Genomic DNA, 55569 nt, shown 5'->3' with positions numbered 1-55569 from the left:
ACTCCCTATGACGAGCGCGTCCTCGAGAACATCAAGACGCACGAGATCGCGATTCGCTCGGCGGTGCTGATGGCGCTCGGCGAGACGACCGAGGACGAAGTGTTCACCGCCGAGGGCAAGCGCCACATCCAGGATCGCCTCGCCAAGGCGATCAACGGCGTTTTGAAGGAAAAGGAAGGCTTTGGCGGGGTTAGTAACGTCTACTTTACCAATTTCATTGTTCAGTGAACGGGCATGGTTAACAGCCCTTCATCAGACGGCACGGCCGAACGGCGGGAACGCCCCCGAGCCAGCGCGGAGCACGCGCCGGCGCTGGGGACGGCCAACCTAAATCCGTTCGGCGACCTCGTCACGCTGCAGCATCTGAGCGCGCGGCTGGCCAAGTCGTTGAAGGGTGCCTTCGAGGGGCTGCTGCGCAAGGATCTGCGCGCCTGGGCCGAGCCGCTCTCGGTCCAGCGCTTTGCCGACTACAAGGCGGAGCGCGGCAGCGCGCTTTCGGCCTGGCAGCCGATGGCGATGGGCAATGCCCGCGCCCGCGCGCAGTTCGTGCTCGAGGCGGGGCTTGTCTTCGAGATGCTGGACGCCTTTTTCGGCGGAGACGGCGAGGCGCCGCATCCGCTGCCAGGCGAGTTCACGCCGTCCGCCGAGGCCCTGGTCGGCCGGCTTGCCCAGTCGGCCACCCCGCTGCTCGACAGGGCCTGGGAGCCGCTCTCGCGCATCGCCTTCCGCGCCGAGGCCGCGCCCAATCTCGCCGCCGCGCCCGATTTCGGCGCGGACGAGCCGGTCGTCGTCACGCGCTTCGGCCTGGCCGAGGGCGAGGGCCGGCCGCATTTCTTCGACATCCTCTATCCCGTCGCCGCGCTCAAGCCGCACGGTGCCGCGCTGATGGTCAAGGTCCATGGCAACAAGGACGAGGTGGAGCCCGAATGGCGCTCGGGCCTCACCCGCGCGGTGATGGCGGTCACGCTGCCCGTCCGCTCGGTGCTCGCCGAACCGACCATGCCGCTCGGCCGCCTGCTCGAGCTCAAGGAAGGCGATGTCATCCCGATCGATTTCGGCGCCGAGGTTCCGGTGATGGTGGCGAAGCGCCGCCTGGGCACCGGCCTCGTCGGCACCGCCAACGGCCGCGCGGCCGTCCGTCTCACTTCGCTCGAACCGATCAACGCAGAGGACTTCCAATGAACGACATGACGGCCGCATTCCAGGTCGACACTGCCGTCGCCGCCAATTTCCGGCTGTTGCAGGACGTCGACGTCAAGCTGACCGTCGAGATCGGTTCGACCCGGCTGACGCTGCGCGAACTGCTGGCGCTCGGCGAGAGCAGCGTGATCGAGCTCGATCGCGAGGCCAACGAGCTGCTCGACGTGTTCGTCAACGGCACGCTGATCGGCCGCGGCGAAGTGGTCACGGTCGGCGAGAAGTTCGGTGTGCGGATGACCGAGCTGGTCAGCCCGGACAAGCGCGCGGGCCGCTGATCCCATGACCTGGTACATCATCAAGCTGATCGTGCTGCTGCCGCTCGTCTGCGGCCTGCTGGTCGGCTGCCTCTATGCCTGGCGCAAGCTCGAAAGCCGCCTGCCCAGGAACCAGACGACGCGCATGGTGCAGCTCAAGGAGACGATGCTGCTCTCCCCCGGGCTGCGCCTCGCCGTCATTGAGTTCGAGGGGCAGAAGCTGCTCGTCTCGGTAAGCCGCAGCGGCGTGACGCTGGTGGACAAGCAGCAATGACGCGGGCGCTCATCCCGGCGCCGCGCACGGTCGGCGGGCGCGCGGCGCTGTTCATCGGGCTGCTCGCCTTCCTGGTGCTCTTCGCCTTCCCGGCCTTCGCCCAGGGCGCGGCGCCGGTCGCGCCCGCCCCGCTCGCCACGCCGGGCGTGGGCGACGCGGTCGATCGCGCGCTCGGCGACCTGGGCGGCGGCAACGCGCCGCTCAGCCTGTCGCTCCAGGTCCTCATCATCATGGGCCTGCTCACGGTGTTGCCGGGCATCCTGCTGATGATGACCAGCTTCACGCGGATCATCATCGTGCTGGCGCTGCTGCGCCAGGCGCTCGGGCTCCAGCAGACCCCGCCCAACCAGGTGCTGATCGGCCTGGCGATGTTCCTGAGCTTCTTCGTGATGGCGCCGACGCTCACCACCATGAACGTCAACGCGATCCAGCCCTATTCGGCGGGCAAGATCGGCGCGACCGAGATGATCGCCAAGTCGGGCGAGGCGCTGCACGGCTTCATGATCAAGCAGACCCGCACCAAGGACGTCACCCTGTTCGCCGGGCTCGCGAAGAGCGGCCCCTATGCCAAGCCGCAGGACGTGCCCTTCTCGGTGCTGCTGCCCGCCTTCGTGACGAGCGAGCTCAAGACCGCCTTCCAGATCGGCTTCCTCATCTTCCTGCCCTTCATCGTCATCGATCTCGTCGTCGCCACCGTGCTGATGGCGCTGGGCATGATGATGATGTCGCCCACGATCATTTCGCTGCCCTTCAAGCTGCTGCTCTTCGTCCTGGTCGACGGATGGGCGCTGACGATGGGCTCGCTTGCCTCCAGCTTCGTGAGTTAGCGCCATGGACGCCGATTATTTCCTCACCGTCGGCCGCGAGGCGATGTGGGTGCTCGCGCTCGCCGCCACGCCGATCCTGGTGCCGGCCCTGCTCGCGGGCCTGGTGCTCGGCATGGTCCAGGCGGCCACGTCGATCCAGGAGCAGACGCTCACCTTCGTGCCCAAGCTGATCGTGGTCGCGCTCAGCCTGATCATCTTCGGTTCGATGATCATGGGGCTGCTCGGCGATTTCACCACGAGCATCTTCGAGCGCATCCCGGACCTGGTGAAGTAATCCCGTGATGATGGGCTTCGGCCTCTCGATCGAGCCGCAGCTCTGGGCGCTGCTGTTCGCCATGGTGCGGATCGGCGCGGCCTTCGTCGCGGCGCCGGTGTTCAGCGCAGTGGCGATTCCGCTGCCCGCACGCATCGCGCTCACCGGCGCGATCGGCGTACTCGTGATGAACGTCGCGCACGTCGCGCCGCCCGCCGAGATCTTCTCGCTGACGACCTTCCTCGCCATCGCGGCGGAAGCGCTGATCGGCCTCGCCATGGGCTTCGTGCTCCAGCTCGCCTTCGCCGCGCCGATGGTGGCGAGCGAAGTGATCTCGATGTCGATGGGCCTGGGCTTCGCCAATGCCGTCGATCCGGCGAGCGGCCATGCGACGCCGGCGATCGGCACCTTCCTGTCGCTGATGCTGACCCTGATCTTCCTCTCGCTCGACGGGCATCTCGTCCTGGTCGACCTGGTCGTGCGCAGCTATCAGGTGATGCCGCCCGGCGCCTGGATCGCGCCCGAGCGGCTGCTCGGCATCGCGATGTTCGGCGGCTACACCTTCCTCGCCGGCCTCCTGCTCTCGCTGCCGATCGGCTTTCTGCTGCTCTGCCTCAACCTGATCGTCGGCATGCTGAGCCGCGCCGCGCCCGCGCTCAACCTGTTCGCCGTGGGCCTGCCCGCCAGCCTGCTCTTCGGCGTGGTCGCGCTGCTGCTCGCGTTGCCCGCCATGGGGGATTATCTCGTCGTCATCATCCGCGAGGCGCTCGCGATGATGCCGCAGCTGGTGCTCGGCTGATGTCGGAGTCCGGCGGCGAAAAGACGGAAGCCCCGACACCCAAGCGCAAGCGCAAGGCAGCGGACGAAGGCCAGATCCTCAGTTCGAAGGACTTCGGCACTGCGCTGATCGTCCTGCTCGGCTGCGCCTGGATGGCGATGCTGGGTCCGGCGCTGATCCGCGCCTGCAAGGAAGTGATGGTCGGCAGCTTCAGCTTCGGCCGCGCCGATATCGAGGATTTCGAGCCCTGGCGCCCGATCGCCGAGGCGGGGTGGAAACTCGCGCTGCCGATCGGCGGGCTGCTGCTGGTCGCGGTGGCGGGCGCGGTGCTCAGCCATGCCGGGCTCGCCGGGCTGCGCTGGAACGCCAAGCTGTTCGCGCCCAAGGCCTCGCGCATCAATCCGGGCTCGGGCCTGAAGCGCATCTTCGGCCCCACCGGCTGGATCGAGATGGGCAAGGCGCTGCTCAAGGTCGTGCTGCTCGGCAGCATCGGCACCTGGCTGCTCTGGTCGCTCACCCGCCGCTCGCTGGGGCTGGTCGAGGCCGATCTGCACGGCGCGATCGGCGCGATGGGCGGCGAGTTCCTGATGCTGCTCTTCGTCATGGCCGGCGGGCTGATGCTGATCGCAGGCATCGACCTGCCGATCCAGATCCTCCGGCACATGAACCGGCTGCGCATGACCAAGCAGGAAGTGAAGGACGAGCACAAGGAAAGCGAAGGCTCGCCCGAAGCCAAGGCCGCGCAGCGCCAGCGCCAGCGCCAGATCCTGAAGGGCGGCTTCCGCAAGGCGGTGGAGACCGCGCATGTGGTGATCACCAACCCGACGCACTTCGCCGTGGCGCTGCGCTACGAGCAGGGCAGGGACCAGGTGCCGGTGGTGGTGGCCAAGGGGCGCGGCGCCACTGCGCTGGCGATCCGCGAGCTCGCCGGCGAGCTCGACGTGCCGATCCTCGAATATCCGCAGCTCGCCCGCGCGGTCTATTACACCAGCAAGGAAAATCAGGAGATCCGCGACGATCTCTACATGGCGGTGGCGACGGTGCTCGCCTTCGTCTTCCAGGTGAGCAGCCGCGCCGGCGCGGTCCAGCCGGCGATTACGGTGCCCGAGACGGCACTTTTCGACGAGAACGGCCTGAAACAGGCGCGTACGCACTAAAGGCATGGCCGCAGCGGCCGTTTACCGGAAGAGCAGGGGGACGAGATGGCCGTCGAATCGATCGCAAAGACGCTGGGCACCGGATCGGGGATCGACATCACCGCGCTGGTCCAGTCGCTCGTCGACAACAGCTTCGCCAACAAGAACCAGGCGCTCACCAACAAGGGCACCGCGCTCACCACGCAGATTTCCACCGTGGGGACGATCAAGAGCAACATCAGCGACTTCGCCTCGGCGCTTGCGTCGCTCACCAGCTCGGGCTCGCTCGCCACCCAGCCGACCAGCTCGAACACCGGCATCCTCGGCATCACACGCCTGTCGGGCGCCGATCTCACCGGGCTGAGCGCGACGATGGAGGTGCGCCAGCTCGCCCAGGGCCAGGTCTCCAGTTCGCCGTCCTTCGGCGGCGGCAGCGGCTCGGTCGTCGGCCCGGGCAAGCTCACCCTCACCTTCGGCACCGCGACGGTGGCCGATGGCGCGATGACCGGCTTCACCGCCGGCACGGCCACGCCGATCGACATCACCATCGATTCGCCCAACGCGACGCTTTCGGATGTCGCCGCCGCGATCAACGCGAAGAAGGCCGGCGTCACCGCGACGATCCTGAGCGATTCGAACGGCGCCCGGCTTGTGCTCAAGAGCGGAACCGGCTCGTCCCAGGCCTTCACGCTGAGCGGCACCGACGGCCTTGCCCAGCTTGCGGTCGGCCCCGGTGCCGGCGGATCGACGATCAACGCGGCCGCGCAGGATGCCCGGGTCGCGCTCGACGGCGTCGAGGCGAAATATCCGACCAACAGCATTACCACGATGATTCCCGGCGCGCGGATCGATCTGGTCTCCGCCTCGGTCGGCACCAAGGTGATGATCGGCGCCAGCGCGCCGACGAGCGCGATCAGCCAGGCGGTGGCCAACTTCGTCGAAACCTACAACCAGGTGTTCAAGGCGGTGCAGGAGGCGACCGATCCGATCAACGGCCCGCTCAAGTCCGATCCGGCGGCGAAGCAGCTGCTCCAGCAGCTCAAGCGGCTGACGCTCAGCGCGCTCGTCCCCGGCGCGAGCAAGAACGCGCCGTCCGCGCTCGCCGATATCGGCGTGAAGACCAACCGCGACGGCACGCTCAGCCTCGATACCGCGCGCCTCTCCAAGGTGCTGACCACCTATCCGAGCGATGTCGAGAAGATGTTCACGGAGAATGCCGGCCTCACCAAGGCGCTTTCCGACGTCGCGGCGATCGCCACGAACTCCAAGACCGGCCTGGGCGCGAGTGCCGACAAATACGCCAAGGCGCAGGACGATCTCGCGGACGAGAAGACCAAGATCGCGGCGGATACCCAGAAGATGCGCGACCGCATGACGCAGCAGTTCGCGGCGATGGATGCGAAGGTGGCGGCCTACAAGTCGACCCAGACCTTCCTCAAGCAGCAGATCGATTCCTGGAACGCGAAGAGCTGATGCGGTACGCCTCGGCGCTCGCCGCCAACCCTGCCGATACCTATCGCCAGATCGATATCGTCGGCCGCACCGCCGGCGGCGATCCGCATGCGCTGGTCGGGCTGCTCTACGAAGAGGGCATTGCCGCGTTGCGCACGGCAGCCTGGGCGGTGGAGCGCAGCAACTATTCGGTGCGCGGCGAGCGCGTGGCGCGGGCCACCGCAATCCTCTTCGCGCTGGAAGCCGGGCTGGATTTCGAGCGCGGCGGCGAAGTCGCCCGCACGCTCGCCACCTTCTACCACGGGCTGCGCGGCGAGGTCCTGCAGGCCGCCACCGGCACCGATCCGGCGCCCTTTCGCGAGGCAGCGAACAGCCTGGACGAGATCGCCCGCGCCTGGAGCAGCCTGAAGGCGGGCTAGACCGGATCGCCGATCCCGCTTCCCCCCGCCCCAGGATCCCGCATCGCAAGCCGCGCTAGGACCAGCGCGCGAGGATGTCGGCCACGGCCTCGTCCACCGGTGGCGTCGCCTCGGTCGGCGTGGCGGAGAAGCGCGGCGCCGGCATCGGCTGCATCGCCCCGCCCTGCACGGCGAAGGTTCCGCGCGCGCGGTTGTGCGGATGGAGCGGCGCCTCGGTGAGCGAGAGCACGGGCGTCACGCAGCCGTCGCCCGCTTCGAACAGCGCTGCCCATTCGTCGCGCCCGCGCGAGGCGAAGGCGGCGGCGAACGCTTCGGTGAGCGCCGGCCAGCGGGCACGGTCATATTGGTCGAACCCGTCCGGCGCGATGCCGAGTCCCTCGCAAAGCGCGCGAAAGGCATGCGGTTCGAGCGCGCCGACCGCCACGTGCCGCCCATCGGCACAGGCATAGCAACGGTAATAGGGCGCGCCCCCGTCGATCATGTTCGCCGCCCGGGCATCGGCCCAGCGGCCCGAGGCGTGGAGCGCATAATAGAGCGACATCATCGCGGCGGCGCCGTCGGTCTGCGCCGCCTCGATCACCTGGCCGCGGCCGGTCGCCTGGGCGGCGAGGATGGCCGAGACCAGGCCGAGCGCGAGGAACAGCGAGCCGCCGGCATATTCGCCGATCAGGTTGAGCGGGGGCACCGGCGCGGCGGCGGGGCCGATGGCGTGCAGTGCGCCCGAGAGTGCGAGATGGTTGATGTCGTTGCCCGGCGTGCCGGCGAGCGGCCCTTCGCGCCCCCAGCCGCTGGCGCGGGCATAGACGAGGCGCGGATTGAGCGCGAGGCAGCGGGCCGGATCGAGCCCCACCTGCTCGGCGACGCCGGGGCGATAGCCTTCGATCACGCCGTCCGCCTGGGCGATCAGCGCCAGCGCCTGTTCGCGCCCCGCCGCCTGGCTCAAGTCGAGCGAGACTTGCGAGCGGCCGCGATAGAGGTTCGCCGCCACCGTGCTGGCTTCGCTTCCCGGCCGGCGGATCCGCACCACGTCGCAGCCCAGGTCGGCGAGCAGCATGCCCGCGAACAGCACGGCGCCGGGCATGTCGAGCTCGACGATGCGCACGCCCGCCAGGGGCCCGTGCGTAGCTGTAACCATCATGTCCCCCACAGGTGATTCCGCCGATCCATAGCCTTTGCCTGCGCCTCAGGTCCACGCACTGGCGCTCGTCCCGGCTTTAGGTTAGCGGGAAGGCCATGTCGGCACCTCACATCGTCGCGCTGGGCGGCACCCTGCGGCCCGAATCCGCCACCGGGCGGCTGCTCGCGGCAACGCTCGAAATGGCCGCGGCGCGCGGCGCCCGCACCACCTTGCTCACCGGCGAGGCGATCGCCTTCCCCCATTACGAGCCCGGCAATGTCGAGGGGAACGACGCGGTCGGCCGCTATCTGGAGGCACTGCGCACCGCCGATGCGGTGATCGTCGGCTCGCCCGGCTATCACGGCACGCTCTCCGGGCTGGTCAAGACCGCGCTCGACTATGTCGAGGCGCTGAGCAAGGACGAGCGCCCCTATCTCGACGGCCTGCCGGTGGGTCTCATCGCCACCGCCGCGGGCTGGCAGGCGGCGGTCTCGACGCTGCAGGCGCTGCGTACCATCACCCATGCGCTGCGCGGCTGGCCGACGCCGATGGGCCTGGCGATCAACACCGCCGAGCCGGGCGACGCGGTGGACAAGTGCAACGGCCCGATGGACGTGATGGTGGGCCAGATCTTCACCTTTCTGGAACGCCGTTCCGGCTAGGGTTGCCCGGCATTTAACGCTTTCGTGAGGCTTGCTTCCTAGAATGGAAGCATGGACGAGGCTTCGGCACAGGATGGCATCGGCAATCGCCGACGCGCCACGCGCACCATCCTGGCGGTCGACGACAGCCGGACCAATCTCCATGTCCTCGCGCATCGCCTGGGCCAGCTCGGCTATCTCGTCGTGCTCGCCGATCGCGGATCGCAGGCGCTCGAGCTGATCTCGGCGCGCGGCTTCGATCTGGTGCTGCTCGACCGGGTGATGCCGGAAGTGCCCGGGCTCCATGTGCTGCACGAGATCCGCGGCACGCGCGACACGGCCGACCTGCCGGTGATCATGGTCACCAGCCATGACGAGCCGGGCGGCGCCGTGGAGGCGCTGCAGGCCGGCGCCGACGACTATCTGGCGGCGCCCTATCCCTTCGAGGAGCTGGCCGCGCGGATCGAGCGCACCTTGTCGCGGTCCGACCGGATGGAGGAGCTGAAGCGCTCCAACCTCGCGCTCGACGCGCGCATCGCCGCGCGGGCGATCGAGCTGGGCGAAGTGCGCGGCGAGCTCGCCATGGCCCGGGTCGAGCTCGAGCGCCGCCAGCGCGCCTGAGCGCGGCTCAGCGCTCGAACCAGTGCCGCCCGACGAAATAGGCGGTGATCACGAAGGCGGTCGCCAGGCAGAGGATCGCGATCGCGTCGAACGCCCAGGGCTCCTTCGCGAACCACAGTCCCTCGACGTTCATGCCATAGAGCCCGGTGATGAAGGTCAGCGGCAGGAACACCATCGCCGCCACCGCGATCACCAGCGAGCGCTGGTCGATCAGCTCGGCGCGCAGGTCGGTGAGCGTCTCGTGGGTGAGCGCGGCGCGCTCGCGGATGCTCTCCAGCTCCTCGGCCATGCGGGCGGCGCGATCGGCGGCGGCGGCGAGGTGGAGCCGGTCGTCATCGGCCAGCCATTCGACCGGCAGCCCGGCGAGCTTCTCCAGCGCCGCGCGCTGCGGATAGAGGAAACGGCGCAGCCCGATCGCCTTCACCCGCGTCTCGTTGACGAGCCGGCGCAGGTCGAAGGCGCGGTGCTGCGAGATGTGCTCCTCGCAATCGTCCAGCGAATCGCCCAGCTCGGCGACCATGGGATCGAGCTCCTCGGTGATCGCCTGGGCGATCGCGGCGATCAGGTCGCCGGGATCGAGGATCCTGCCGTCCTCCACCTGCTTGCGCACCGGCTGGATCGCGTTGAGCTGCTTGCGCGAGACCGAGAAGACGCAGCCGCCATGCGCGTAGATGCGGATCGAGGCGAGCGGATCGGAATCTCCCAGCGCCTCGGACGACATGCCGCGCAGGTTGACCAGCGCCGCCGGGCCGAACAGGTCGCAGCGCGGACGGGTCTCCATCGCGGTGAGCGCATCGATCACCGGCTGGGCCAGCTTGGCCTCGCCGCCCAGCCAGAGCTGGGCGCGCTCGTCATTGGTGTTGAGGTGGATCCAGCTGAGGCTGGCATCCTGCCCGAGCGCTTCCTTCAGGATCGGCTGCGCGACTTTCCCGTCGCGGACGATATAGGCGAAGCCGCTCATCCGGCGATCTCCAGCCATATCGACAGGCCGGGGTCCGGCGCTTCGGGAGGGGCCGTGAGGGCGATGCGCGGGGCATCGGCGCGGGCGCGGTCGAGAATGGCGGTCGGCACGGCGGGAAGGTGGTACACACGCTCGGCCTGCGCAAGCGCGCGCGCCTGGCGGAGCGTCAGATCGTCCGGATCGGCGCTGTGCAGCGTGAAGCGCAGCAGCCGCGCCGCCGCCGGCGCGCGCAGCCGTTCCACCACGTCGCGGTCAAGCCCCTCCGCCAGCGCGGCGGCGATGGCGCGGCGGCGATCGGCCATGTCGGGGAAGCGCGCCCGCAATTCGGGCCGGGCCGCGTGGAGCGCGCGCGCGGTATCGCCCAGATCGGCGGGCAGCTCGGCCTCCAGCTTCTGGCGCAGCGCCGCCGCCAGCCCGGCCGACACGCCGCCCGTGCCCACCGCCACCAGCACCGGATCGCGTTCCACGATCGCGGGCAGGGTGAAGTCGCACAGATCCGGCCGGTCGACGGCATTCACGAGCACGCCGCGCGCGCGGAGGCGCGCGACGACGGGTTCGGGGTCGTCCGCGGCGACGATGGCGAGCGAAGCCGCGGCATCCTCGTCGACGATCGCCGCGCCGGCGCGCTCCAGCAGCCTGCGCTTGGCCTCCGCCGCCTCGCCCGTGCCGATCAGCATGACCGGCCGCCCCGCCAGCTTCACGAAGATCGGCAGGGCGGTCAGCGTCATGGTTCCAGCCAGTCCGGGATCTGTTCCGCGCCCATGATCGTCTCGGCCGTGATCCGGCCCGCGACCACCTCGAAGCGATCGCCCGAGACGAGCACTTCGGGCACCAGTGCCCGGCTGTTATAGGTGCTGGCCATGGTCGCGCCATAGGCGCCGGCGCTCTGCAGCACCGCCAGATCGCCGCTCTTCACCCGGTCGATCTCGCGATTCTTGAGGAAGACGTCGCTGCTCTCGCAGACCGGGCCGGCGACGTTCGCCACCATCGTCCCGCCATCGGGCGTGACCGAGGCGAAGCCGTGCCAGGCATCGTAGAGCGCGACGCGGGCCAGGTCGTTCATCGCAGCGTCGACCACCACCCAGGGATTGGTCACGCCCGGCTTCACCCACAGCACTTCGGTGAGCAGTACGCCGGCATCGGCCGAGATGTGGCGGCCCGGCTCGAACATCAGCTCGACGTCCCAGTCCCGGGTCACGCGCGCGACCATCTCGCCGAATGCGGCCGAAGTCGGCGGCACGTCGCCGGGCTTGTAGGCGACGCCCAGCCCGCCGCCCAGGTCGACATGGGTGATCGCATGCCCCGCGGCGCGCAGCTCGGCGACGAGGCGGCCGACTCGCTCGAACGCGGCCTCGAGCGGATCGAGGCTCAGCAGCTGGCTGCCGATGTGCACCGCCACGCCGCGCAGGTTGATGCCCTCCAGCTTCGCCAGCCGGTCGAAGATCGCCGGGGCCTGATCGATCGGCAGGCCGAACTTGTTCTCCGCCTTGCCGGTGGAGATCTTCTCGTGCGTGCCGGCATCTACGTCCGGATTGACGCGCAGGGCCGCCGGGGCGGTCATCCCCCTGGAGCGCGCGATCTCGGCAAGGACGACGCCTTCTTCCTCCAGCTCGAGGTTGAACTGGCCGATTCCGGCATCGAGCGCCTGATGCAGTTCCTTGCGCGTCTTGCCGACGCCGGAGAACACCACGTCATGCGCCGGGATGCCGGCGGCCAGCGCGCGCGACAGCTCGCCGCCCGAGACGACGTCGGCACCGAAGCCCTCATTGGCGAGCAGGCGGAGCACCGCGAGGTTCGGGTTGGCCTTCACCGCGAAGGCGACATGATGCCGGCCGACCGGCTCCAGCCCCTTGCGGAAGGCGCGGGCAGCTTCGCGGAACGCCTCGGTCGAATAGACATAGACGGGGGTGCCGACCTGCTCGGCGATGCGCGCGAGCGGAACATTCTCGGCGTGCAGCGCACCGCCGATCACTTCGAAATGAGACACTGAAAGACTTTCTGTGGGCTTAGCGCGGCGGCAGATCGAAGGTGTCGCTGCGCCGCTGGTCCGAGCTTTGGATGAGATCGTCGCTGCGCGCGGGGCGCGTCTGCGTCGGCGGATTGAGGAGATCGCCCGGCGACGGCGTCGCTCGCGCGCCATAGGGCGCGGGAGGGAGCGAGGCCGCCGCCACGGGTTTGAGCGCTTCGCGCGCGCCACAGCTCGCCAGGGCGAGCCCGCCCGTGCACGCGATCGTCAGCACCACCAGTCGCTTCATCGCTCTTCCTCCTGGCGGCGCTTCCTCGCCGCCGCGATCGCTTCCCGCACGCGCCTGGGCGAAGTGCCGCCAAAGCTCGTCCGGCTCGACACCGAAGCGTCGACGCTGAGAACGCCATATACGCGTTCATCGATGCGCGTGTCGATTTCCTTGAGTTGGGTGATCGATAGCTGATCGAGACGTATGCCCTCGCCTTCCGCCTTCGCCACGGCGCGCCCGGTGATGTGGTGCGCCTCGCGGAACGGGATGCCGCCCTCGCGCACCAGCCAGTCGGCCAGGTCGGTGGCGGTGGAGAAGCCGGCCTCGGCGGCGGCGCGCATCCGGTCGAGCCGGAAGGCCGCGCTCTCCACCATGCCGGTCATCGCCGCGATGCTCAGGCCGAGCAGGTCGTGCGCCTCGAACACTGGCGGCTTGTCGTCCTGCATGTCCTTCGAATAGGCGAGCGGCAGGCCCTTCATCGTGATCATGAGGGACACGAGTGCGCCGGTGATCCGGCCCGAATGCCCGCGCACCAGCTCGGCGGCGTCGGGGTTGCGCTTCTGCGGCATGATCGAGCTGCCGGTCGACCATTGGTCGCTCAGCGAGACGAAGCCGAAGGGCTGGCTCGCCCAGATCACGAATTCCTCGGCCAGGCGGCTGAGGTGGAGCGCGGTCTGCGCGGCGGCGGTGAGATATTCGATCGCGAAGTCGCGGTCCGATACCGAATCGAGCGAGTTGCGCGTCGGCCCGTCGAAGCCCAGCGCCTTCGCCGTCGCCTCGCGGTCGAGATTGAAGCCGGTGCCGGCCAGTGCCGCCGAGCCGAGCGGGCAGAGGTTCAGGCGCGCGCGGGCATCCTTCAGGCGGCTGCGGTCGCGCGCGAACATCTCGAAATAGGCCATCAGGTGATGGCCGAGCGTCACCGGCTGGGCGACCTGGAGATGGGTGAAGCCGGGCATCACGCTGTCGGCATGCTCCTCGGCGCGGGCGAGCAGCGCGTCCTGGAGGGCGCCCAGCGCCGCCTCGGCCTGGTCGACCGCGTCGCGCACCCAGAGGCGGAAATCGGTCGCCACCTGGTCGTTGCGCGAGCGGGCGGTGTGGAGGCGCCCCGCGGCCGGGCCGATCTTCGCCGCAAGCCGCGATTCGGCGAGCATGTGGATGTCTTCGAGCGCCAGGTCCTCGGGCACGCCCTCGGCCTCGAAATCGGCGGCGACTTCGCCCAGGCCGGCATGGATCGCCGCGGCGTCCTCCGCCGCGACGATGCCCTGCGCGCCCAGCATCGCCACATGCGCCTGGCTGCCGCGCAGGTCCTGGCGCCACATCCGCTTGTCGAAGGGGATGGATGCGTTAATCTCGCGCATCACCGCGGACGGGCCTTCGGCGAAGCGCCCGCCCCACATGGCATTGGAGCTGTCCTTGCGCTCGGCTATCTCACTTCTCCTTCTGGCCACGCTGGCGATCGCGGGGTGCGATAAGCGCTCCGGCTCCGGAAGCCAAGCAAACGAAACTATGCCGACGGCCAATGGCGCTGCCGCGGTGCCGGCGCGCGCGGTCGATCGCTCGCACAAGGGGGAGGCGGCACCGGACTTCGCCTTTCTCGACCCGGAGGGCAAGAAGACCATGCTCGCCGCGTTCAGGGGCAAGCCGGCGCTGCTCAACCTCTGGGCGACCTGGTGCGTGCCCTGCCGCGCCGAGATGCCGACGCTCGATGCGCTGGCCGGGCAAAGGGGCGATGCGCTGACGGTGATCACGCTGAGCCAGGACGGGAAGGAAAGCGTCGGGCAGGTCCTGCCCTATTTCACCAAGTCCGGGTTCAAGAACCTCAAGCCCTGGACCGATCCGGACATGGCCTTCAGCCTCGGCATGAACGCCAACCTGCCGACCACTATCCTCTATGATTCGGCTGGCAGGGAAGTCTGGCGGGTCTCGGGCGACATGGACTGGGCCGGCGCGAAGGCCGCCGCGCTGCTGGCCGAGGCGTCATGACCGGCGAAGTCTCGGTCGGCCGCGACCTTTCCGGCCCGCGCATCGTCACGCTTCCCGCCCGGCCCGAGCCGATCCGGGTCAGCGCCGACGAGACCGCGATCGTCGTGATCGACATGCAGAACGCCTATGCCTCGCCCGGCGGCTATGTCGACCAGGCGGGGTTCGACATTGCGGGCTCGGCCGGGACGATCGGCAAGATCGCCGCGGTGCTCGATACGGCGCGGGCGGCCGGCATGCCGGTGATCTATCTGCAGAATGGCTGGGACGCCGATTATGTCGAGGCCGGCGGTCCCGGCTCGCCCAACTGGCACAAGTCCAACGCGCTGAAGACGATGCGCGCGCGGCCCGAGCTCCAGGGCAAGCTGCTCGCGCGCGGCAGCTGGGATTACGAGCTCGTCGATGCGCTTGCCCCGAAGCCGGGCGACATCCGCCTCCACAAGACGCGCTACAGCGCCTTCTTCAACTCGCAGCTCGATTCGACGCTGCGGGCGCGCGGCATCCGCAACATCGTCTTCGTCGGCATCGCCACCAATGTCTGTGTCGAGAGCACGCTGCGCGACGGCTTCCATCTCGAATATTTCGGCGTGATGCTCGAAGATGCCACGCATCATCTGGGGCCGCCGATGATGCAGGAAGCGACGGTCTACAATGTCGAGAAGTTCTTCGGCTGGGTCTCGACCACCGCCGACTTCTGCGGCAGCTTCGGCCAATTGCCCAGGGAGTGAGCCTATGTCGTTCGAGCCGATCAATCCGCCGCAATTCCCCACGCCGATCGCGCCCTATTCGGCGGGGACGAAGGCCGGGAACACCGTCTATGTCTCGGGCGTGCTGGCGCTGGGCGAGGGCGGCGTGGTGCTCCATGTCGGCGACGTGGCGGGCCAGACGCGGCACGTGCTGGACGTGATCCGGACCACGCTGGAGGCAGCGGGGGCAAGGCTGGAGGACGTGGCGATGAACCACATCTTCCTGAAGGACTTCGCCGACTATCCCGTCTTCAACCAGATCTATGCCGAATATTTCCCCGGGGCCAAGCCGGCGCGCTACTGCATCCGGGCCGATCTGGTGAAGCCCGATTGCCTGGTCGAGATCGCCTCGGTGGCGCATATCGGCTGATGGACGCGGCGGGCCTCTACTATGAGGAACATGGCCCGGCGGACGCGCCGCCGCTGATCCTTTCCGCCGGCATGGGCGGATCGGGCGAATATTGGCGGCCCAATCTGCCCGCGCTCGCCGAGCATCACCGTGTCATCCTCTACGATCATCGCGGCACCGGCCGCTCGGACCGGACGGTGACGCCGCGCATCGAGAGCATCGGCGACGATATCCGCCTGCTTATGGACGCGCTCGGCATCGGGAAGGCCTCGATCCTCGGCCACGCGATCGGCGGCATGGGTGGCCTGAGCATGGCGCTCGACACGCCGGAGCGCGTCGACAGGCTGGTGGTGGTCAATGGCTGGGGCCGGCTCGATCGCTATACCGCGCGCTGCTTCGACGCCCGGCTGGCGCTGCTTCGCGCCTATGGCCCGGGTAAATATGTGGATGCCCAGCCGATCTTCCTGTTCCCGCCGCAATGGATCTCGGACAATCACGCGCGGCTGGAGGAAGAGGCGGCCCATCATGTCGCCCGCTTCCCCGTCGGCATGGTCGAGGCGCGCATCCTCGAGGCGCTGCGCTTCGAGCTGATCGACCGGCTGGAGGTGGCGCCGCTCGATATGCCCGTGCTGCTGCTCGCCAGCGACGACGACGCGCTCGTCCCGCCCGGCTGCTCGCAGGCGCTTGCGCAAGTCATTCCACGGGCGCAACTTGTCCGGATGCCTTGGGGAGGACACGCCTGCAACGTGACCGATCCGCCGGGCTTCGAGGCCCGGGTGCTCGCATTTCTGGGGAGCTAAATCATGGAAGTCGGCGTCTTCGTTCCCATCAACAACAATGGCTGGCTGATCAGCGAGAACGCGCCGCAGTACATGCCGAGCTTCGATCTCAACAAGGAGATCGCGCTGCGGGCCGAGAAGCATGGCCTGGATTTCCTGCTCTCGATGATCAAGCTGCGCGGCTTCGGCGGCAAGACCGAGTTCTGGGAATATGGGCTGGAGAGCTTCACGCTGATGGCCGGCCTCGCCGCCGTCACCGAGAAGATCAAGATCTATGCCACCTGCCCCACGCTCGTCATCCCGCCGGCCTTTGCCGCGCGCATGTGCAACACGATCGATTCGATCAGCCATGGCCGCTTCGGGCTCAACCTGATCACCGGCTGGCAGCGCCCCGAATACAGCCAGATGGGACTGTGGCCGGGCGACGAGCATTTCCGCAACCGCTACCAGATGCTCGGCGAATATGCCCATATCCTGCGCGAGCTGTGGGAAACCGGCCGCAGCGACCTGAAGGGCGAATATTACCAGATGGACGATTGTCTCGTCCGCCCCACGCCCCAGGGCGAGATGAAGATCATCTGCGCCGGCTCGTCGGACGAGGGCCTCGCCTTCTCGGCCCGATGGGCGGACTATGCCTTCTGCCTCGGCAAGGGCGTCAACACGCCCACCGCCTTTGCCTTCAACAACGAGCGGCTCGCCGCCGCCACTGCGAAGACCGGGCGCGACGTGAAGGTGTTCGTGCTCGTCATGGTGATCGCCGACGAGACCGACGAGGCGGCCATGGCCAAGTGGAAGTCGTATAATGACGGCGTCGACATCGACGCGATCCGGTGGCTGATGGACCAGGGCGCGGCCGACAAGAACAATCCCACCACCAATGTCCGCCAGCTCGCCGCGCCGGAGGGGGCGGTCAACATCAACATGGGTACGCTGGTGGGCAGCTATGCGAGCGTCGCGCGCATGCTCGACGAGATGGCGGCGGTGCCGAACACGGGCGGCGTGCTGCTCACCTTCGACGATTTCCTGGAGGGCGTTGAGAATTTCGGCACGCGCATCCAGCCGCTGATGAAGAGCCGCGCCGGGCGCTGAGCCGGAACGTGCAGCCTTTCCGATGCTCGGTCGTTTCGGTGTCGGGCCAACGGGGATCTCGACCTCCCTCAAAGCCGGAGAGAAAGCATGAAGAAGCTGACTTCCCTCGCCGCACTGGCGATTCTCCTCGCACCGCCGCTCGCCGAAGCGCAGCAGCAGCGCCCCGGCGACCGTGGCGATCGCCAGGATCGTCCCGATCGTCCGGGGCGCCCGGATCGCCCGGGTCAACCGGGTCAGCGCCCGCCCTCGGGCGGCCCCGGCGGGCCCGGCCGCCCCAATCCCGGCCAGCCGGGCGTCCGGCCGCCCGGGCCCGGCCCGTCGCAGCCCGGCCGCCCCGGGACGCGTCCGCCCGCTCCCCGGCCACCGGTGGCGCGTCCGCCCGCGCCGCGGCCCCCGATCGCGCGCCCGCCGCACCGCCCCGGTATCGGCCGCCCGCCCAATTTCCGGCCGATCCATCGCCCGCCCTTCAGCTATCCGCGCGGCTATCGCTATCAGCGCTGGTCGATCGGCGGGCTGCTGCCGCTGATCTTCCTGTCGAACAATTATTATTATGACGGCTGGTACGATATGGGCCTGGGCGCGCCGCCTCCGGGCTATCGCTGGGTGCGCTACGGGCCGGACCTGCTGCTGGTGAACGTGCGGACCCGCCGTGTGGTCGACGTGATCTACGGCGCCTTCTACTGATCGCGGAGGACGCGGTCCGAACCCGGATCGCGTCCTTCCCGCCTTTCCTGGAAACCAGGACCGGGCGCGCCGACGCGCGTGCCGGCGGCGGGGTTGCCGATGGGGGGAGAAGTGGATGCCCCGTGAGGATTCGAACCTCAATTAACGGAGTCAGAGTCCGTGGTCTTACCTTTAGACGACGGGGCATCACGCGGCATTGCGGCCGGCAGGCGGGGCGCAATAGGGCGGCCGCGCGGCGCTGTCAACGGGCCCCGCCTTGCCCCCGACCCCGGTCTCCGCTAGCCTCGCTTTCAAGCACCGGCGGCGAAAAGCCGTGACGGAACAGAACATAAGCGAGTGATACGATGGGGGATGGCACCGCCAATATGCCCCGCGGCCGTGGTTCCGGAAAAATCCGGAGAGCTCCGCCGCCCATGGAGCGGCCGATGCGCGGCCGGCCGGGCGACGCGCGCCACTATGCGGCACTGGACCTCGGCACCAATAATTGCCGCCTGCTGATCGCGCGCCCACAGGGTTCGGGCTTTGCGGTGGTCGACGCGTTCTCGCGCATCGTCCGCCTCGGCGAGGGCCTGGCCACCAGCGGCCGGCTCTCCGACACCGCGATCGAGCGCACCATCGCGGCGCTGCGGATCTGCGCCGAGAAGCTGAAGCGCCGCCATGTGATCCTCGCCCGCTCGGTGGCGACCGAGGCGTGCCGCCAGGCCTCGAACGGCGCCGAGTTCATCGAGCGGGTCTATCGCGAAACGGGCATCGCGCTCGACATCATCACCGCCGAGGAAGAGGCGCGGCTTGCCGTGCTGGGCTGCCACGCGCTGCTCGAGCCCGGCGACGGCCCGGCACTGGTGTTCGACATCGGCGGCGGCTCGACCGAGCTGGTGCTGGTCGATTCGCGCGGCGAAGTGCCCCGCATCCTCGACTGGCACAGCGCGCGCTGGGGCGTGGTCTCGCTCACCGAGGCGTCGGGCGTCGCCGCGACGGTCGAGGAACGCGCCGCGCTCTATGCGAACATGCGCGCCCGCGTGGCCGAGAGCTTCGCCCCCTTCGCCAAGCGCCTGCGCACCCCGCGCGGCACGCGCCGGCTGCTCGGCACGTCGGGCACGGTCACCACGCTCGCCAGCGTGCATCTGGGCCTGGCCGCCTATGACCGGTCGGTGGTCGACGGGCTGATCGTCCCCGCCCCCGCGATGCGCGAAGTGAGCCAGCGGATCGCGGGGATGAGCATGGCCGAGCGCAGCCAGGTGCCGTGCATCGGCTCGGAGCGGGCCGATCTCGTCGTCGCCGGCTGCGCTATCCTCGAGACGATTCTCGATCTATGGCCGGCCGAACGGCTGGGCATCGCCGATCGCGGCATCCGCGAGGGCATATTGCGCCGCCTGATCAACGGGAGAATCTTGTGACGTTGTCCGTTGACGGGGCCGGCACGCTCGGCCAGCCCGGCCCAGCAGGAACGAAGATATGAGCAGAGGCGGCGGACGCGGCCATACCCGCGTGCTGACGGCGCGAAAGCGCACGGCCCAGTCGACGCGCTGGCTCGAGCGCCAGCTCAACGATCCGTACGTCAAGCGCGCCAAGGCCGAGGGCTATCGCAGCCGCGCGGCCTATAAGCTGATCGAGCTCGACGAGAAGTTCGGCTTCCTGAAGGGCAAGAAGCGCGTGGTCGACCTCGGCATCGCGCCGGGCGGCTGGACCCAGGTGGTCCGCCGCCGGCTGCCCAAGGCGCCGGTTGTCGGCATCGACCTGCTGCCCGTCGATCCGATCGACGGCGCCGTGATCCTGCAGATGGACTTCATGGACGATGCCGCCCCCGACCGCCTGATCGAGGAGCTGGGCGGCGCGCCCGATCTGATCGTGTCGGACATGGCGGCCAACACCGTCGGCCATCCGCAGACCGATGCACTGCGCACCATGGGCCTGGTCGAGACTGCGCTCGATTTCGCGATCCAGGTGCTCGAGCCGGGCGGCGATTTCGTCGCCAAGGTGTTTGCCGGCGGCGCCGATTCGACGCTGGTGGCGGAGATGAAGCGCAACTTCGCCACGGTGAAGCACGCCAAGCCGCCGTCGAGCCGCAAGGGCTCGGTGGAATGGTTCGTGGTGGCGCAGGGCTTCAAGGGGCGGGCCAAGGCGGAAGCGGCCGAGGAATGAATCCGCTTGCCACCCTGCTCTGGACCGTGGCGATCGCGCTGCTCGGCCTGAAGCTGGTGGCGACGGTCGTCCTGCTGCGCCGTCCGCCCGAGGCGCACCTTGCCGATCGGCGGGGCCTCCGGCTGTGGTGGGCGACCAAGATCGCCCCGGTGTGCGCCGTGCCCTGCATGATCGCCGCGGCGCTGGTCGAGCATGACCGCGCCGGGCTGTGGATATGGTCGCTGATGATGGTGTTCGTGGCCGTCGCGGTGCCGCTCAAGGTCTGGCGGCGCTTCGGGCGCGTGGGCCAATCCTCCGCCGTCATCCCCGCGCAGGCGGGCCCCGATCAACAGGCGCGGATGCAATCAAGGTCCTGATCCGACCGTCAAAGCAAAAGGGCCGGAGTTGCCCCCGGCCCCTTGCGAAGTGCAGCGAATCGCCGGCTCAGCCGTCGTAGTCGCCGCCCAGATTCTGGTTGCGCGGCGGGGCAGCGGCAGTGAGGCGCAGCGCCTCGGCCGAAGCCGCGATCGAGCCGACTTCGTCCGGCGCTTCCTCGTCGTCGATCTGCACGCGCTGCAGGCTCGAGACCACGGCCTCTTCGAGGTGAGTCGGGCGAATCGTCTCTTCCGCGATCTCGCGGAGCGCCACGACCGGGTTCTTGTCGCGGTCGCGATCGAGAGTCAGATCGGCGCCGCCCGAGATCTGGCGGGCGCGCTGCGCCGCGAACAGCACGAGATCGAAACGGTTGGGAACCTTGTCGACGCAATCTTCGACAGTGACGCGCGCCATCTACGCTTCCTTGAAAAACGGAGTGTCCGGGAAAGGCGGCGACTTAGGGTCCGGCTGTGGAAAAGTCAAGAAAATGGGCCTTGCGCCCGCGCGGCGAACCGAATCGCGCGCGGCGCGTTGGGAACGCCATCGCAACGATGCCCGCGGAGTCCCCTTGGAAGCGCTCGCCCCCCTTGCCCCCGTGCCCATGGTCCCGCATCACCCGGCGATGCGCTTCACCCAGCCGAGCTACACCGTCGACGGCAACCGGCTGACGCTGCTGCCCGACGGGCCCGAGCGGCTGGAGGCGCTGCTCGACCTGATGCGCCGCGCCGAACGGACGCTCCGGGTGCTCTACTATATCTATGTCGACGATGCGGCCGGCGCCGCGGTGCGCCAGGCGCTGCTGGACGCGGCGGCGCGCGGCGTGAAGGTGAGCCTGATCGTCGACGGGCTGGGCAGCGAGCATGCCCAGAGCCATGGCTTCTTCGATCCGCTCCATGCGGCCGGCGTCGACGTCTGCCGCTTCGTGCCGCGCTGGGGCCGGCGCTATCTGCTCAGGAACCATCAGAAGCTCGCGCTCGCCGACGAGGCGCGGGTGATCGTCGGCGGATTCAACATAGAGGACAGTTATTTCGGCACGATCGAGCAGGCCGCCTGGCGGGATCTGGGGCTGCTGATCGAAGGTCCGGCGGCGGGCCGCCTGGTCGGCTATTATGATGCGCTGTCGAACTGGGCCCGGCGGCCGCGCGGCAGCCTGCGCAGGCTGGCGAAGACGCTGCGGGCGTGGAGCGAGCCCGAGGGTGCCACGCGCTGGCTGCTCGGCGGCCCGATGCGCCGGCTCTCCCCCTGGGCGCGCGAAGTGAAGCGCGACATGGAGCGGGCGCAGTCGATCGACATCATGGCTGCCTATTTCGCACCCAATCCGGCGATGCTCCGCCGGCTCGACCGGGCCGGCCTGCGCGGGCGGGTGCGGCTGATATTGCCGTCCAGGCTCGATCATGGCGCCGCGATCTGGGCGGCGCGCTTCACTTATGCCGGGCTGCTCAGGAAGCGCGTGCAGATCTACGAATACCAGCCGACCAAGCTCCACGCGAAGCTGTTCCTGCTCGACGACGTGGTGAATATCGGCTCGGCCAATTTCGACATCCGCTCGATGTTCCTCAATCTCGAACTTATGTTCCGCGTCGAGGATCCCGCCTTCGCCGCCTATGTCCGCGCATTCGTCGATGGCGAGGTGGCGCATTCGGAGCGGATCACGCCCGAACTCTACAAGGCGCGCACGGGCCCCTGGACGCGGATCAAGCAGGCGGCAGCCTATTTCGTGATGGCGGTGCTCGACTACAATGTCACGCGCCGGCTCAATTTCGGCCCGCGGGGCGCGCGGCCGCAGGGCTAGGGCACGGCGGCGAACGGCGAAGCCGTCATCCCCGACCTAGTCCTTGATCGTCTCCATCGCGACATAGGTCGAGGTGCTGGCGACATGGGGCAGGCTCGATATCTTCTCGCCCAGCACGATCCGATATCGGCGGATGTCGGCGGTGCGCACCTTCAGCAGATAGTCGAAGTTGCTCGCGAGCATGTGGCATTCCTCCACCTCGGGGATGCGCCGAACCGCCGCGTTGAATTCCTGCAGCGCCTTTTCGCGCGTGTCGGCCAGCTTGACCTCGGTGAAGGCGATATGGTCGAGGCCCAGCCGCGCGGGATCGACGATCGCGCGGAAGCCGCGGATCACTCCGGCATCGGTCAGCCGCTTGAGCCGCACCTGGGCCGGGGTCTTGGAAAGCCCCACCTGCCTGGCCAGTTCGGTCACCGTCATCCGGCCGTCCGCGGCCAGCGCGGCAACGATCTTGCGGTCGAACTCGTCCAATTCGACTGTCACGGGGGGCTTTTTCATGATTTCCACCTAGCAGATGGCCGTCAATATGGCGATTCTGCCTGTGATTCGCCTTTCAAAAGTCTGATCGACCTGGACAAGCGGCGTATCATGGCGGGATGACCCAGCCCGCGCCCTTCGCCGCCTTCGCTCCGCCCGTCCGCGAACCGACTCCGCTCCGCCGGGCGATCACCGCCGCCTATCGCCTCGACGAGCGCGCGGCGGTGGCGCCGCTGCTGGAAGCGGCGACGCTCGATCCCGCCACCCGCGCCGCGATCCGCGAGACGGCGACTCGGCTGGTCACCGGCCTGCGCGCCCGGCGCCGCGGCGGCGCGGTAGAATCGCTGGTGCAGGAATATGCCCTGTCGAGCGAGGAGGGCGTAGCGCTGATGTGCCTGGCGGAGGCGCTGCTCCGCATCCCCGACGATGCCACGCGCGACGCGCTGATCCGCGACAAGATCGCCGATGGCGACTGGCGCGCGCATCTCGGCGGCAAGTCGCTGTTCGTCAATGCGGCGACCTGGGCGCTGGTGGTGACGGGCAAGCTGGTCGACAGCGTCGACGATCGCGGGCTGGGCGCCGCGCTGATGCGCCTCGTCGCGCGCGCCGGCGAGCCGGTGATCCGCCGCGCGATCGATCTGGCGATGCGGATGATGGGCGAGCAGTTCGTCACCGGCGAGACGATCGCCGAGGCGCTGAAGCGCGCGCGCCACGAAGAGGCCAAGGGCTTTCGCTACAGCTATGACATGCTCGGCGAGGCGGCGACCACCGGGGCGGATGCCGAGCGCTATTATCGCGATTACGAGAACGCCATCCATGCGATCGGCGCGGCGTCGAACGGGCGCGGCGTCTATGCGGGGCCGGGCATCTCGATCAAGCTCTCGGCGCTCCACCCGCGCTATGGCCGTGCCCAGGCGGACCGGGTGATGGGCGAGCTGCTCCCCCGGGTGAAGACGCTGGCGGTGCTGGCGCGGCGCTATGATATCGGACTCAACATCGATGCCGAGGAAGCCGACCGGCTCGAAATCTCGCTCGACCTGCTGGAGAGCCTGGCGCTGGATCCCGACCTGGCCGGCTGGGACGGGCTCGGCTTCGTCGTCCAGGCCTATGGCAAGCGCTGCCCCTTCGTGATCGACTGGATCGTCGACCTTGCCGGGCGGGCCGGGCGGCGGATCATGGTCCGGCTGGTCAAGGGCGCCTATTGGGACGCGGAGATCAAGCGCGCCCAGGTCGACGGGCTGCGCGATTTCCCGGTCTATACCCGCAAGCCGCATACCGATGTGGCGTACATCGCCTGTGCGCGGAAGCTGCTCGCGGCGGGTGCGCGGGTCTTTCCGCAATTCGCCACGCACAATGCCCAGACGCTGGCGACGATCTACCGGCTCGCCGGGCCGGACTTCGCGCTGGGCCAGTATGAGTTCCAGTGCCTGCACGGCATGGGCGAGCCGCTGTACGAGCAGGTGGTGGGCGCGGCGAAGCTGGATCGCCCCTGCCGCATCTATGCGCCGGTCGGCACGCATGAGACGCTTCTGGCCTATCTTGTGCGTCGCTTGCTGGAGAATGGCGCCAACTCCTCCTTCGTGAATCGTATCGCGGATCCCGAAATTCTCGTTTCGGAGCTGGTCGCGGACCCTGTCGAGACGGTGCGCGCGATGCCCGATCCGGGCGCGCATCACGACAGGATCGCGCTTCCCGCGACGCTCTATCCGGACCGCCGCAACTCGGACGGCATCGATCTGAGTGACGAGACTGCGCTCACGGAGCTGACTCAGGCGCTCCAGCATAGTGCGACGATCGCATGGCGGGCGGTCCCGGCCGATGGGCAGGGAGTGGGGCGCAAGATATTGAATCCCGCGGATAATCGTGACGAGGTCGGCGCCGTGGTCGAGATTTCGCCCGAGGGGGCGGCCGCCGCGGTCGCGCGTGCCGCAGCCTCTGGCTGGGGCGCCACGCCGGTCGCCGAACGCGCTGCGATGCTCGAGCGCGCCGCCGATGCGATGCAGGCGCAAATGCCGGTGCTGCTCGGCCTGATCGTGCGCGAGGCAGGCAAATCGCTGCCCAATGCCATTGCGGAGGTACGCGAAGCGATTGATTTCCTGCGCTATTATGCGGCGCGTGCACGTGCGACCTTCGGCGCTGCCCAGCTGCCGTTGGGTCCGGTCGTCTGCATCAGCCCGTGGAATTTCCCGCTGGCGATCTTCACCGGCCAGGTGGCGGCGGCGCTGGTGGCGGGCAATCCGGTGCTCGCCAAGCCGGCCGAGGAGACTCCCCTGATCGCCGCCCAGGCAGTGGCGCTGCTCCACGCGGCGGGGGTCCCTGCCGACGCGCTCCAGCTGGTTCCCGGCGACGGCGCGATCGGCGCGGCGCTGGTCGGCGCGGCCGCGACCGCCGGCGTGATGTTCACCGGCTCGACCGAAGTGGCCCGCCTGATCCAGCGCCAGCTCGCCCCGCGCCTGTCCCCCGCTGGCCGGCCGATTCCGCTGGTGGCGGAGACCGGCGGCCAGAACGCGATGATCGTCGATTCCTCCGCGCTTGCCGAGCAGGTCGTCGCCGACGTCATCGCCTCGGCGTTCGACAGCGCGGGCCAGCGCTGTTCGGCGCTCCGGATCCTGTGCCTGCAAGAAGAGGTTGCCGATCGCACGCTGACGATGCTCAAGGGCGCGCTCAGGGAATTGCGCATCGGCCGCACCGACGCGCTCAACGTCGATACCGGCCCGGTGATCACCGCCGAGGCGCGCGACACTATCGAGCGCCATGTCGCGACGATGCGCGCGCGGGGCCACCGCATCGAGCAGCAGGACCTGCCGGCCGCGACCGGGCACGGCACCTTCGTGCCGCCGACCATCATCGAGATCGATGCGATCGCCGATGTCGAGCGCGAGGTGTTCGGCCCGGTGCTCCACGTGCTGCGCTATCGCCGCGACGACCTGCCGGCGCTGATCGATGCGATCAACGCCACCGGCTATGGCCTCACTTTCGGCCTGCACACCCGGCTCGACGAGACGGTCGCCGAAGTGACCGCGCGGGTGAAGGCGGGCAATCTCTATGTGAACCGCAACGTGATCGGCGCGATCGTCGGGGTGCAGCCCTTTGGCGGGCGGGGGCTTTCGGGTACCGGCCCCAAGGCGGGCGGGCCGCTCTATCTCGGCCGGCTGGTGGGCGCGGCGCCGGTTGCGATCGCGCCCATGGGATCGGTCGGGACGCCGCTGGGCGAATTCGCCGCCTGGCTCGATGCCCAGGGCGAAGTGCGGGCTGCCGATGCGGCGCGCCGCTATGGCGCGGCCTCGGCACTCGGCTTCGAGCGTGAGCTGCCGGGGCCGGTGGGCGAGCGCAACCTCTACGCGCTCCATCCGCGCGGCCGCATCCTGATGCGCCCCGTGACGGTATCCGGCCTGTATGACCAGATGGCCGCGGTGCTGGCGACGGGCAACAAGGGCAGGCTCGACGGGATGGCGTTGCCCCATGGCCTGCCGCCCCGGGTCGCCGCGGCCTTCGTGCCGGATGCGGCGGAGCCCCTCGCCGCGGCACTGGTCGAAGGGGACGTCGTGGCGGTGGCCCGGGAACTGGCGGCGCTGGACGGACCGATCGTCCCGCTGCTGGCAACGGGCGAATCCGGCTATCCGATCGAGCTGCTGCTCGAGGAAGTATCGATCTCGATCAACACCACCGCGGCGGGGGGCAATGCCAGCCTGATGACGATCGGCTGATCCGGTCCGTCCTGCCCGGTGCCATCCGGCGCTTGCCTCTCCGTCCGCCGCGCGGCATGGGGTGAGGCTCGGCCGGCAGGCAGGTTTCAGTTCCAGGACCAAGGGCATGAAGGACAAACTCATAGTGCTGATCGGCGGCGGCGGATTCGTCGGCCGCTATGTCGCGCAGGAACTGCTCGCCGCGGGCGCGCGCCTGCGAATCGCCCAGCGCCGGCCGCGCGATGCCTGGTTCCTCAAGCCGCTGGGCGGCCTGGGCCAGACCCAGTTCGTCGCCGCCGACGTGACTCGGCCCGAAACGATCGCCGCCGCGGTCGCCGGCGCCGATGCGGTGGTGAACCTGGCGGGCGTGCTCAAGGGCGATTTCGACGGCGTCAACACTGCCGGCGCGCGCACCGTCGCCACTGCGGCCAGGGCGGCCGGCGTCGCATCGCTCGTCCATTTCTCCGCGCTTGGCGCCGAGGGGGATTCGGCTTCCGCCTATGGCCGTTCCAAGGCGGCGGGCGAGGCCGCGGTGCGGCAGGCCTTTCCGGAAGCCGTGATCCTGCGTCCTTCCTTTGTCTTCGGGCGCGAGGACCAGTTCACCAACCGGTTCGCTGCGATGCTCGGCATGGGGCCGGTGGTGCCGGTGCTGCGCGCCGGCGTGCGTTTCCAGCCGGTCTATGTCGTCGACGTCGCCCGGGCGGTGGCGGCGGTGCTCGCCGCGCCGGAGCAGTCCGCGGGCCAGGCCTATGCGCTGGGCGGGCCCGACACGCTGACCATGGCCGAGCTCCTCCACTGGCTCGCCGGCGCGACCGGCCACAAGCCGGCCTTTGCCGAACTGCCCGATCCGCTCGGCGCGCTGATCGCCATGTTGCCCGGCACGCCAATCACGCGCGACCAGTGGCGCATGCTCCAGGCGGACAATGTCGCGGGCGATGCGCCGGGGCTCGCGGCGCTCGGCATCGTGCCGACGCCGCTCGCCAGCGTCGCCTCGACCTGGCTCGTCCGCTATCGCCGCAACGGCCGCTTCGCCAGGCTGGCCGCCTGAACATCTTCTCGCGCCGCCGGCGCATCGGAGCATAGCCAAGCATGAGCGAAACCCTGGTTGCGATCCTCCTCGGCATTGTCGAGGGGATCACCGAATTCCTGCCGGTCTCCTCGACCGGCCATCTGATCCTCGCGTCCGAGCTGCTCGGCTATGACGCCGCCACCTGGGCGATGTTCAACGTCGTCATCCAGCTCGGCGCCATCCTGGCGGTGGTGGTGCTCTACTGGCGGACCTTCTGGGCAGTGGCCTCCGGCCTCCTCCGGATGAACCCGGTCTCGTGGCGCTTCACCCGCAACCTGCTCGTCGCCTTCATCCCCGCCGCGGTGATCGGCCTCGCGCTCCATTCGAAGATCGAGGTGCTGCTCGGCGAGCCGATGGTGGTCGCCTGGGCGCTGGTGATCGGCGGCATCGCGATCCTGGTGATCGAGCGGCTGGTGAAGTCCGCGACGATCCATGGCATCGCCGAGATCCCGTTGGTCCGGGTGATCGGCATCGGTTTCATCCAGTGCATCGCGATGATCCCGGGCGTAAGCCGTTCGGGGGCGACGATCATGGGCGCGCTCAGCCTGGGCGTGGAGCGGCGCACCGCCGCCGAGTTCAGCTTCTTCCTCGCCATCCCCACGATGCTGGGCGCCACCACGCTCGAGCTGCTCAAGAATCACGACGCGATCGCCTCGGCCCGCGTGGGATGGGACGAGATCGGCATCGGCTTCGTCACTGCCTTCGTCGTCGCGATCGTCGTCATCAAATGGTTCGTCGGCATCGTCTCGAAACATGGTTTCGCGCCCTTTGCCTGGTACCGGATCATCGCCGGCATCGGGGCGATCGTCTGGCTCTCGATGCGGTAAGGTCCGTATCGGCCCTAAAATGACGTAAGAATATTTCAAATTCGGGCCGGCGACGCAGAAAAACCCAATATAGGTCAGCTTTGCTGACTTTTATCGACTCGCTTGCGGCGTTAGCGCGGCCGCATGGCGGAAACGATGCTCAAATTCGTTGGAACGGCGCAGGCTTATCCAAGCAAGCGCGGGGCGGAACTGCGCGCGGAGGATTTCCGCGAGATCGCGGATCGCTACGCGGTGCCCACGGCCGAGGAACAGGCCAGCCGCTGCTCGCAATGCGGCGTGCCCTATTGCTCGGTGCATTGCCCGCTGCACAATCACATCCCGGACTGGCTGCGCCTCACGGCGGAGGGGCGCCTGCGCGAAGCCTATGCGCTGTCGAACAGCACCTCGACCATGCCGGAGATCTGCGGCCGCATCTGCCCCCAGGACCGGCTGTGCGAGGGCAATTGCGTCATCGAATTCTCCGGCCATGGTGCGGTCACCATCGGCTCGGTCGAGAAGTTCATCACCGACACCGCCTGGGAAGAGGGCTGGGTCGAGCCGGTGGCGGTGGGCCCGGCGCGCGGCCAGTCGGTCGGCATCGTCGGCGCGGGGCCGGCGGGCCTGGCGGCGGCCGAGTATCTGCGCGAATATGGCTATGAGGTGCATGTCTATGACCGGCACGATCGCGCCGGCGGACTGCTCACCTACGGCATTCCGGGCTTCAAGCTCGAGAAGCAGATCGTCATGCGCCGGATCGAGCGGCTCGAACAGGGCGGGATCGTCTTTCACCTGGGCTTCGCGGTCGGCCGGGAAGCGAGCCTCGACGATCTGCGCAAGCGGCATGATGCGCTGCTGATCGCCACCGGCGTCTACAAGGCGCGCGGCATCCAGGCGCCGGGCGTCGGCGCGACGGGAATCGTCGAGGCGCTCGACTATCTCACGGCTTCAAACCGCAAGGGCTTCGGCGATGCGGTTCCGGCCTTTGACGACGGCAGCCTCGATGCGAACGGCAAGCATGTCGTGGTGATCGGCGGCGGCGACACCGCGATGGACTGCGTCCGCACTGCCGTTCGCCAGGGCGCGGCCTCGGTGAAGTGCCTTTATCGCCGCGACCGGGCGAACATGCCCGGCTCGCAGCGCGAGACCGCCAATGCCGAGGAGGAAGGCGTCGAGTTCGTCTGGCTCTCGGCTCCCGAAGCCTTTGACGGTGGCGACCGGGTCAGCGGCGTGCGGGCCACGCGCATGCGGCTGGGTGCGCCCGACGCCTCGGGCCGTCGCGCGCCCGAACTTGATCCGGGCGGTGCCTTCCAGCTCCAGGCGGATCTGGTGATCAAGGCGCTGGGCTTCGAGCCCGAGGACCTGCCGCGCCTGTTCGGTGCCGAGGGGCTGGGCGTCACGCGCTGGGGCACGCTGCGCACGGACGGGCGCACGATGATGACCAGCCTCGACGGCGTTTTCGCGGCCGGCGATATTGTCCGTGGCGCGAGTCTGGTCGTCTGGGCGATTCGCGACGGCCGCGACGTGGCGGCGCACATGCATGCCTGGATGCGCGCCCGCGCCGATGCGGCACGGGCTGCTTGATAAGGTTGTCGATGCCCATGAAGCCCTTCCTCCTGGCCCTTGCCCTGGGCGCCGCCGCACCGACCCCGGCTTCGGCGTTCGCCGCCGCGCCGGTTGCTGCGCCGGTCGCCGACACCGATATCCAGAGGCTCGTCGCATTGCTGGCGCCGGACGAGGCGGTCACCCGGCTGGCCGGCAAGGCCTTCGACACCGGCATGGATCGGCAGATCGCCGCCAATCCCGAGCGCAAGGCAGCCTATGCCGCCGATCCCGCGATGCGCCAGGCGGTGGGCGGCCAGCTGCGCGCGCAGTTCGCGTCGGCGCTGGTCGCCGCGCTTCCCTCGCTGCGCGCGGAGATCGAGGGCATCCTCAGGACTGCGCTGACCCCCGCCGAGGTGACCGACATGCTCGCCTTTTTCGGCAGCCCCACCGGCCAGAAGGTGCGCGCCGAAGCCTATGAGAGGATGGGCAGCGCGCCGGGCCAGTCTCCGCAGGAGATGCAGCAGGCGGCGATCGCCGCGGTGATGGCAAAGATGACCGCGGAGGATTATCCCGCGCTGATGGCGTTCGCCGGCAGCACGGCGTCGCAGAAGATGGGCACGGTCAACCCCAGGATCTCGGCGGCGAGCCAGGCCTGGGCGGACAGGCTGATCGCGGCCAATCTCCCGAAGCTGAAGGCGCTGGAGGACAAGCTGGCGGCGGACTATCGCGCAAGGAAGGGCGGCAAGTGATGCGCCCGTCCTTCCTTGCCGCCTTCCTGCTGTTCGCCGGCAGCGGCGCCGTGCAGGCGCAGACGGTGCCGCAACCCGCGCCAGCCGCGCCGGCGCTCGGCCCGGTCGATCCCGCTCGCCTGGCCGTGGCCGATCGTCTCGTCGCCAAGCTGCTGCCGGCCGGCATCTACAAGCAGCTGTTCGACAAGAGCTTCAGCGCGATGATGGACAAGATCGTCGGCCAGGTGGGCGAGATGCCGGTCGCCAAGCTGGCGCAGATGGGCGGAGTCACCGAGGCGCAGGCCCAGGCGCTGGGTGCCGTCAAGATGCGCGAGATCATGGAGATCTACGATCCGGCCTGGCGGGAGCGCCAGCGCCGCACGATGCAGGTCATCACCGCCGGCATGGGCGACATCATGACCAGGGTCGAACCGAAGGCGCGGGTCGCGTTGGCCAGGGCCTATGCCCGCGAGTTCAGCGGTGCCGAGCTCGAGGATCTCGATCGCTATTTCGCCACGCCGGCGGGCGCCCATTATGCGTCGCGCGCGCTCCTCATCGCCATGGGGCCGGACATGATGGAGGCGATGAACGCGATCATGCCCGAATTGACGGACGCGATGCCCGGCCTGGTCCGGAAGGCGCAGGCTGCGACTGCCGACCTGCCGGCGGTGCGCACCAAGGGCGACCTGTCGCCCGCAGAACGCAAGAAGCTCGCCGAACTGTTCGGCGTCGATCCCGAAACGCTCGAAGACCATGCGTCTTCGTCGACCGGCACGGAGTAGTTGAGATGAAGCTGGACGAACGCGAACGGCTCGCCCGCGAGGGCATGTACCGTCCCGAGTTCGAGGGAGACGCCTGTGGCGTCGGCCTGGTCGCCGCGACCGACGGCCAGCCCTCGCGCCGCGTCGTCCAGTCGGCGATCGATGCGCTGAAGGCGGTGTGGCACCGCGGCGCGGTGGATGCCGACGGCAAGACCGGCGACGGCGCCGGCATCCATGTCGACCTGCCCGTCCGCTTCTTCGACGACGCGATCGCCGCGGGCGGCCACCGCGTGCTGCCGAACCGGCTGGCGGTGGGCATGGTCTTCCTGCCGCGCACCGACCTGGGCGCGCAGGAGGCCTGCCGCACGATCGTCGAGAGCGAGATCATCGAGGCGGGCTACACCATCTATGGCTGGCGCCAGGTGCCGGTCGACGTCTCGGTCATCGGCATGAAGGCGCAGGCGACGCGCCCCGAGATCGAGCAGATCATGATCGCGGGGCCGCTCCTCGGCGCGATGGACGCCGCCGAGTTCGAGAAGGAACTCTATCTCGTCCGCCGCCGGATCGAGAAGCGGGTGATCGCCGCCCAGATCAACGGCTTCTACATCTGCTCGCTCTCGACGCGCTCGATCATCTACAAGGGCCTGTTCCTCGCCGAGAGCCTGTCGGACTTCTATCCGGACCTGCGCGACGAGCGTTTCACCAGCCGCGTGGCGATCTTCCACCAGCGCTATTCCACCAACACCTTCCCGCAATGGTGGCTGGCCCAGCCCTTCCGCTGCCTGGCGCACAATGGCGAGATCAACACGATCCGCGGCAACAAGAACTGGATGCTCAGCCACGAGATCAAGATGGCGAGCATCGCCTTTGGCGAGCGTTCGGAGGACATCAAGCCGGTGATCCCGGCCGGCGCGTCGGATACCGCCGCGCTCGATGCGGTGTTCGAGGCGATCTGCCGCTCGGGAAGGGACGCGCCCACCGCCAAGCTGATGCTGGTGCCCGAGGCATGGGACGAGCACACGCCCGAGAAGCATCTCGAGATGTACAAATACCTTGCCTCGGTGATGGAACCGTGGGACGGCCCCGCCGCGCTGGCGATGACCGACGGGCGCTGGGCGGTGGCGGGCGTCGACCGCAACGCGCTGCGCCCGCTGCGCTACACCCAGACTTCGGACGGCCTGCTGATCGTCGGCTCCGAGACCGGCATGGTCCAGATCCCCGAATCGACCGTGATCGCCAAGGGCCGGATGGGCCCGGGCCAGATGATCGCGGTCGACCTCGACCAGGGCGTCCTGCTCTGCGACCGCGAGATCAAGGACAGGATCGCCGGCGAGCATGACTATGCCGCCATGATCGGCGAGTTCATCACCGTGGCCGACCTGCCCGAGCCCGATGCCGCGCCGCTGCGCTTCGATCGGGCCGAGCTGACCCGTCGGCAGGTCGCGGCCGGGCAGACGCTCGAGGACATGGAGCTGATCCTCGCCCCGATGGTCGAGACCGCCAAGGAAGCGATCGGCTCGATGGGCGACGACACGCCGCTTGCCGTCATCTCGGACAAGCCGCGCCTGATCAGCCAGTTCTTCCGCCAGAATTTCAGCCAGGTCACCAATCCGCCGATCGACTCCCTGCGCGAACGGCAGGTGATGACGCTCAAGACGCGCTTCGGCAACCTCGCCAACATCCTCGACACCGAGGGCGGCGGCTCGAAGGTGCTGGTGCTCGACAGCCCGGTACTCACCAATGGCGATTGGGATCGGCTGCGCGCGCATTTCGGCGACCAGTGCGCTGAGATCGACTGCACCTTCCCGGTCGGCGACGATCCGGACGACCTGCGCGAGGCGATCCGCCGCATCCGCTACGAGGCCGAGCAGGCGGTCCGCGCCGGCTGCACCGAGCTGTTCCTGACGGACGAGCATGTTTCGGAGAGCCGCGTCGCCATCGCCGGCGTGCTGGCGGCGGCGGCGGTGCACACGCACCTGGTCCGCCGGGGCCTGCGTTCCTACGCCTCGGTCAACGTCCGCAGCTCGGAATGCCTCGACACCCATTATTACGCGGTGCTGATCGGCGTCGGCGCGACCACGGTGAACGCCTATCTCACCGAAGCCTCGATCGCCGATCGCCATGCGCGCGGCCTGTTCGGCGACATCGCGCTGGAGGAATGCCTCAAGCGCCACCGCAAGGCGATCGACGAGGGCCTGCTCAAGATCATGTCGAAGATGGGGATCGCAGTGATCTCCTCCTATCGCGGCGGCTATAATTTCGAGGCGGTGGGCCTCAGCCGGGCGCTGGTAAACGACCTGTTCCCCGGCATGCCCGCCAAGATCTCGGGCGAGGGCTATGCCTCGCTCCATCTCTCGGCGATGCTTCGTCACCAGGCGGGCTATGATCGCGGCGTCGCGACACTGCCGATCGGCGGCTTCTATCGCCAGCGCCATGGCGGCGAGACGCATGCCTATTCGGCCCAGCTCATGCACCTGCTGCAGACGGCGGTCTCGACCGACAGCTATTCGTCCTATCTCGCCTTCTCGCGCGGCGTGCGCGACCTGCCGCCGGTCTATCTGCGCGACCTGCTCGAGTTCAATTTCCCGAACGAAGGCATCCAGATCGACCAGGTCGAGGCGATCACCGAGATCCGCAAGCGCTTCGTCACGCCGGGCATGTCGCTCGGCGCGCTCAGCCCGGAGGCGCACGAGACGCTGGCGATCGCGATGAACCGCATCGGCGCCAAGGCGGTGTCGGGCGAAGGCGGCGAGGACAAGAACCGCTACACGCCGTACGAGAATGGCGACAATGCCAATTCCACGATCAAGCAGATCGCCTCGGGCCGTTTCGGCGTCACCGCCGAATATCTGAACGCCTGCGACGAGATCGAGATCAAGGTCGCCCAGGGCGCCAAGCCCGGCGAGGGCGGCCAGCTGCCCGGTTTCAAGGTCACCGAGTTCATCGCCAGGCTGCGCCACGCGACGCCGGGCGTGACTTTGATCTCGCCGCCGCCGCACCATGACATCTATTCGATCGAGGACCTGGCGCAGCTCATCTACGACTTGAAGATGATCAACCCGCGCGCCCGGGTGTGCGTGAAGCTGGTCAGCTCGGCGGGCATCGGCACGGTGGCGGCGGGCGTGGCCAAGGCGCATGCCGACGTCATCCTCGTCGCCGGCCATGTCGGCGGCACCGGCGCCTCGCCCCAGACTTCGGTGAAATATGCCGGCACGCCCTGGGAAATGGGCCTGACCGAAGTGAACCAGACGCTCACGCTCAACGGCCTGCGCGGCCGGGTGAAGCTGCGCACCGATGGCGGGCTCAAGACCGGGCGCGACATCGTCATCGCCGCGATCCTTGGCGCCGAGGAGTTCGGCATCGGCACGCTGTCGCTGGTCGCCATGGGGTGCATCATGGTGCGCCAGTGCCATTCGAACACCTGCCCGGTCGGCGTCTGTACCCAGGACGAGAAGCTGCGCCAGAAATTCGTCGGCACGCCGGAAAAGGTCATCAACCTGATGACCTTCATCGCCGAGGAGGTCCGCGAGATCCTGGCGCGGCTGGGGTTCAAGAGCCTGGACGAAGTGATCGGCCGCACCGAGCTGCTCCGCCAGGTCAGCCGCGGCGCCGAGCATCTCGACGATCTCGACCTGAACCCGATCCTCGCCAAGGTCGATGCCGACGATGCCGAGCGCCGCTTCAGCCTGTCGACCTTCCGCAACGAAGTGCCCGACAGCCTCGATGCGCAGATGATCAAGGATGCCGCCCCGGTCTTCGCGCGGCGCGAGAAGATGCAGCTCACCTATAATGTGCGGAACACGCACCGCGCGGTGGGTACGCGGCTCTCGTCCGAGATCACGCGCCGCTTCGGCATGTCGGCGCTTGCCGACGGGCATGTCCATGTCCGCCTGCGCGGTTCGGCCGGCCAGTCGCTCGGCGCGTTCCTGTGCAAGGGCGTGACGCTCGAAGTGTTCGGCGACAGCAACGACTATGTCGGCAAGGGCCTGTCGGGCGGGACGATCGTGGTGCGGCCGCTGGTCAGCTCGCCGATCGAATCGTGGAAGAACACGATCCTCGGCAACACCGTGCTCTATGGCGCCACTTCGGGCCGGCTGTTCGCCGCCGGCCAGGCGGGCGAGCGCTTCGCGGTGCGCAATTCGGGCGCCGAAGTGGTGGTCGAAGGCTGCGGCGCGAATGGCTGCGAATACATGACCGGCGGCATCGCGGTGCTGCTCGGCGAGGTCGGCATGAATTTCGGCGCGGGCATGACGGGCGGCATGGCCTTCGTCTATGACGCGGACGACAGCTTCGCGCAGCGCGCCAACCCGGAGAGCATCGTCTGGCAGCGCCTGGCCTCGGCGCATTGGGAAGCCCGGCTGCGCGCGCTGGTCGAGGCGCATGTCGCCGCGACCGACAGCAAATGGGCAGCCGGCCTGCTCGAGGACTGGGACCGCGCGATCGGTGCCTTCTGGCAGGTGGTGCCCAGGGAAATGCTGTCGCGCCTGCCCCAGCCGCTCAATGACGATGCGGCGGAGGCGGTGGCGGCGGAATAATCCGCTTCACCTTCCTCTGCTCAAAGGGAACGGCCGGTCAGCCTGTGCCGCCGTGAGGGGGCCCCTCTTCCCCGCCATCCGGCCCGGGGAAGAGGCCCGGGGAAGAGGGGTGTCGCGCAGACGCCGACGTGCAAGCCCGCCCCGCATCCGCGGCCTGTGTTTCGATCAGTGAAAGCCGAGATTGGGTGGCGGCGGACCACCATTTTCCGCCACGCGCTTCACCAGCTCATAGACCAGCCCGCCGAGCACCGACCCGGCGATGCGATAGAGGCCGCCATCGACTTGATCGATCTCGTCGGCGTTCAACTCGATCATGACAGAAGTATTACTCAAATAAGAATACTGCATAGTTCCTCCATTCGGCCATGATTCGTAATGATGCTGGCGAATATACCGATCGGAGTCAACGATTGACCGAATCTATATTTAATGATGAAATGAAATTTCAGTAGCTTCGGAATGTGCCGTCGCACTGTTTGAAAGATGGAGCCGAAATGGTGTCAGATAATTTCGCTCATTCACTCTCCAGCGATGTTGGTATCATCGATCTGAACGACGATCAGATCGCCCTCGTCAATGGAGGCCTGAGCACGATCGCGCGTGCTTTCATCGGATCCTTCCTCGGGAAGGCCGTGTATGACGCGGTAAAGCATGTGGCGGAAAATGGCGGCCCGCCGCCACCCAATCTCGGATTTCACTGATATCTTCTCGGCTGGCGACCTCGCGTCGCCAGCCTGTCGATCGAGGATCGCATGAAGATCAAATATGAGATATTCTATTTCATCCTGATATCCGTTGCATGTTTCGCGGTGCTGGATATCTTCGCCGGCATACGCGGATTTCCTGCGTTCATGGCGTCGGTTGGTGCATGTCTTCTATTCGTGGCGCTTCGCAGGAAGGTTCGCCCCAAATCGCATTGACGCCAATGAAATTCGGGCGCGCGACCCGTCTCGCGCTCGCCTATGGCATCGGCATCTATCTTGTCGTCGCATCCTTCGTCTTTGCGTGGGCGGCGCTTTCCGGCGAGATTGGGGGTGCCGAGCACCGGCCCGCGGAAACGACTCCGGCATCGGTGCTGGTGGATATATTCCTGTCTCCCTTCCTGGAGACCATATTATTCTCTCTGCTATGGGCTTTGATGGGCAGATGGCGCGGCCCGTGGCGTTGGCTGGCGCTCATGCTTGCCTTTGCCGCCGGATGGCTCGCGCATGGCGCGAACGTCCCGTCCATTGCCACGGGAATGGCGTTTGCCATATTGGCCCATCTCTACATGCGGATCCGCCCGGCGCATGGTTTCCGTCAGGCGTTCGCGGTGACGATGGGCGCACATAGCGTGTGGAACGCGATGGCGGTCTCGACGCTGCATCTCATCGGGGCATGACGAACGTACCGGATGGGGGCATCGCCGCTCCCGGGCCGGAAGGGCGCGAGCACTGCCTGCCGGCCCCGCGGCAATGGCGCGTGATCGCCCGCTCCGCGGCAAGAACGAGGCATCTGCCTGCGCGCTCGACGATCCGATGGCGCAGGATGGCGCCCGCAACGATGCTTGCCGATCTGGCCGGCATCGAGCCGGGCGCCCCGATCGGCGCGGCGGCGCATCGGGTCGTATCTGCAAGGTGAGGCCAGACAGGCTTTTGCACTGCCGGGCAAACGCGGTATCGCTGCGGGCAAGATGGACCTCTACCTCCCGATCGCCAACCTGTCGGTCAATGCGCTCGTCATCGTCGCGCTCGGGTTCGGCGTGGGCCTGCTCTCGGGCATGTTCGGCGTGGGCGGCGGGTTCCTTACCACGCCGCTGCTGATCTTCTACGGCATCCCGCCGACCGTTGCCGCCGCATCCGCGGCGAGCCAGGTGACCGGCGCCAGCGTCTCGGGCGTGCTCGCGCATTTCCGCCGCGGCGGCGTGGACGTCCATATGGGCGTGGTGCTGGTGGTGGGCGGCGTGATCGGCAGCATCGCCGGGGCGGCATTGTTCACGCTGCTGCAGAAGAGCGGCCAGATCGATGTGGTGATCGGCATGCTCTATGTGCTGATGCTCGGCTCGATCGGCGGGCTGATGCTGCACGAATCGGTGCAGGCGATCCGTGTGACTCGCGGCGCCCGCCCGCCTCTCCCGCGCAAGCGCCGCCACCATCCGCTCGTCGCAATGCTGCCCTTGCGCTGGCGCTTCTACGCGTCCGGCCTCTATATCTCCCCGCTCGCGCCGTTGCTGCTCGGCTTCTTCACCGGCATCCTCACCGTGCTGCTCGGCGTCGGCGGCGGCTTCATCCTGGTACCGGCGATGCTCTACCTGCTCGGCATGGGCACGCAGGTCGTGGTCGGCACCTCGCTGTTCCAGATCCTGTTCGTCACCGCCGCCGCGACCATGGTCCACGCCACCACCACCAAGGCGGTCGACATCGTCCTCGCCGCCCTGCTCCTGCTCGGCTCGGTGATCGGCGCGCAGATGGGCGCGCGCTTCGCGATGCAGGTCAAGCCCGAATATCTGCGCCTCATCCTGGCGGTGATCGTGCTGCTCGTCGCGGTGCGCATGCTGCTCGGCCTCGCCTGGCAGCCCGACGAGATCTATTCGGTGGAGCTGCTGTGAGAAGGGCGCTGCTCCTGCTCCTGGCGCCGCTTCTGATGGGGCAGGCCAAGCCCGTGCTCGTCCCCGACGTTTCGCAGCGCGACATCGAGATCGCCTATTCCTTCACCGGCGCCGAGCTGCTGCTGTTCGGTGCGATCCTCTATCCCGGCGGCCGCGCGCCCGAACAGGGCGAGAAGCCCGCCGACATCGTGGTGGTGGTGAAGGGTCCCACCCAATCGGTGCAGGTGCGCGAGAAGGAGCAGGTGGCGGGCATCTGGATCAACGCCCAGCGGATGCGCTATCGCTCGGCGCCCAGCTTCTACGCCATCGCTTCGTCCAAACCGATCGAGAAGATCGTCGACGAGCGCACCCGCGCCATCTACGAACTGGGCGTCGAGAGCCTGCAGCTCTCGCCCGCATCCGGCGCGGCGCCCGAGGTGCAGGGTCGTTTCGACAAGGGGCTCGAGGACCTGCGCACGCGGGCCGGGCTCTATTATCAGGCGCCCGGCGCGGTGGAGATCGCCGACGGCGTGCTCTATCGCGCCCGGCTGGCCATTCCGGCGCGCGTGCCGGTCGGCAAGTTCACTGCCGAGACCTTCCTGATCCGCGATGGCCGCGTCCTTGCTGCCGCCGTTCGGGGCATCGAGATCCGCAAATCGGGCTTCGAACGTTTCGTCGCGCATTCGGCGGAGCATTATTCGATACTCTACGGCATCGTGGCGGTCGCGCTCTCCATTCTCTTCGGCTGGGGCGCGGGCGCGGTGTGGAAACGCTTCTGAAAGCTTCGAAACTCACCCAATCTTTACTTCCCCGCGCGCATATTTGGGAACGTTAACGGGGAGTAGCCGATGGACGGCCAATTTGGCGCGCGCGGGTTCGAAGGCGCGGCGCCGGTTCCGACTTCCGGGGGCTTGCCCTCGCACGCGCCGGTCGAGCCGATCGGCGCGGTGCTGGAGATTGCCGGCTCGTCGAGCCAGGTGCTGCTCGATCCGGAGGCGCTGCACGCGCTCGGCGGCAATCCCGATCCCACCATCGCCAATGCCGGCCAGGTCGGCAGCCAGGTGAAGGTGCGCGTCGGCGCGACCTGGCTGATCGCCAATGTCCGCTCGCTCAAGCTCCAGGGCGAGCATATCGCCGCCTATATCGACTTTCTCGGCGAGGGCGACGAGGAGCGGCTGACGGGCAAGCTCTACAAGTTCCGCCGCGGCGTGACGCGCTATCCGACACCGGGCGCGCCGGTCTTCCCGGTGTCGACCGCGGACCTGAAGCAGATCTACGCCGCCGAGGATCGCGCCCATGTCGAGATCGGCACGGTCTATCCGACGCGCGACATCCGCGCGGCCCTGTACGTCGATTCGATGCTCGGCAAGCATTTCGCGCTGCTCGGCTCGACCGGCACCGGCAAATCGACCGCGACGGCGCTGATCCTGCATCGCATCTGCGAGATGGCGCCGCAAAGCCATGTGGTGATGATCGATCCGCACGGCGAATATGCCAGCGCCTTCAAGACCACGGGCGCGCTGTACGATGTCGGCAACCTGCAGATGCCGTACTGGCTGATGAATTTCGAGGAGCATTGCGAAGTGTTCCTCACCACCTCGGGCTCGGACCGGCAGGTGGACGCGGACATCCTCGCCAAATGCGTGCTCGCCGCCAAGCAGAAGAACCGGCTGGCGGCGGAGATCGGCAAGCTCACCGTCGATGCGCCGATCCCCTATCTCCTGTCGGATCTCACCCAGATCCTGCAGCTCGAAATGGGCAAGATGGACAAGGCGACCGACACGGCGCCGTATCTGCGCATCCGCTCCAAGATCGACGAGATCAAGGGCGATCCGCGCTACGCCTTCATGTTCTCGGGCATGCTGGTGGCGGACACGATGGCGAGCTTCCTCGCGCGGGTCTTCCGCCTGCCGGGCGACGGCAAGCCGATCTCGATCATCGACGTGTCGGGCGTGCCTTCGGAAATCACTTCAGTGGTGGTTGCGGTGCTCAGCCGCATGGTGTTCGACTTCGCGATCTGGTCGCGCGGGGAGAGCAAGCGGCCGATCCTGCTCGTCTGCGAGGAGGCGCATCGCTACGTCCCGAACGAGCGCAATGCCGATGGCTCCTCGGTCGGCCGGATTCTCAGCCGGATCGCCAAGGAAGGCCGCAAATATGGCGTGTCGCTGGGCCTGATCACCCAGCGCCCCTCCGATCTGGCGGAAGGCGTGCTCTCGCAATGCGGCACGATCCTCTCGATGCGCCTCAACAACGAACGCGACCAGGCCTTTGTCAGGGCGGCGATGCCCGAAGGCGCGCGCGGCTTCCTCGATTCGATCCCCGCGCTGCGGAACCGCGAGTGCATTGCAGTGGGCGAAGGCGTGGCGACGCCGATCCGCCTGCTCTTCGATTCGCTCGAGGATGCCAAGCGGCCGGCATCGGACGATCCGCTCTTCTCCGAGCTGTGGCGCGACACCGGCGGCGAGGAACAGATCCTCGAGCGCACGATCCGCCGCTGGCGCGCACAGGGCAAGTGACCGGCGCCCCGCACGGGGCAGCCGTCAGAAATCGGCCCCCAGCGTGAGCGCCGGGCCCGAGCCGGGCCGCGCCCCGCCTGCCACGCGCTGGCGCCAGTCGAGCGCGAGGCGCAGGTTGCGCACGGCAAGCGTGGCCGAGGGACCGATATCGAGCCGCTGTGCGTCGCGCTGCGCCGCGCCCCAGGCGCCCGCGCCGAGGGCGAAGCGCACCGGCCCGTTGGCACCGATCATGCGGGTGCCGCGCACCGCGCCATCGGCATAGGGGTCGGCGCGCCGGCGCAGCACCGCGCCGGCCTGGCCATAGGCTTCGAGCCGGAAGCCGCGCCATTCCGCATCGATTCCCGCGATCGTTCCCAGCCCGGTGCCGCCGGGATTGCGGTCGAGCCCGAAGCGGCGCTCGACGACCAGGCGGATGGGTGCCCGGGTCGGCTGCCATTCCAATCCCAGCGCCGCCTCGCGGTCCCTGCCTCGGAGCGGCGCGGTGAATCGGCCATAGGCGGCGATGCGGCTGCGCGGCGAGACCAGCCATGCCGCGCGCGCGCCTGCCTGTCCTCCGCCGATCTGCCCCCCGGGCGCGGCACCCAAATTCCCTTCGCCGCGGGCGACCATCCACATGCTCAGCGACCAGCGATCGGGCAGGGGGTCGAGCCGTTCGGGCGCGCTCGCGGGCGCCGGCGCTTCCCGCGCCGGCTGCGGGAGGAGGGACGGCAGGGAAACCGCGCCATATTGGGCGAGCGCCATCAGCGCGAGCTGCACGCTGGGATGCTCCTCGCCCAGCGGCACCCGATAGGCGGGCGGCGGCGATCGCATCCTTTGCGGCGGTATGGGTCTTCGCGGTATCGGCACCGGCGCTCGTAGCGGCATGCCGGCCGATGGCACGCGGTGCGGCACGGCGCGGTCGCGCGGCAGCGCCGCTTCGATCGCGGCGGGGAGCGATCCGGCCCGGGGCCAGAGCAGCGCCACGCGCACGCCGATCCAGGCGATAGTCACCATCGCGAGGAAACGGAGCGGCCGTCCGCGCCCGCGCATCAGGTGCCGGCCGGCCGGAGATCGGGGAAACGATGCGCGGTCTTGTCCCAGCGCGGGGGCATCCCCCGGAGCATGGCGACATAGACGAACAGCGCACGCCGCGCGGCCAGCAGCGCGACGGCGTTGCTCGAGAATATGCGAGGCACGGACCACAGCGCCTCCCGCCAGCCATAGGCATGGCCGACGAACGCCGCGCGCACCGCGAGCCGCCAGACGAGCAGCCCGAAAGTGGCCAGGAGCAGCCCGCGCATCAGCGCCGGCGGCATCGCCGGGTCGGTGCCCGCCAGCAGATGTGCGCCGAGGGAGAGTGCCCAGGCGAGGATCGAGAGATAGGCTAGGGCGAGCACCGGGATCTCCAGCGTCGCGCGCCGGTCGCGCATCCGCATCCAATTGTCCCCGATCCGCCGCCATCCGCCCCAGCCGGTCCGGTCCCAGCCGGCGAGCGCGATGCCGATCATCCAGCGCGCCTTCTGCCGCACGGCGGCGTCGATCCGGTCCGGGAAATAGGCCCGCACCGCCACCGGCGGCCCGCCCGGCGCTTCGGCGATGCGCATCAGCCGCGCCGGCATGCCCATCGTCGCCAGGGTGAGGCCCAGCTCATAGTCCTCGACCAGGCTGTCGGCATCGAAGGGCGCGCCGCCTCGCATCGCCGCCAGCCGCGCCAGCGCCTCCCGCCGGATCGCGCAGCCGACCCCCGCAAAGGGCAGGCCCGCGCCCACTGTCTGGCGCACCACCAGCGCCCGGCCATGGGCTTCGGCGAACTCGTCGAGATAATGGCCGGCGAAGAAGCGCGAATGCCGGTGCGCGAGCGGCAGCACCGGCAGCTGGACCGCGGCATGATCGATCAGGCCGTGCGCAAAGACGCGCAGCTCGAGCGGATGCACCACGTCCTCGGCATCGTGCAGCGCCACGGCGCTGGCGACGAAGCCTTCCGCCGCTTCGTCGCGCAGCAGCGCGCGCCACAGCGTGTTGAGGCAGTCCGCCTTGGTCGAAGGGCCGGGGGCCGCGCCGATCACCAGCCGCACCCGGGCGTCCGCCAGCGCCACGTCCGCCACGGCCGCGATCGTCGCGGGATCGTTGGGATAGGTGCCGACATAGATCCGGTAATCCGGATGATCGAAGCGCGTGAGCGCGGCCCGCAGCATGCTGCCGATCACCGCGGACTCGTCCCATGCGGGCACGAACACCACGATGCGCCCCGCCGGCGCCGGCCCCGCCAGCGCGAGCGGGGCCGGCTGCCGGCGGCGCAGGCGCCGCGCCAGGTAGATCAGGTCGACGCACAGGTCGTCGATACCGCCGATGACGAACCACAAGGCGGCGAACAGAGTCATCTCGCGCGCGATCGCGTCGACCCAGAGGATCGCTCCTTCCCCCAACGCTGCCCCCATTCCCCCGATTCGGAGATGGAACTAAACCGTGCCGCTCTCGGAACGATCAAGCCGATTGGTGCATTTCCCTCCGAAACGGAGACGGTTAATTCGTCGCTGGACTCGCAGTGGTGCCCGGCTATCGTGCCCATCGCTGCCCGAGGGGGAGGTTGTCGATGAAGCTCGTTGCCCGGCTTGGCGTATTGGCTCTGGTCCTGGCGCCCATCGGGGCGGTCACTGCGTTCGGCGACAACAGCCCGCAGGTCGAGATGGCGACGCCCGGCGTCGGCGACGGCGCGATCGAGCGCTTCACCGCCCGCTTCAACGTGGCGATGGTGCCCCTGGGCGATCCGCGCGCCGAATCGCCGTTCAAGGTCGATTGCCCGGTCGGCGGCCAGGGCCGCTGGGTCGACCAGCAGACCTTCGTCCATGAATTCACCGGGCCGCTCCCCGGCGGCGTCACCTGCAAGTTCACGCTGCGCGACGGGCTCAAGAGCCTGTCGGGCTATGCGCTGCAGGGCCAGAAGGAGTTCACCGTCGATTCGGGCGGGCCGATCGCCCGCGCGGTGCTGCCCAATCGCTATGGCAGCGAGATCGAGGAGGACCAGGTCTTCGTCGTCGCGGCGAACCTGGCGCCCGATCCCGCCTCGGTCGGCGCCAACGCCTATTGCGCGGTCGACGGGCTGGGCGAGAAGATCCCGGTCGACGTGCTTCCCGCCGATGTCGCGCCCAAGCTGCTGGCCGATCTCGGCACCGATCGCTGGGAAGTGCGCAGCTTCCTGACCGAGGCCGGCCTGCCCCAGGCGCTGCCCGAAAAGGCGGAGGATCGCGCCAAGTCCCTCGCCAGCGTCGTCGCGGTGAAGTGCCGCCGGCCGCTGCCCGCCGGCCGCGACATGGCGCTGGTCTGGGGCAAGGACATCAAGAGCGCCTCGGGCCGTGCCGCCGGCACCGACCAGCGTTTCGACTTCACCGTGCGCAAGGAATTCAGCGCCCGCTTCGAATGCTCGCGCGTCAACCCGCAGGCCGGCTGCAGCCCGGTGCAGGACGCCTGGGTGCGCTTCTCCGCGCCGATCCCCAGGGCCCAGGCCGAGGCGGTGCGCATCCGGACGGCCGACGGCAAGGAACTGGCGCCGGTCTTCGGCGACGACGACAAGAACAAGGCGGCGGTCGCCGACCTGAAGTTCAAGGCGCCGCTCCCGGCCGAGACGACCGCCAAGCTGATCCTTCCCGCCGATGTGAAGGACGAGAGCGGCCGCAAGCTCGCCAATGCGGAGCGCTTCCCGCTCGACGTCAAGTTCGACGCGCCGCCGCCGCTGGTGAAGTTCGCCGGCAATTTCGGCATCCTCGAAGCGAAGGAGGGCGGCGTCCTCCCGGTCTCGGTCCGCAACGTCGAGCCCGAGCTGCAGGGCAGCCAGATGACCGTGACCGGCCAGAGCCTGAAGGTCGAGGGCGGCGACGGCGAGATCGCCAAATGGTTCCGCGCGCTCGCCGATGCGGCCGAGGACAAGTCCGACGAAGTGAAGCGCGGCACCGAGACCGTGCGGATCAACCAGACCGGCGCCAAGCCGCTGCTCACCTCGGCCAGCGGCAAGCCGCTCAAGATCGGCCTGCCGGGCAAGGGCAAGGATTTCGAAGTGGTCGGCATCCCGCTCGGCCAGCCCGGCTTCTACATCGTCGAACTCGCCAGCCCGCGGCTCGGCGAGGCGCTGCTCGGCCGCAAGGCGCCGCGCTACGTCGCGGCCGGCGCGCTGGTCACCAATATGAGCGTCCATTTCAAATGGGGGCGCGACCAGTCGCTGGTCTGGGTCACCGCGCTCGACAGCGGCCAGGGCGTGGGCGACGCCGAGGTGCGCGTCACCGACGCCTGCACCGGCCAGCTGCTCGCCAAGGGCAAGACCGATGCCTCGGGCCGCCTCGGCGTTCCCGCCGGCCTGCCCGAGCCGCAGACCTATACGAGCTGCGACCATGGCAGCAACGACGTGCTGATGATTTCGGCGCGCAAGGCCGACGACTTCAGCTTCACCCTCACTCAGTGGGGCGACGGCATCCGCCCGTTCGATTTCGACCTGAACTATGGCTGGTCGGCGCCCGAGCAGAAGTTCCACACCGTGTTCGACCGTGCGCTCGTCCGCCAGGGCGAGACGATCCACATGAAGCACATCGTCCGCCAGCCGATCGCCACGGGCTTCGCGCCGTCGCCGGCGTTCAGCGGCACGCTGCGCCTCAGCCATCGCGGGTCGGACACGCAATATGACCTGCCGCTCGCCATCGACGCGAACGGTGCCGGCGAGACCGAATGGACCGCGCCCCAGGGGGCGAAGATGGGCGATTACGACCTCACCGTCCTGGTCAAGGACGCGGAGGGCAAGGAGAAGACGCTCTGGACCGGCCAGTCGTTCAAGGTCGACGAATATAAGCTGCCGACGATGAAGGCCTCGGTCGCCGGGCCCAAGGATGCCGCGGTGCGGCCGGGTACGCTGCCGCTCGACCTGTTCGTCGGCTATCTCTCGGGCGGCGGTGCGGCGAACCTGCCGGTCGAGACGCGCATCGGCTATTTCGCCGACTTCAAGACCCCGGACGGCTATGACGGCTACAGCTTCGGCGGCCGCGCCATGGCCGAGGGCACCAAGCCGATGAACGGCGAGGGCGAGGACGAGCAGGTCCAGCTGCCGCCGACCCAGACGCTGCCCGCCACGCTGGGCGCGGACGGGACCACCCGGATCAATGCCGAAGTGCCGCAGACGCTCGAGCAGAACACCACGATGCTGGTCGAGATGGATTATCAGGACGCCAACGGCCAGATCCTGACCTCGTCGCGCCGCATCCCGATCTTCACCTCCGCGGTCCAGCTCGGCATCAAGAGCGACGGCTGGCTGATGAAGCAGGACGATCTGCGCCTGCGCTTCGTCGCGCTCGACACTGCGGGCAAGCCGCTCGCCAACCAGGCGGTCTCGGTCGAGCTCTACAGCCGCCAGATCCTGACGGCCCGGCGCCGGCTGATCGGCGGCTTCTATGCCTATGACAACCAGATGAAGACGACCAAGCTGTCGGCCACCTGCTCGGCGACCACCGATGCGCAGGGGCTGGCGAGCTGCCAGCTCAACCCGGGCATATCGGGCGAAGTCTATGCGGTGGCGACCACCAAGGACGCCAATGGCAATGTCGCCCGCGCGACCAAGTCGGCCTGGCTGGTCGGCGACGACGACTGGTGGTTCGGCGGCGACAATGGCGACCGCATGGACGTCATCCCCGAGAAGCTGGAGTACAAGGCGGGCGAGACGGCCAAGTTCCAGGTCCGGATGCCCTTCCGCGACGCGACCGCGCTGGTCACGGTCGAGCGGGAAGGCGTGCTCTCCAGCTTCGTCGTCGGCCTCGCCGGCAAGGACCCGGTGATCGAGGTGCCGATGCCGGGCGACTATGCACCGGACGTGTTCGTCTCGGTCATGGCGGTGCGCGGGCGCGTGTCCGGCTGGCAGAACTGGCGCTCCAGCATGGCCCGCGACTGGGGGGCGCCCTGGTCGAAGGACGGCGGCGAGGCGACCGCGACCGTCGACCTTGCCAAGCCCGCCTATCGCCTGGGCATCGCCAAGGTGAAGGTCGGCTGGGAAGGCCATAAGCTCGATGTCGCGGTGAAGGCCGACAAGGCGAGCTATGCCGCGCGCGACACGGCCAATGTCGACGTGACGGTGAAGAGCCCCGACGGCAAGCCTGCCGCCTCGGCGGACGTGGCCTTCGTCGCGGTGGACGAAGCGCTGCTCCAGCTGGCTCCGAACGACAGCTGGAACCTGCTCGATGCGATGATGGGCGATCGCCCGATCTCGGTGCTCACGTCGACCGCGCAGACCCAGGTGGTCGGCAAGCGGCATTACGGCAAGAAGGCGGTGGAAGCCGGCGGCGGTGGCGGCGGCGGGGATCTCTCGGGTCTCAACCGCGAGAATTTCCAGCCGGTGCTGCTCTGGAAGGGCAAGGTCGCGCTCGATGCCGATGGCCATGCCAGGGTCGCGGTGCCGCTCAACGACGCACTGACTTCGTTCAAGCTCGTCGCGGTGGCGACCGCCGGTCCGCAGCTCTTCGGCACGGGCATGGCGAGCATCCGCGCCTCGCAGGACCTGACCATCTATCCGGGCCTGCCGCAGCTGGTGCGCACGGGCGACCAGTTCGGGGCGATGTTCACGCTGCGCAACGGCTCGAACAAGCCGATGAAGGTGACCGCCACGGTGGCGCTGAACCCGGCCTATGCCACCGGCAAGCCGCTGACCGTGGAAATCCCGGCGGGCGGCGCCGCCCCGGTGGTGTGGAACCTCACCGCGCCGCCGCGCGACGGCAAGCTCAGCTGGACGGTCACCGCCAAGACCGCCGACGGCAAGTCGAGCGACAGGGTGACGATCGCCCAGGCCGTGGCGCCGGCCGTGCCCGTGGAGACCTGGGCGGCGACGCTCGGCCGGGTCGGCACCGGCACCCAGTTCGCCATCGCGCCGCCCGCGGGCGCACTGCCCGGCTTCGGCACGGTCGAGGTGAGCCTTACCGACAGCCTCGCGCCGCCGCTCTCGGGGGTGCGCGACTATATGCGCGCCTATCCCTATAATTGCCTCGAGCAGCGCACGTCGCGCGCGATCGCGCTGGGCGACACGGGCATGTGGAACCTGATCGCGAGCGACATGCCCGCCTATCAGGACGGCGACGGGCTGCTGCGCTACTGGCCGGGCGACTGGCCCGGTTCGGAAGCGTTGACCGCCTATATCCTCTCGGCCAGCGCCGAAGCCGGGCTGCCGCTGCCGGATGGCCCCAGGGCCAAGATGCTCGATGCGATGAAGGCGGTGCTCGACGGCCGCCTGCGCCACGAGGATTATGGCGATGTCCGCCTGCAGCGCGTCGCCGCCTTCACGGCGCTGGCGCGGCAGGGGGCGGCGACGGCGGCGATGCTCGGCCAGATCGGCATGGCGCCGGCGGAGATGCCCACGGCCACGCTTTCCGACTATGCGATGGCGCTTGGCAAGGTGCAGGGCCTGGCCAATGGCGCGCAGCTGCGCCTCGACGCCGAGAAGGTGTTGCGCACCCGGCTCGTCTATGAGGGCACCCGCGTCGACCTGTCGGACAAGGGCCGCATGGCCTGGTGGCTGATGTCGTCGGACGACGAGGCGGCGATCAAGGCGCTGCTCGCCACGCTCGGCCGCCCGGGCTGGGAGAATGACGCGGCCAAGCTGATGGTCGGCATCGCCTCGCGCCAGCAGCGCGGCCATTGGGACACCACGACTGCCAATGCCTGGGGCACGATCCTCGCGCGGCGCTTCATGGGCCTCTATCCGGCCGAGGCGATCGCGGGCGTCACCACTGCCAGCTTCGGCGGCAACAGCCCGCTGAGCCTCAACTGGCCGCTCGCCGAGCCGCAGCGCAGCTTCGGCTTCCCACTGCCGGCGCAGACCACGCCGCTGGTGATGAGCCAGTCGGGCGGCGCGGGCCCCTGGGCGTTCGTGCGGGTGAAGGCAGCGGTGCCGCTCACCCAGCCGCTGATGGCCGGGTACAAGATGACCAAGAAGGTCGAGGCGGTGAAGCAGGCCGTCGCCGGCAGCTGGTCGCGCGGCGACGTGGTCAAGGTGACGATCAGCGTCGAGGCGTCGGCCGAGCGCAACTGGGTGGTGGTCAACGATCCGGTGCCCGCGGGCGCGACGATCGTCGGCAATCTCGGCGGCCAGTCCGAACTGCTCGCCAAGGACAGCGGGACCAGCGAGGGCGTCTCGCCCAACTATGTCGAGCGCGGCAATGACAGCTGGCGCGCCTTTTACGGGTGGGTGCCGCGCGGCAGCTTCACGGTGTCGTATGTGATGCGGCTCGATGCGGCGGGCAAGTTCAACCTGCCCGCGACGCGAGTCGAGGCGATGTACGCGCCCGAGATCCGCGCGCAGCTGCCCAATGCCGTGATGACCGTGGCGCAGCGGTGACGGCGAAGGAGGCTTTCGACCACTTCCTCGCCTTCGCCCGCCGCTGGACGAAGCGCATCGACGATGCGCCCGAGGCGCTGCATGCATGGCTCGGGCGCGAGCGGACGGCATGGCGGGAAAGGGGCTGGCGCGGCGTCGTCACGCCGCCGCGCATGGTCGGCACGGTCCTGACGCTCCTCTTCGTCTTCTCGGCCGCCTTCTGGTGGGCGACACGCCCGCCGGCCTTGCCCGACTATGCCGTGGTCCGTGCCGGCTGGCATCCGTCCGAGGCCTGGCTCTACGACCGGCACGGCGTGCTGATCGATTCGAGCCGCGTCGACTATCAGGCCCGGCGCCTCGCCTGGACCAGGCTCGAGGACGTATCGCCGGCCGCGCGCGAGATACTGGTCGCCGCCGAGGATCGCCGCTTCCGCGACCATGGCGGTATCGACTGGATGGCGCTGACCGGCGCCCTACGGGACCGCATCGAGGGCAAGCGCGGGCGCGGCGCCTCGACGCTGTCGATGCAGGTTGCCGCCTATCTCGCGCCCGATCTCTCCGTGCCCGGCAGCCGGGGCATGCGCGAAAAGCTGCGCCAGATGCGCGCGGCCTGGTCGCTGGAGGCGCGCTGGTCCAAGGACCAGATCCTCGAGGCCTATCTCAACCTGGCCGGCTTTCGCGGCGAGGCCCAGGGCATCGGTGCGGCCGCGCTGGGCCTGTTCGGCAAGACCCCGGCCACGCTCACCCGCGACGACGCGCTGCTGCTCGCCGCCCTGCTGCCCAGCCCCCGGGCCAATGCCTTCGAAGTCGCGCGCCGCGCCTGTGCGCTGAGCCGGGAAAAGGATTGCACCCGTTTCCCCGGCGCCGCCGCCTCGATGCTGGGGCCCGCGCGCAGCCTGGCGCTCGATCCGGGCCTGGCGCCACATCTTTCCGCCGCCCTGCTGACCCGGCCGGGCGCGAAGATCACCACCACGCTGGATGCCGGCATCCAGCGCGCCGCGATCACTGCGCTCAGGCGCCAGCTCCAGGGGCTGGGCGGCAGCCGCGCCCGCGACGGCGCGGTGGTGGTGGTGGACAATGCCTCGGGCGACGTGCTTGCCTATGTCGGCGGGATCGGCGGCGAGAGCACGGCGCCGGCGGTGGACGGCGCCTCGGCCTATCGCCAGGCGGGGTCGACGCTGAAGCCCTTCCTCTACGCCATGGGCATCGAGAAGGGCTATCTCACCGCCGCTTCGATCCTCGACGATTCGCCCGTCCAGCTCGATACCGCCTCGGGGCTCTACGTCCCCCAGAATTACGACAAGGCGTTCAAGGGTCCCGTCTCCGCCCGCATCGCGCTGGCCGGTTCGCTCAACGTGCCGGCGGTGCGTACCCTGCTGCTCACCGGCGTCGATGCGTTCCGGGACCGCCTGTGGGATACCGGCTATCGCGGCCTGGTCGAGGACGGGCAATATTATGGCTATTCGCTCGCGCTCGGCTCGGCCGAAGTGACGCTGATGGAGCAGGTCGCTGCCTATCGCAGCCTTGCGCTCGAGGGTCGCTGGTCGCCGCTTCGGCTGAGGATGGGCGCCGGGACCGACGCCCCGCGCCGCACCACCACGCCCCAGGCCGCCTGGATCGTCGCCGACATGCTCGCCGATCCCAATGCCCGCGCCGGCACCTTCGGCGTCGATTCGGCGCTGCGCCTGCCCTTCTGGGCAGCGGTGAAGACCGGCACCTCCAAGGCGATGCGCGACAATTGGTGCATCGGCTTCACCGATCGCTTCACCGTGGGCGTATGGGTCGGCAATCTCGAAGGCGATCCGATGCGCGCGGTCTCGGGCACCAGCGGCGCGGCGCCGGTGTGGCGCGACGTGATGCTCGCGCTCCACCAGGGCAGCCCCGGCAGGGCCCCGCCGCGCCCGGACGGGATCGAGGAACGCCAGGTCCGCTTCGCCGCCGGCATGGAGCAGCCGCGGCGGGAATATTTCCTCAAGGGTACCGGCTTCGATCGCGTCGCCTTCGCGCCTGCCGAATCGCGCCGGCCGCGCATCGTCAATCCGGTTGCCGGCAGCGTCTATGCGCTCGATCCGGACATTCCGCGGGACAATCAGCGCCTCGCCATCTCGGTGTCGGGCCAGGCGCTCGGCCACCGGCTGATCCTTGACCGGCGCGACCTCGGCACCGCCGATTCGCGCCCGCTGATCCTGGCCCCGCCGGGCAAGCATAGGCTCGCCCTTGTCGATCTCGACGGCAAGGTCATCGACCAGGTGCTGTTCACCATCCGATAGTGCGGAAATGGCTGAATGTTGAGGGAGCGAAACGCTATCTCGCGCGTTTCAGCGCACGGTCCCTCCCCCTTTCGGGACCGTGCCCACCGGCACCGGCCGCGCGGCCCGAAAGGCGGCGCGGCCGAAGCCGCTTTCCGATCAATGGTTTGGATGCGATTCAGCCCAGCCGGGCAGAAGCCGGGCCGCGACTAGGGGCCGTTGCCGCCGCCGCCGCTGCCCGGGCCGCCGGTGCCCGGTGCGCCGACCGTGCCGATATTGCCGAACAGATCCTCGAAGAAGCCGCGCTTGTGGCCCAGCGTCGGCGTCGTCTTGCCATAGGGATCGACCGACGCGATCAGGTCCTTGCCCATCCGGTCGACCGCGACGACATTGCCCTTCGCATCGAAGCTGACGCGCAGCGTCGTCTGGTCCTTGGCCTTGAGGCTCTGATAGCCGAGGTTCGCGCTCTGGCGGGAGATGTAATACCACTCGCCTTCGTTGAACTGGCTGGTGAAGGTGGGACGGCCCAGCGTCTGGAGCACCGATTCGCGCGTGTCGATGCCGGGCTGCACCGAATCGACCAGTTCCTTGTCGATGATATAGCCCTGGTGCGTGCGGACCGGCACGCAGGCGGTGGTGCCAAGCGCGGCTGCCAGCAGGGCGGCGCCAAGCGCGCGGGCGGGAATCGGCATTATGGTCTCCAGGCAAACGCATACCGGCGTCCCGATGCATTCGGTTGCATTGCATCGCGGGCCGTTCGCCTCAATATGCGGCAAAATGCGGCCAAACAAGGTCGCGCCCCCATATTGCAGGAACCGAACCGGCACATGCGCTTGCTCAAGCGGCTCTTCCAGGCTCCCGATCGCGGCGCCGCCCCGATTCTCTACGCCGCGATCGTCGCGCGCGGCCGCGAAGCCCATTGGTACGAAGCGGGGGGCGTGCCCGACACGATCGACGGCCGCTTCGACATGATCGCCGCGGTGATGAGCCTCGTCCTGCTCCGGCTCGAGCAGGATCCGCAGGCGATTCCGTTCAGCACCCAGCTCACCGAAGTGTTCATCGACGACATGGACGGGCAGCTGCGCCAGATCGGCATCGGCGACATCGTCGTCGGCAAGCATGTCGGCAAGATGATGGGAATGCTGGGCGGCCGGCTCGGCGCCTATCGCGATGCGCTGGCGGCGGGCACGCTCGGCGAGGCGCTGGTGCGCAACCTCTATCGCGGCGAGGCGCCGGCGCCGGAAGCGCTCGCCCAGGTCGAGACCGCGCTCCGGGCCTTCCATGCCAGGCTGGCCGGAGAACCGGTGGCTGCGCTGCTTGCAGGAGAGCTGGCATGATCCAGAACGAATTCAACCGGCCGCAGCGGCTCGACACGATCGGCGCCGGCGAGAGCCAGGTCCATGTCGCTGCCGAGCCGGGCGAGCGCGCTGCCCTGGCCGAGCGCTTCGGCCTCAAGGCGATCGACAGCCTGGCCGCCGACTATCATATCCGCCGCGATGCGCAGGGGATCGTCGCCACCGGCCATCTCTCCGCGCGCGTCGTCCAGGCCTGTGTGATCACCGACGAGCCGGTGCCCGCGGCGATCGAGGAGGATTTCGCGATCCGCTTCCTGCCCGAGACCGAAGGCGAGGGCGGCGACGAGGAGATCGAGCTGAGCGAGGACGCGTGCGACATCGTCTTCTATTCGGGAGGCGCGATCGACCTGGGCGAGGCCGCCGCGGAGACGCTGGCGCTGGCCCTCGATCCCTATCCGCGCAGCCCGGCCGCGGAAGCGGCGCTGCGCGATGCCGGCGTGATCAGCGAGGAGGAGGCGAAGCGCCTCGCGGAGGAGAGCGGCCCGTTCGGCGGGCTCGCCGGCCTCAGGGACAAGCTCGGCAAGGGCTGAGGGTGCCCGGCCCCCGCATCGCGATCTCGGGCTGTTCGGGCGGCGGCAAGTCGACTCTGCTCGATGCGCTCGCCCGGCGCGGCTTCGCCACCATGGCCGAGCCCGGGCGGCGGATCGTCGCGGCGGGCGGTCCGATGCCGTGGGACGATCCGGCGGGTTTCGCCCGCCGTGCGATCGCACTCGCGCTCGCCGATCTGGACGCGGCCGCACGGCTGCCCGGGCCGGTCTTCTTCGATCGCGGGCTGATCGACGCGGTGGTCGCCTTCGAACATGCGACGGGCGAGGCGGCTCCCGTCGATCCCGCGAATCGCTACGACCGGGTCTTCCTCGCCCCGCCCTGGCCCGAAATCCATGTCGTCGACGATGCCCGCCGCCACGGCATGGACGAAGCGCTGGCGGAATATGCGCGGCTCGAGGCCGCCTGGCCCGGCTTCGGCTATGCGGTCGAGCGGCTGCCGAAGATCGATGTCGAGGCGCGCGCCGATTTCGTGCTCGCGCGGCTGGAGGGCTAGGGCCCTAGGCGTGCCCGACCACGTGCAGGTGCGGTGCGCGGCTGTTCACGAACACTTCCTCGCGCGCGATGGGAGACCAGGGCAGCCAGCGGAACCAGGTATAGACGGTTCGCCATGCGGCATCCTCGCCCTGGCCCTCGGCGCGCTGGAGCAGCGTCTTGTACGGCCGGGCGGCGCGCGGCCAGTAGAAGAGGTGGAGGCGGACGGCACCGGTCACCAGCCCGTCCAGCGTCTCGATGAAGCTGGTTTCCGCCTCGGGATCGGCATCGAGGTGGAACTGGGCGGTGAACAGGTCGCTGCGGATCATCAGCATGTCGCGCGCCCAGACCAGCTTCAGCGCGATGCGCAGCCCATATTGCACCGGCAGCTCGAGCTCGAGATAGTCGGGGCCGGCATCGGCGCCGCGCATGCGCAGGCCGTGCCGCTCGGCCAGCACCGAGAACAGCGCCCTTGCCCGCGCCACATGCCAGTCGCTGAAATCCATGGCCCCAAGATGCGGCAGCGCGGCGCGGGCCGCAATGGCGCGGGCTATCGCTCCGTCCCGATTCCGCGCGTCAGCATCGCCGCGACGGTCTGCGCGATCGCCTCGGGATCGACGTCCTCCTGCCACACGCTGTAGCGCAGGCCCAGGAACACGTTCATGCCCATGATCGCCCAGGCGTGGATCTCGTTCACATCCTCGCGCACCTCGCCGCGCGCCGCCGCCGCCTGAAGGCGCCTGGCGATGCGCTCGGCGGTGGTCGCATAATGCATGCGGAAGCTCTCGGGGTCGACGAACTCGGCTTCGTCGATGATCCGGTAGATCTCCTTGTGCGCGCGCGCGAAGCGGATGAAGGCGAGCAGCGCCGCCTGCTCGGCCGCGATCTGGCCGCCGGTCGCGCCCTTGATCGCCGGGGCCACATGCTCGCGCACCTGCTCGCTCATGTCGCGCACCAGCGCGCGGAACACGTCGTCCTTCGAATCGAAATAGGTGTAGAAGCTGCCCAGCGCGACGCCGGCGCGGCGCGTGATGCCGCTGATCGATCCTTCGTGGAATCCCTTGGCGCCGAATTCCTCCGCCGCCGCGTCCAGGATCAGGCGCAGCGTTCGCCGCCCGCGTGCCGTGCGCGGCTCCTTGCCCGCACTTGCCTCGCCGCCGCCCAGATCCGGTGCTGTGGCGCTCATGCCACGCCCCCTTGCCATTCTGGTCCCTCTTCCCGTTTATCCAAGTTGAAACCCGGTTCAGGTTTCAGTATAGCGTCGAGCGAACACTTACAACCCGCGTTCAAGAACGGGTTCGACCGATGGGGAGGAAATCTGGATGTCACGCCTGAATAGTGCCCGTTCGATTCTGTTCGCGGGCGCTGCCCTCGCGGCAATCGCCACCACGCCTGCATTCGCGCAGGAAGCCGCTGCGCCGGCCGCGCCCGAAGCGCAGGATAGCGCACTCGACAACACGGGCGAAATCGTCGTCACTGCCCGCCGCCGCGAGGAGAAGCTGCTCGACGTGCCGACCGCGGTCACCGCGCTCACTTCGGCCCAGCTCGAACAGGCCGGCGCGATCGACCTTACCGACCTGCAGGTCGCCTCGCCCAACACGACGCTGAAGGATGCGCGCGGCACCAACTCGACGCTCGCCGCCTTCATCCGCGGCGTCGGCCAGCAGGATCCGGTGCCGGGCTTCGAGGCGGGCATCGGCATCTATCTCGACGACGTCTATCTGAACCGCCCGCAGGCGGCGGTGCTCGACATCTACGACGTCGAGCGAATCGAAGTGCTGCGCGGCCCCCAGGGTACGCTCTATGGCCGCAACACGATCGGCGGCGCGGTGAAATACGTCACCAAGAAGCTCGCGGATCGTC

54 protein-coding genes, 1 tRNA gene and 1 pseudogene (2 of these 56 running past the window's edge) are annotated in these 55569 nt (G+C 68.8%); 41 read left to right on the top strand and 15 right to left on the bottom strand.

Annotated elements, in window-relative coordinates; genetic code table 11:
* The 10 genes in view from BGP17_RS12795 to BGP17_RS12750 are tightly spaced (at most 45 nt apart) and all read left to right on the top strand, a layout consistent with a single transcriptional unit that may run on beyond the window.
* A protein-coding gene (locus BGP17_RS12795; protein WP_167300149.1) for a flagellar basal body-associated FliL family protein crosses the window boundary here: on the top strand, window positions 1–228 show its end. 393 nt of this gene lie to the left of the window's left edge; only the last 228 of its 621 coding nucleotides appear in the window; its start codon lies beyond the left edge, outside the window; its stop codon occupies window positions 226–228.
* A 6-nt stretch (window positions 229–234) separates the two neighbouring features.
* Window positions 235–1182 carry a flagellar motor switch protein FliM gene (locus tag BGP17_RS12790; protein ID WP_286712292.1) on the top strand — a complete coding sequence of 316 codons (948 nt, stop codon included), beginning with the start codon at window positions 235–237 and terminating at the stop codon, window positions 1180–1182.
* Window positions 1179–1475 (top strand): flagellar motor switch protein FliN, encoded by a 297-nt coding sequence (gene fliN / locus BGP17_RS12785; RefSeq protein ID WP_086127678.1) that lies wholly within the window; start codon window positions 1179–1181, stop codon window positions 1473–1475. Before BGP17_RS12790 ends, fliN begins: the two co-directional genes overlap by 4 nt.
* 4 nt (window positions 1476–1479) lie before the next feature.
* A complete protein-coding gene (locus tag BGP17_RS12780) occupies window positions 1480–1728 on the top strand; it encodes a flagellar biosynthetic protein FliO (protein WP_167300151.1) in 249 nt (82 codons plus the stop codon).
* Entirely contained in the window at window positions 1725–2555 is an 831-nt protein-coding gene (gene fliP / locus BGP17_RS12775) for a flagellar type III secretion system pore protein FliP (RefSeq protein ID WP_286712291.1), read from the top strand. Before BGP17_RS12780 ends, fliP begins: the two co-directional genes overlap by 4 nt.
* Window positions 2556–2559: 4 nt before the next feature.
* Window positions 2560–2829 (top strand): flagellar biosynthesis protein FliQ, encoded by a 270-nt coding sequence (fliQ, locus tag BGP17_RS12770; RefSeq protein ID WP_086127675.1) that lies wholly within the window; start codon window positions 2560–2562, stop codon window positions 2827–2829.
* 10 nt (window positions 2830–2839) lie between these two features.
* Window positions 2840–3607: a flagellar biosynthetic protein FliR gene (gene fliR / locus BGP17_RS12765; RefSeq protein WP_353681875.1), complete on the top strand. Its 768-nt coding sequence runs from the start codon at window positions 2840–2842 to the stop codon at window positions 3605–3607.
* Window positions 3607–4743: an EscU/YscU/HrcU family type III secretion system export apparatus switch protein gene (locus BGP17_RS12760; RefSeq protein ID WP_167300154.1), complete on the top strand. Its 1137-nt coding sequence runs from the start codon at window positions 3607–3609 to the stop codon at window positions 4741–4743. The genes fliR and BGP17_RS12760 overlap by 1 nt, the downstream gene beginning before the upstream one ends.
* Before the next feature lie 45 nt (window positions 4744–4788).
* The gene (gene fliD, locus BGP17_RS12755; RefSeq protein WP_167300155.1) at window positions 4789–6195 is read left to right on the top strand and encodes a flagellar filament capping protein FliD; all 1407 of its coding nucleotides are present in this window, start codon (window positions 4789–4791) and stop codon (window positions 6193–6195) included.
* Window positions 6195–6593 (top strand): flagellar export chaperone FliS, encoded by a 399-nt coding sequence (locus BGP17_RS12750; RefSeq protein WP_167300156.1) that lies wholly within the window; start codon window positions 6195–6197, stop codon window positions 6591–6593. The genes fliD and BGP17_RS12750 overlap by 1 nt, the downstream gene beginning before the upstream one ends.
* A 55-nt stretch (window positions 6594–6648) precedes the next feature.
* Here the strand turns inward: BGP17_RS12750 and BGP17_RS12745 are convergent, their stop codons facing one another.
* Window positions 6649–7728 (bottom strand): CaiB/BaiF CoA transferase family protein, encoded by a 1080-nt coding sequence (locus BGP17_RS12745; RefSeq protein ID WP_286712289.1) that lies wholly within the window; start codon window positions 7726–7728, stop codon window positions 6649–6651.
* A gap of 98 nt (window positions 7729–7826) precedes the next feature.
* On the opposite strand from BGP17_RS12745, the gene BGP17_RS12740 reads away from it, so the two are divergent.
* Together BGP17_RS12740 and BGP17_RS12735 are read left to right on the top strand one after the other, a co-directional pair.
* Complete coding sequence (locus tag BGP17_RS12740; protein ID WP_167300158.1) at window positions 7827–8372, top strand: NADPH-dependent FMN reductase; 546 nt, start codon at window positions 7827–7829, stop codon at window positions 8370–8372.
* 51 nt (window positions 8373–8423) lie between these two features.
* Window positions 8424–8972: a response regulator transcription factor gene (locus BGP17_RS12735; RefSeq protein ID WP_286712288.1), complete on the top strand. Its 549-nt coding sequence runs from the start codon at window positions 8424–8426 to the stop codon at window positions 8970–8972.
* Window positions 8973–8979: 7 nt separating this feature from the next.
* Here the strand turns inward: BGP17_RS12735 and BGP17_RS12730 are convergent, their stop codons facing one another.
* Genes BGP17_RS12730 through argH form a run of 5 tightly spaced genes read right to left on the bottom strand, consistent with a single transcriptional unit; the run spans window position 8980 to window position 13564 of the window.
* Entirely contained in the window at window positions 8980–9933 is a 954-nt protein-coding gene (locus tag BGP17_RS12730) for a CorA family divalent cation transporter (protein WP_286712287.1), read from the bottom strand.
* Window positions 9930–10661, bottom strand: a complete 732-nt coding sequence (locus tag BGP17_RS12725) for a precorrin-2 dehydrogenase/sirohydrochlorin ferrochelatase family protein (RefSeq protein WP_286712286.1) — start codon at window positions 10659–10661, stop codon at window positions 9930–9932. The genes BGP17_RS12730 and BGP17_RS12725 overlap by 4 nt, the downstream gene beginning before the upstream one ends.
* A complete protein-coding gene (gene lysA, locus BGP17_RS12720) occupies window positions 10658–11920 on the bottom strand; it encodes a diaminopimelate decarboxylase (protein WP_167300161.1) in 1263 nt (420 codons plus the stop codon). The genes BGP17_RS12725 and lysA overlap by 4 nt, the downstream gene beginning before the upstream one ends.
* 19 nt (window positions 11921–11939) lie before the next feature.
* Window positions 11940–12188, bottom strand: a complete 249-nt coding sequence (locus BGP17_RS12715; protein ID WP_086127664.1) for a hypothetical protein — start codon at window positions 12186–12188, stop codon at window positions 11940–11942.
* Complete coding sequence (gene argH, locus BGP17_RS12710; protein WP_167300162.1) at window positions 12185–13564, bottom strand: argininosuccinate lyase; 1380 nt, start codon at window positions 13562–13564, stop codon at window positions 12185–12187. Before argH ends, BGP17_RS12715 begins: the two co-directional genes overlap by 4 nt.
* Before the next feature lie 109 nt (window positions 13565–13673).
* Between argH and BGP17_RS12705 the strand changes: the two genes are divergently transcribed.
* The 6 genes from BGP17_RS12705 to BGP17_RS12680 all read left to right on the top strand — a co-directional run bounded on the left by BGP17_RS12705 (window position 13674) and on the right by BGP17_RS12680 (window position 17794).
* A complete protein-coding gene (locus tag BGP17_RS12705; RefSeq protein WP_353681874.1) occupies window positions 13674–14150 on the top strand; it encodes a TlpA family protein disulfide reductase in 477 nt (158 codons plus the stop codon).
* A complete protein-coding gene (gene rutB / locus BGP17_RS12700) occupies window positions 14147–14875 on the top strand; it encodes a pyrimidine utilization protein B (RefSeq protein WP_167300164.1) in 729 nt (242 codons plus the stop codon). The genes BGP17_RS12705 and rutB overlap by 4 nt, the downstream gene beginning before the upstream one ends.
* Window positions 14876–14879: 4 nt before the next feature.
* The gene (locus tag BGP17_RS12695) at window positions 14880–15263 is read left to right on the top strand and encodes a Rid family hydrolase (protein WP_286712284.1); all 384 of its coding nucleotides are present in this window, start codon (window positions 14880–14882) and stop codon (window positions 15261–15263) included.
* Entirely contained in the window at window positions 15263–16042 is a 780-nt protein-coding gene (gene rutD, locus BGP17_RS12690) for a pyrimidine utilization protein D (RefSeq protein ID WP_353681873.1), read from the top strand. Before BGP17_RS12695 ends, rutD begins: the two co-directional genes overlap by 1 nt.
* A 3-nt stretch (window positions 16043–16045) precedes the next feature.
* Window positions 16046–17110, top strand: coding sequence for a pyrimidine utilization protein A (gene rutA, locus BGP17_RS12685; RefSeq protein WP_286712282.1), 1065 nt, complete (start codon window positions 16046–16048; stop codon window positions 17108–17110).
* An 87-nt stretch (window positions 17111–17197) separates the two neighbouring features.
* Window positions 17198–17794 carry an RcnB family protein gene (locus tag BGP17_RS12680; RefSeq protein ID WP_167300167.1) on the top strand — a complete coding sequence of 199 codons (597 nt, stop codon included), beginning with the start codon at window positions 17198–17200 and terminating at the stop codon, window positions 17792–17794.
* 112 nt (window positions 17795–17906) lie between these two features.
* On the opposite strand, the gene BGP17_RS12675 is transcribed toward BGP17_RS12680, so the two are convergent.
* A tRNA-Gln gene (locus BGP17_RS12675) sits at window positions 17907–17980 on the bottom strand.
* A 179-nt stretch (window positions 17981–18159) separates the two neighbouring features.
* On the opposite strand from BGP17_RS12675, the gene BGP17_RS12670 reads away from it, so the two are divergent.
* From BGP17_RS12670 to BGP17_RS12660, 3 genes are read left to right on the top strand one after another with little or no spacing between them, the layout of a single operon-like run.
* Window positions 18160–19191, top strand: a complete 1032-nt coding sequence (locus tag BGP17_RS12670; RefSeq protein ID WP_422051205.1) for a Ppx/GppA phosphatase family protein — start codon at window positions 18160–18162, stop codon at window positions 19189–19191.
* Window positions 19192–19249: 58 nt separating this feature from the next.
* Complete coding sequence (locus BGP17_RS12665; RefSeq protein WP_167300169.1) at window positions 19250–19936, top strand: RlmE family RNA methyltransferase; 687 nt, start codon at window positions 19250–19252, stop codon at window positions 19934–19936.
* Window positions 19933–20292 carry a hypothetical protein gene (locus BGP17_RS12660; RefSeq protein ID WP_286712278.1) on the top strand — a complete coding sequence of 120 codons (360 nt, stop codon included), beginning with the start codon at window positions 19933–19935 and terminating at the stop codon, window positions 20290–20292. The genes BGP17_RS12665 and BGP17_RS12660 overlap by 4 nt, the downstream gene beginning before the upstream one ends.
* 67 nt (window positions 20293–20359) lie before the next feature.
* On the opposite strand, the gene rpoZ is transcribed toward BGP17_RS12660, so the two are convergent.
* Window positions 20360–20704: a DNA-directed RNA polymerase subunit omega gene (gene rpoZ, locus BGP17_RS12655; protein ID WP_086127653.1), complete on the bottom strand. Its 345-nt coding sequence runs from the start codon at window positions 20702–20704 to the stop codon at window positions 20360–20362.
* A gap of 208 nt (window positions 20705–20912) precedes the next feature.
* Here rpoZ and BGP17_RS12650 point away from each other — a divergent pair, with 208 nt between their 5' ends.
* On the top strand, window positions 20913–22082 hold the full coding sequence (locus BGP17_RS12650) for a phospholipase D-like domain-containing protein (RefSeq protein WP_167300532.1): 1170 nt from the start codon (window positions 20913–20915) through the stop codon (window positions 22080–22082).
* A gap of 36 nt (window positions 22083–22118) precedes the next feature.
* On the opposite strand, the gene BGP17_RS12645 is transcribed toward BGP17_RS12650, so the two are convergent.
* A complete protein-coding gene (locus BGP17_RS12645) occupies window positions 22119–22580 on the bottom strand; it encodes an Lrp/AsnC family transcriptional regulator (RefSeq protein ID WP_286712275.1) in 462 nt (153 codons plus the stop codon).
* Between the two features lie 98 nt (window positions 22581–22678).
* Here BGP17_RS12645 and putA point away from each other — a divergent pair, with 98 nt between their 5' ends.
* The 7 genes from putA to gltB all read left to right on the top strand — a co-directional run bounded on the left by putA (window position 22679) and on the right by gltB (window position 35686).
* Window positions 22679–26266, top strand: coding sequence for a trifunctional transcriptional regulator/proline dehydrogenase/L-glutamate gamma-semialdehyde dehydrogenase (gene putA, locus BGP17_RS12640; RefSeq protein ID WP_286712273.1), 3588 nt, complete (start codon window positions 22679–22681; stop codon window positions 26264–26266).
* A gap of 106 nt (window positions 26267–26372) precedes the next feature.
* Window positions 26373–27293 (top strand): NAD-dependent epimerase/dehydratase family protein, encoded by a 921-nt coding sequence (locus BGP17_RS12635; RefSeq protein WP_167300173.1) that lies wholly within the window; start codon window positions 26373–26375, stop codon window positions 27291–27293.
* Window positions 27294–27334: 41 nt separating this feature from the next.
* Window positions 27335–28141: an undecaprenyl-diphosphate phosphatase gene (locus BGP17_RS12630; protein ID WP_167300174.1), complete on the top strand. Its 807-nt coding sequence runs from the start codon at window positions 27335–27337 to the stop codon at window positions 28139–28141.
* Between the two features lie 123 nt (window positions 28142–28264).
* Window positions 28265–29701: an NAD(P)-dependent oxidoreductase gene (locus tag BGP17_RS12625; protein WP_286712271.1), complete on the top strand. Its 1437-nt coding sequence runs from the start codon at window positions 28265–28267 to the stop codon at window positions 29699–29701.
* 17 nt (window positions 29702–29718) lie between these two features.
* A complete protein-coding gene (locus BGP17_RS12620; RefSeq protein WP_286712270.1) occupies window positions 29719–30411 on the top strand; it encodes a DUF2059 domain-containing protein in 693 nt (230 codons plus the stop codon).
* Complete coding sequence (locus tag BGP17_RS12615) at window positions 30411–31172, top strand: DUF2059 domain-containing protein (RefSeq protein ID WP_286712269.1); 762 nt, start codon at window positions 30411–30413, stop codon at window positions 31170–31172. Before BGP17_RS12620 ends, BGP17_RS12615 begins: the two co-directional genes overlap by 1 nt.
* Before the next feature lie 5 nt (window positions 31173–31177).
* Window positions 31178–35686 carry a glutamate synthase large subunit gene (gene gltB, locus BGP17_RS12610; protein WP_286712266.1) on the top strand — a complete coding sequence of 1503 codons (4509 nt, stop codon included), beginning with the start codon at window positions 31178–31180 and terminating at the stop codon, window positions 35684–35686.
* A 165-nt stretch (window positions 35687–35851) separates the two neighbouring features.
* On the opposite strand, the gene BGP17_RS12605 is transcribed toward gltB, so the two are convergent.
* A complete protein-coding gene (locus BGP17_RS12605; RefSeq protein WP_167300179.1) occupies window positions 35852–36001 on the bottom strand; it encodes a hypothetical protein in 150 nt (49 codons plus the stop codon).
* Between the two features lie 179 nt (window positions 36002–36180).
* On the opposite strand from BGP17_RS12605, the gene BGP17_RS12600 reads away from it, so the two are divergent.
* The 6 genes from BGP17_RS12600 to BGP17_RS12575 all read left to right on the top strand — a co-directional run bounded on the left by BGP17_RS12600 (window position 36181) and on the right by BGP17_RS12575 (window position 40768).
* On the top strand, window positions 36181–36387 hold the full coding sequence (locus tag BGP17_RS12600; RefSeq protein ID WP_286712262.1) for a hypothetical protein: 207 nt from the start codon (window positions 36181–36183) through the stop codon (window positions 36385–36387).
* A gap of 224 nt (window positions 36388–36611) precedes the next feature.
* A complete protein-coding gene (locus tag BGP17_RS12595) occupies window positions 36612–37067 on the top strand; it encodes a hypothetical protein (protein ID WP_286712260.1) in 456 nt (151 codons plus the stop codon).
* Window positions 37064–37306 (top strand): hypothetical protein, encoded by a 243-nt coding sequence (locus BGP17_RS12590; protein WP_286712258.1) that lies wholly within the window; start codon window positions 37064–37066, stop codon window positions 37304–37306. Before BGP17_RS12595 ends, BGP17_RS12590 begins: the two co-directional genes overlap by 4 nt.
* Before the next feature lie 52 nt (window positions 37307–37358).
* Window positions 37359–38273 carry a sulfite exporter TauE/SafE family protein gene (locus BGP17_RS12585; RefSeq protein ID WP_167300182.1) on the top strand — a complete coding sequence of 305 codons (915 nt, stop codon included), beginning with the start codon at window positions 37359–37361 and terminating at the stop codon, window positions 38271–38273.
* Window positions 38274–38308: 35 nt separating this feature from the next.
* Window positions 38309–39031: a TIGR02186 family protein gene (locus BGP17_RS12580; RefSeq protein ID WP_167300533.1), complete on the top strand. Its 723-nt coding sequence runs from the start codon at window positions 38309–38311 to the stop codon at window positions 39029–39031.
* A 69-nt stretch (window positions 39032–39100) separates the two neighbouring features.
* On the top strand, window positions 39101–40768 hold the full coding sequence (locus tag BGP17_RS12575; RefSeq protein WP_167300183.1) for an ATP-binding protein: 1668 nt from the start codon (window positions 39101–39103) through the stop codon (window positions 40766–40768).
* A 24-nt stretch (window positions 40769–40792) separates the two neighbouring features.
* Here the strand turns inward: BGP17_RS12575 and BGP17_RS12570 are convergent, their stop codons facing one another.
* Both BGP17_RS12570 and BGP17_RS12565 read right to left on the bottom strand, forming a co-directional pair.
* Entirely contained in the window at window positions 40793–41761 is a 969-nt protein-coding gene (locus tag BGP17_RS12570) for a hypothetical protein (RefSeq protein WP_286712255.1), read from the bottom strand.
* Between the two features lie 35 nt (window positions 41762–41796).
* A complete protein-coding gene (locus tag BGP17_RS12565; RefSeq protein ID WP_286712253.1) occupies window positions 41797–43185 on the bottom strand; it encodes a glycosyl transferase family protein in 1389 nt (462 codons plus the stop codon).
* Window positions 43186–43340: 155 nt separating this feature from the next.
* On the opposite strand from BGP17_RS12565, the gene BGP17_RS12560 reads away from it, so the two are divergent.
* Both BGP17_RS12560 and pbpC read left to right on the top strand, forming a co-directional pair.
* Window positions 43341–49103 carry an alpha-2-macroglobulin family protein gene (locus BGP17_RS12560; RefSeq protein WP_286712251.1) on the top strand — a complete coding sequence of 1921 codons (5763 nt, stop codon included), beginning with the start codon at window positions 43341–43343 and terminating at the stop codon, window positions 49101–49103.
* Window positions 49104–49255: 152 nt separating this feature from the next.
* Entirely contained in the window at window positions 49256–51352 is a 2097-nt protein-coding gene (gene pbpC, locus BGP17_RS12555) for a penicillin-binding protein 1C (protein WP_167300535.1), read from the top strand.
* Between the two features lie 188 nt (window positions 51353–51540).
* On the opposite strand, the gene BGP17_RS12550 is transcribed toward pbpC, so the two are convergent.
* Complete coding sequence (locus tag BGP17_RS12550; RefSeq protein ID WP_167300186.1) at window positions 51541–52023, bottom strand: outer membrane protein assembly factor BamE; 483 nt, start codon at window positions 52021–52023, stop codon at window positions 51541–51543.
* Between the two features lie 135 nt (window positions 52024–52158).
* On the opposite strand from BGP17_RS12550, the gene BGP17_RS12545 reads away from it, so the two are divergent.
* From BGP17_RS12545 to BGP17_RS12535, 3 genes are read left to right on the top strand one after another with little or no spacing between them, the layout of a single operon-like run.
* Window positions 52159–52668 (top strand): ubiquinol-cytochrome C chaperone family protein, encoded by a 510-nt coding sequence (locus BGP17_RS12545; RefSeq protein WP_286712249.1) that lies wholly within the window; start codon window positions 52159–52161, stop codon window positions 52666–52668.
* The gene (locus tag BGP17_RS12540; protein ID WP_167300188.1) at window positions 52665–53216 is read left to right on the top strand and encodes a YceD family protein; all 552 of its coding nucleotides are present in this window, start codon (window positions 52665–52667) and stop codon (window positions 53214–53216) included. The genes BGP17_RS12545 and BGP17_RS12540 overlap by 4 nt, the downstream gene beginning before the upstream one ends.
* 2 nt (window positions 53217–53218) lie before the next feature.
* A complete protein-coding gene (locus BGP17_RS12535) occupies window positions 53219–53728 on the top strand; it encodes an AAA family ATPase (protein WP_286712247.1) in 510 nt (169 codons plus the stop codon).
* Between the two features lie 4 nt (window positions 53729–53732).
* Here BGP17_RS12535 and BGP17_RS12530 read toward each other — a convergent pair whose 3' ends face one another.
* Both BGP17_RS12530 and BGP17_RS12525 read right to left on the bottom strand, forming a co-directional pair.
* Window positions 53733–54212, bottom strand: a complete 480-nt coding sequence (locus tag BGP17_RS12530) for a hypothetical protein (RefSeq protein WP_167300189.1) — start codon at window positions 54210–54212, stop codon at window positions 53733–53735.
* A 44-nt stretch (window positions 54213–54256) separates the two neighbouring features.
* Window positions 54257–54892 carry a TetR/AcrR family transcriptional regulator gene (locus BGP17_RS12525; RefSeq protein WP_243857317.1) on the bottom strand — a complete coding sequence of 212 codons (636 nt, stop codon included), beginning with the start codon at window positions 54890–54892 and terminating at the stop codon, window positions 54257–54259.
* 136 nt (window positions 54893–55028) lie between these two features.
* Here BGP17_RS12525 and BGP17_RS12520 point away from each other — a divergent pair.
* Window positions 55029–55569, top strand: a pseudogene (locus BGP17_RS12520) (TonB-dependent receptor); it runs 1786 nt beyond the window's last position.

Origin of the sequence: Sphingomonas sp. 67-41 (assembly GCF_001899725.1) — a bacterium.
GTDB lineage: Bacteria > Pseudomonadota > Alphaproteobacteria > Sphingomonadales > Sphingomonadaceae > Sphingomonas > Sphingomonas leidyi.
The sequence above is the reverse complement of the archived record's forward strand: the minus strand, read 5'-3'. Positions and strand labels throughout refer to the sequence as shown.

Coding starts and splice junctions, on each gene's coding strand:
- BGP17_RS12790 (WP_286712292.1), top strand. CDS start 235: ATGGTTAACAGCCCTTCATCAGACGGCACGGCCGAACGGCGGGAACGC.
- fliN (WP_086127678.1), top strand. CDS start 1,179: ATGAACGACATGACGGCCGCATTCCAGGTCGACACTGCCGTCGCCGCC.
- BGP17_RS12780 (WP_167300151.1), top strand. CDS start 1,480: ATGACCTGGTACATCATCAAGCTGATCGTGCTGCTGCCGCTCGTCTGC.
- fliP (WP_286712291.1), top strand. CDS start 1,725: ATGACGCGGGCGCTCATCCCGGCGCCGCGCACGGTCGGCGGGCGCGCG.
- fliQ (WP_086127675.1), top strand. CDS start 2,560: ATGGACGCCGATTATTTCCTCACCGTCGGCCGCGAGGCGATGTGGGTG.
- fliR (WP_353681875.1), top strand. CDS start 2,840: ATGGGCTTCGGCCTCTCGATCGAGCCGCAGCTCTGGGCGCTGCTGTTC.
- BGP17_RS12760 (WP_167300154.1), top strand. CDS start 3,607: ATGTCGGAGTCCGGCGGCGAAAAGACGGAAGCCCCGACACCCAAGCGC.
- fliD (WP_167300155.1), top strand. CDS start 4,789: ATGGCCGTCGAATCGATCGCAAAGACGCTGGGCACCGGATCGGGGATC.
- BGP17_RS12750 (WP_167300156.1), top strand. CDS start 6,195: ATGCGGTACGCCTCGGCGCTCGCCGCCAACCCTGCCGATACCTATCGC.
- BGP17_RS12745 (WP_286712289.1), bottom strand. CDS start 7,728: ATGGTTACAGCTACGCACGGGCCCCTGGCGGGCGTGCGCATCGTCGAG.
- BGP17_RS12740 (WP_167300158.1), top strand. CDS start 7,827: ATGTCGGCACCTCACATCGTCGCGCTGGGCGGCACCCTGCGGCCCGAA.
- BGP17_RS12735 (WP_286712288.1), top strand. CDS start 8,424: ATGGACGAGGCTTCGGCACAGGATGGCATCGGCAATCGCCGACGCGCC.
- BGP17_RS12730 (WP_286712287.1), bottom strand. CDS start 9,933: ATGAGCGGCTTCGCCTATATCGTCCGCGACGGGAAAGTCGCGCAGCCG.
- BGP17_RS12725 (WP_286712286.1), bottom strand. CDS start 10,661: ATGACGCTGACCGCCCTGCCGATCTTCGTGAAGCTGGCGGGGCGGCCG.
- BGP17_RS12715 (WP_086127664.1), bottom strand. CDS start 12,188: ATGAAGCGACTGGTGGTGCTGACGATCGCGTGCACGGGCGGGCTCGCC.
- argH (WP_167300162.1), bottom strand. CDS start 13,564: ATGTGGGGCGGGCGCTTCGCCGAAGGCCCGTCCGCGGTGATGCGCGAG.
- BGP17_RS12705 (WP_353681874.1), top strand. CDS start 13,674: ATGCCGACGGCCAATGGCGCTGCCGCGGTGCCGGCGCGCGCGGTCGAT.
- rutB (WP_167300164.1), top strand. CDS start 14,147: ATGACCGGCGAAGTCTCGGTCGGCCGCGACCTTTCCGGCCCGCGCATC.
- BGP17_RS12695 (WP_286712284.1), top strand. CDS start 14,880: ATGTCGTTCGAGCCGATCAATCCGCCGCAATTCCCCACGCCGATCGCG.
- rutD (WP_353681873.1), top strand. CDS start 15,263: ATGGACGCGGCGGGCCTCTACTATGAGGAACATGGCCCGGCGGACGCG.
- rutA (WP_286712282.1), top strand. CDS start 16,046: ATGGAAGTCGGCGTCTTCGTTCCCATCAACAACAATGGCTGGCTGATC.
- BGP17_RS12680 (WP_167300167.1), top strand. CDS start 17,198: ATGAAGAAGCTGACTTCCCTCGCCGCACTGGCGATTCTCCTCGCACCG.
- BGP17_RS12670 (WP_422051205.1), top strand. CDS start 18,160: ATGCCCCGCGGCCGTGGTTCCGGAAAAATCCGGAGAGCTCCGCCGCCC.
- BGP17_RS12665 (WP_167300169.1), top strand. CDS start 19,250: ATGAGCAGAGGCGGCGGACGCGGCCATACCCGCGTGCTGACGGCGCGA.
- BGP17_RS12660 (WP_286712278.1), top strand. CDS start 19,933: ATGAATCCGCTTGCCACCCTGCTCTGGACCGTGGCGATCGCGCTGCTC.
- rpoZ (WP_086127653.1), bottom strand. CDS start 20,704: ATGGCGCGCGTCACTGTCGAAGATTGCGTCGACAAGGTTCCCAACCGT.
- BGP17_RS12650 (WP_167300532.1), top strand. CDS start 20,913: ATGCGCTTCACCCAGCCGAGCTACACCGTCGACGGCAACCGGCTGACG.
- BGP17_RS12645 (WP_286712275.1), bottom strand. CDS start 22,580: ATGAAAAAGCCCCCCGTGACAGTCGAATTGGACGAGTTCGACCGCAAG.
- putA (WP_286712273.1), top strand. CDS start 22,679: ATGACCCAGCCCGCGCCCTTCGCCGCCTTCGCTCCGCCCGTCCGCGAA.
- BGP17_RS12635 (WP_167300173.1), top strand. CDS start 26,373: ATGAAGGACAAACTCATAGTGCTGATCGGCGGCGGCGGATTCGTCGGC.
- BGP17_RS12630 (WP_167300174.1), top strand. CDS start 27,335: ATGAGCGAAACCCTGGTTGCGATCCTCCTCGGCATTGTCGAGGGGATC.
- BGP17_RS12625 (WP_286712271.1), top strand. CDS start 28,265: ATGGCGGAAACGATGCTCAAATTCGTTGGAACGGCGCAGGCTTATCCA.
- BGP17_RS12620 (WP_286712270.1), top strand. CDS start 29,719: ATGAAGCCCTTCCTCCTGGCCCTTGCCCTGGGCGCCGCCGCACCGACC.
- BGP17_RS12615 (WP_286712269.1), top strand. CDS start 30,411: ATGCGCCCGTCCTTCCTTGCCGCCTTCCTGCTGTTCGCCGGCAGCGGC.
- gltB (WP_286712266.1), top strand. CDS start 31,178: ATGAAGCTGGACGAACGCGAACGGCTCGCCCGCGAGGGCATGTACCGT.
- BGP17_RS12605 (WP_167300179.1), bottom strand. CDS start 36,001: ATGATCGAGTTGAACGCCGACGAGATCGATCAAGTCGATGGCGGCCTC.
- BGP17_RS12600 (WP_286712262.1), top strand. CDS start 36,181: ATGGTGTCAGATAATTTCGCTCATTCACTCTCCAGCGATGTTGGTATC.
- BGP17_RS12595 (WP_286712260.1), top strand. CDS start 36,612: ATGAAATTCGGGCGCGCGACCCGTCTCGCGCTCGCCTATGGCATCGGC.
- BGP17_RS12590 (WP_286712258.1), top strand. CDS start 37,064: ATGACGAACGTACCGGATGGGGGCATCGCCGCTCCCGGGCCGGAAGGG.
- BGP17_RS12585 (WP_167300182.1), top strand. CDS start 37,359: ATGGACCTCTACCTCCCGATCGCCAACCTGTCGGTCAATGCGCTCGTC.
- BGP17_RS12580 (WP_167300533.1), top strand. CDS start 38,309: ATGGGGCAGGCCAAGCCCGTGCTCGTCCCCGACGTTTCGCAGCGCGAC.
- BGP17_RS12575 (WP_167300183.1), top strand. CDS start 39,101: ATGGACGGCCAATTTGGCGCGCGCGGGTTCGAAGGCGCGGCGCCGGTT.
- BGP17_RS12570 (WP_286712255.1), bottom strand. CDS start 41,761: ATGGTGACTATCGCCTGGATCGGCGTGCGCGTGGCGCTGCTCTGGCCC.
- BGP17_RS12565 (WP_286712253.1), bottom strand. CDS start 43,185: ATGGGGGCAGCGTTGGGGGAAGGAGCGATCCTCTGGGTCGACGCGATC.
- BGP17_RS12560 (WP_286712251.1), top strand. CDS start 43,341: ATGAAGCTCGTTGCCCGGCTTGGCGTATTGGCTCTGGTCCTGGCGCCC.
- pbpC (WP_167300535.1), top strand. CDS start 49,256: ATGGTCGGCACGGTCCTGACGCTCCTCTTCGTCTTCTCGGCCGCCTTC.
- BGP17_RS12550 (WP_167300186.1), bottom strand. CDS start 52,023: ATGCCGATTCCCGCCCGCGCGCTTGGCGCCGCCCTGCTGGCAGCCGCG.
- BGP17_RS12545 (WP_286712249.1), top strand. CDS start 52,159: ATGCGCTTGCTCAAGCGGCTCTTCCAGGCTCCCGATCGCGGCGCCGCC.
- BGP17_RS12540 (WP_167300188.1), top strand. CDS start 52,665: ATGATCCAGAACGAATTCAACCGGCCGCAGCGGCTCGACACGATCGGC.
- BGP17_RS12530 (WP_167300189.1), bottom strand. CDS start 54,212: ATGGATTTCAGCGACTGGCATGTGGCGCGGGCAAGGGCGCTGTTCTCG.
- BGP17_RS12525 (WP_243857317.1), bottom strand. CDS start 54,892: ATGAGCGCCACAGCACCGGATCTGGGCGGCGGCGAGGCAAGTGCGGGC.